General features: G+C 71.2%; 48 protein-coding genes, 1 tRNA gene and 1 riboswitch (1 of these 50 running past the window's edge). Of the genes, 23 read left to right on the top strand and 26 right to left on the bottom strand.

What is annotated here, in order from left to right:
• Nucleotides 1-13: 13 nt before the first annotated feature.
• The gene (locus Apa02nite_RS12710; RefSeq protein WP_203825214.1) at nucleotides 14-664 is read right to left on the bottom strand and encodes a TIGR03086 family metal-binding protein; all 651 of its coding nucleotides are present in this window, start codon (nucleotides 662-664) and stop codon (nucleotides 14-16) included.
• A 306-nt stretch (nucleotides 665-970) separates the two neighbouring features.
• On the bottom strand, nucleotides 971-3,901 hold the full coding sequence (locus Apa02nite_RS50985; protein WP_239164277.1) for a cobyrinic acid a,c-diamide synthase CobB: 2,931 nt from the start codon (nucleotides 3,899-3,901) through the stop codon (nucleotides 971-973).
• 138 nt (nucleotides 3,902-4,039) lie between these two features.
• On the opposite strand from Apa02nite_RS50985, the gene Apa02nite_RS12700 reads away from it, so the two are divergent.
• Nucleotides 4,040-5,014, top strand: coding sequence for an SURF1 family cytochrome oxidase biogenesis protein (locus Apa02nite_RS12700; RefSeq protein WP_203825213.1), 975 nt, complete (start codon nucleotides 4,040-4,042; stop codon nucleotides 5,012-5,014).
• 10 nt (nucleotides 5,015-5,024) lie between these two features.
• On the top strand, nucleotides 5,025-5,492 hold the full coding sequence (locus Apa02nite_RS12695; RefSeq protein ID WP_067695714.1) for a hypothetical protein: 468 nt from the start codon (nucleotides 5,025-5,027) through the stop codon (nucleotides 5,490-5,492).
• A 4-nt stretch (nucleotides 5,493-5,496) separates the two neighbouring features.
• Here Apa02nite_RS12695 and Apa02nite_RS12690 read toward each other — a convergent pair whose 3' ends face one another.
• The 9 genes from Apa02nite_RS12690 to ssb form a co-directional block, all read right to left on the bottom strand.
• Nucleotides 5,497-7,017: an ATP-dependent DNA ligase gene (locus tag Apa02nite_RS12690; RefSeq protein WP_203825212.1), complete on the bottom strand. Its 1,521-nt coding sequence runs from the start codon at nucleotides 7,015-7,017 to the stop codon at nucleotides 5,497-5,499.
• Nucleotides 7,018-7,201: 184 nt separating this feature from the next.
• Entirely contained in the window at nucleotides 7,202-7,537 is a 336-nt protein-coding gene (locus Apa02nite_RS52330) for a hypothetical protein (RefSeq protein WP_373872914.1), read from the bottom strand.
• Between the two features lie 29 nt (nucleotides 7,538-7,566).
• Entirely contained in the window at nucleotides 7,567-9,045 is a 1,479-nt protein-coding gene (locus tag Apa02nite_RS12680) for an FAD-dependent monooxygenase (RefSeq protein ID WP_203825211.1), read from the bottom strand.
• Between the two features lie 18 nt (nucleotides 9,046-9,063).
• Nucleotides 9,064-10,410 carry a dipeptidase gene (locus Apa02nite_RS12675; RefSeq protein WP_373872916.1) on the bottom strand — a complete coding sequence of 449 codons (1,347 nt, stop codon included), beginning with the start codon at nucleotides 10,408-10,410 and terminating at the stop codon, nucleotides 9,064-9,066.
• Between the two features lie 44 nt (nucleotides 10,411-10,454).
• The gene (locus tag Apa02nite_RS12670) at nucleotides 10,455-11,534 is read right to left on the bottom strand and encodes a M48 family metallopeptidase (RefSeq protein ID WP_203825210.1); all 1,080 of its coding nucleotides are present in this window, start codon (nucleotides 11,532-11,534) and stop codon (nucleotides 10,455-10,457) included.
• A 126-nt stretch (nucleotides 11,535-11,660) separates the two neighbouring features.
• Nucleotides 11,661-13,187: a cobyric acid synthase gene (locus tag Apa02nite_RS12665; protein ID WP_203825209.1), complete on the bottom strand. Its 1,527-nt coding sequence runs from the start codon at nucleotides 13,185-13,187 to the stop codon at nucleotides 11,661-11,663.
• A 67-nt stretch (nucleotides 13,188-13,254) separates the two neighbouring features.
• Nucleotides 13,255-14,232: a cobalamin biosynthesis protein gene (locus Apa02nite_RS12660; protein WP_203825208.1), complete on the bottom strand. Its 978-nt coding sequence runs from the start codon at nucleotides 14,230-14,232 to the stop codon at nucleotides 13,255-13,257.
• A 22-nt stretch (nucleotides 14,233-14,254) separates the two neighbouring features.
• The gene (locus Apa02nite_RS12655) at nucleotides 14,255-14,713 is read right to left on the bottom strand and encodes a hypothetical protein (protein WP_067695737.1); all 459 of its coding nucleotides are present in this window, start codon (nucleotides 14,711-14,713) and stop codon (nucleotides 14,255-14,257) included.
• 248 nt (nucleotides 14,714-14,961) lie between these two features.
• Nucleotides 14,962-15,591: a single-stranded DNA-binding protein gene (gene ssb / locus Apa02nite_RS12650; RefSeq protein WP_067695740.1), complete on the bottom strand. Its 630-nt coding sequence runs from the start codon at nucleotides 15,589-15,591 to the stop codon at nucleotides 14,962-14,964.
• A 187-nt stretch (nucleotides 15,592-15,778) separates the two neighbouring features.
• Between ssb and Apa02nite_RS12645 the strand changes: the two genes are divergently transcribed.
• On the top strand, nucleotides 15,779-16,858 hold the full coding sequence (locus Apa02nite_RS12645; protein ID WP_203825207.1) for an alpha/beta hydrolase: 1,080 nt from the start codon (nucleotides 15,779-15,781) through the stop codon (nucleotides 16,856-16,858).
• 13 nt (nucleotides 16,859-16,871) lie between these two features.
• Nucleotides 16,872-16,947 (top strand) — tRNA-Arg (locus tag Apa02nite_RS12640).
• Nucleotides 16,948-17,019: 72 nt separating this feature from the next.
• Here the strand turns inward: Apa02nite_RS12640 and Apa02nite_RS12635 are convergent.
• From Apa02nite_RS12635 to Apa02nite_RS12615, 5 genes are all read right to left on the bottom strand, one after another.
• Nucleotides 17,020-18,060 (bottom strand): hypothetical protein, encoded by a 1,041-nt coding sequence (locus Apa02nite_RS12635; protein WP_203825206.1) that lies wholly within the window; start codon nucleotides 18,058-18,060, stop codon nucleotides 17,020-17,022.
• 92 nt (nucleotides 18,061-18,152) lie between these two features.
• Nucleotides 18,153-19,346 carry an ABC transporter permease gene (locus Apa02nite_RS12630; protein WP_203825205.1) on the bottom strand — a complete coding sequence of 398 codons (1,194 nt, stop codon included), beginning with the start codon at nucleotides 19,344-19,346 and terminating at the stop codon, nucleotides 18,153-18,155.
• Nucleotide 19,347: 1 nt separating this feature from the next.
• Complete coding sequence (locus Apa02nite_RS12625) at nucleotides 19,348-20,007, bottom strand: ABC transporter ATP-binding protein (protein ID WP_067695748.1); 660 nt, start codon at nucleotides 20,005-20,007, stop codon at nucleotides 19,348-19,350.
• Entirely contained in the window at nucleotides 20,004-21,059 is a 1,056-nt protein-coding gene (locus Apa02nite_RS12620; protein WP_203825204.1) for an efflux RND transporter periplasmic adaptor subunit, read from the bottom strand. The genes Apa02nite_RS12625 and Apa02nite_RS12620 overlap by 4 nt, the downstream gene beginning before the upstream one ends.
• Nucleotides 21,056-21,634 (bottom strand): hypothetical protein, encoded by a 579-nt coding sequence (locus Apa02nite_RS12615; RefSeq protein WP_203825203.1) that lies wholly within the window; start codon nucleotides 21,632-21,634, stop codon nucleotides 21,056-21,058. Before Apa02nite_RS12615 ends, Apa02nite_RS12620 begins: the two co-directional genes overlap by 4 nt.
• A gap of 124 nt (nucleotides 21,635-21,758) precedes the next feature.
• On the opposite strand from Apa02nite_RS12615, the gene Apa02nite_RS12610 reads away from it, so the two are divergent.
• The 3 genes from Apa02nite_RS12610 to serA all read left to right on the top strand — a co-directional run bounded on the left by Apa02nite_RS12610 (nucleotide 21,759) and on the right by serA (nucleotide 25,093).
• On the top strand, nucleotides 21,759-22,415 hold the full coding sequence (locus Apa02nite_RS12610) for a response regulator transcription factor (protein WP_067695757.1): 657 nt from the start codon (nucleotides 21,759-21,761) through the stop codon (nucleotides 22,413-22,415).
• Nucleotides 22,412-23,515: a sensor histidine kinase gene (locus Apa02nite_RS12605; protein ID WP_203825202.1), complete on the top strand. Its 1,104-nt coding sequence runs from the start codon at nucleotides 22,412-22,414 to the stop codon at nucleotides 23,513-23,515. Before Apa02nite_RS12610 ends, Apa02nite_RS12605 begins: the two co-directional genes overlap by 4 nt.
• Nucleotides 23,516-23,875: 360 nt before the next feature.
• On the top strand, nucleotides 23,876-25,093 hold the full coding sequence (gene serA / locus Apa02nite_RS12600; RefSeq protein ID WP_203825201.1) for a phosphoglycerate dehydrogenase: 1,218 nt from the start codon (nucleotides 23,876-23,878) through the stop codon (nucleotides 25,091-25,093).
• A gap of 39 nt (nucleotides 25,094-25,132) precedes the next feature.
• On the opposite strand, the gene Apa02nite_RS12595 is transcribed toward serA, so the two are convergent.
• Both Apa02nite_RS12595 and Apa02nite_RS12590 read right to left on the bottom strand, forming a co-directional pair.
• Nucleotides 25,133-26,551: a hypothetical protein gene (locus Apa02nite_RS12595; protein WP_203825200.1), complete on the bottom strand. Its 1,419-nt coding sequence runs from the start codon at nucleotides 26,549-26,551 to the stop codon at nucleotides 25,133-25,135.
• A gap of 102 nt (nucleotides 26,552-26,653) precedes the next feature.
• Nucleotides 26,654-27,313, bottom strand: coding sequence for a response regulator (locus Apa02nite_RS12590; RefSeq protein WP_067695766.1), 660 nt, complete (start codon nucleotides 27,311-27,313; stop codon nucleotides 26,654-26,656).
• A gap of 214 nt (nucleotides 27,314-27,527) precedes the next feature.
• On the opposite strand from Apa02nite_RS12590, the gene Apa02nite_RS12585 reads away from it, so the two are divergent.
• The 5 genes from Apa02nite_RS12585 (at nucleotide 27,528) to Apa02nite_RS12565 (ending at nucleotide 31,313) form a co-directional block, all read left to right on the top strand.
• The gene (locus Apa02nite_RS12585) at nucleotides 27,528-28,019 is read left to right on the top strand and encodes an AfsR/SARP family transcriptional regulator (protein WP_067695770.1); all 492 of its coding nucleotides are present in this window, start codon (nucleotides 27,528-27,530) and stop codon (nucleotides 28,017-28,019) included.
• 63 nt (nucleotides 28,020-28,082) lie between these two features.
• Entirely contained in the window at nucleotides 28,083-28,682 is a 600-nt protein-coding gene (locus Apa02nite_RS12580; protein ID WP_203825199.1) for a class I SAM-dependent methyltransferase, read from the top strand.
• 74 nt (nucleotides 28,683-28,756) lie between these two features.
• Nucleotides 28,757-29,245, top strand: coding sequence for a MarR family winged helix-turn-helix transcriptional regulator (locus Apa02nite_RS12575; protein ID WP_067695776.1), 489 nt, complete (start codon nucleotides 28,757-28,759; stop codon nucleotides 29,243-29,245).
• Nucleotides 29,242-30,948, top strand: a complete 1,707-nt coding sequence (locus tag Apa02nite_RS12570; RefSeq protein ID WP_203825198.1) for an MDR family MFS transporter — start codon at nucleotides 29,242-29,244, stop codon at nucleotides 30,946-30,948. Before Apa02nite_RS12575 ends, Apa02nite_RS12570 begins: the two co-directional genes overlap by 4 nt.
• A 53-nt stretch (nucleotides 30,949-31,001) precedes the next feature.
• Nucleotides 31,002-31,313: an antibiotic biosynthesis monooxygenase family protein gene (locus Apa02nite_RS12565; RefSeq protein WP_203825197.1), complete on the top strand. Its 312-nt coding sequence runs from the start codon at nucleotides 31,002-31,004 to the stop codon at nucleotides 31,311-31,313.
• A 115-nt stretch (nucleotides 31,314-31,428) separates the two neighbouring features.
• Here Apa02nite_RS12565 and Apa02nite_RS12560 read toward each other — a convergent pair whose 3' ends face one another.
• A complete protein-coding gene (locus Apa02nite_RS12560) occupies nucleotides 31,429-32,268 on the bottom strand; it encodes a GAF and ANTAR domain-containing protein (protein ID WP_239164276.1) in 840 nt (279 codons plus the stop codon).
• A gap of 324 nt (nucleotides 32,269-32,592) precedes the next feature.
• Nucleotides 32,593-33,114 carry a DUF1360 domain-containing protein gene (locus Apa02nite_RS12555; protein WP_203825195.1) on the bottom strand — a complete coding sequence of 174 codons (522 nt, stop codon included), beginning with the start codon at nucleotides 33,112-33,114 and terminating at the stop codon, nucleotides 32,593-32,595.
• Nucleotides 33,115-33,214: 100 nt separating this feature from the next.
• On the opposite strand from Apa02nite_RS12555, the gene Apa02nite_RS12550 reads away from it, so the two are divergent.
• From Apa02nite_RS12550 to Apa02nite_RS12540, 3 genes are all read left to right on the top strand, one after another.
• Nucleotides 33,215-33,646, top strand: coding sequence for a hypothetical protein (locus Apa02nite_RS12550; protein WP_203825194.1), 432 nt, complete (start codon nucleotides 33,215-33,217; stop codon nucleotides 33,644-33,646).
• Between the two features lie 76 nt (nucleotides 33,647-33,722).
• Nucleotides 33,723-34,046 carry a DUF3817 domain-containing protein gene (locus tag Apa02nite_RS12545; protein WP_067695792.1) on the top strand — a complete coding sequence of 108 codons (324 nt, stop codon included), beginning with the start codon at nucleotides 33,723-33,725 and terminating at the stop codon, nucleotides 34,044-34,046.
• Nucleotides 34,047-34,224: 178 nt separating this feature from the next.
• Nucleotides 34,225-34,373: riboswitch (cyclic di-AMP (ydaO/yuaA leader) on the top strand.
• A 13-nt stretch (nucleotides 34,374-34,386) separates the two neighbouring features.
• Nucleotides 34,387-35,349: a C40 family peptidase gene (locus Apa02nite_RS12540; protein WP_239164275.1), complete on the top strand. Its 963-nt coding sequence runs from the start codon at nucleotides 34,387-34,389 to the stop codon at nucleotides 35,347-35,349.
• 65 nt (nucleotides 35,350-35,414) lie between these two features.
• Here Apa02nite_RS12540 and Apa02nite_RS12535 read toward each other — a convergent pair whose 3' ends face one another.
• Nucleotides 35,415-36,416 carry a sigma-70 family RNA polymerase sigma factor gene (locus Apa02nite_RS12535; protein ID WP_067695799.1) on the bottom strand — a complete coding sequence of 334 codons (1,002 nt, stop codon included), beginning with the start codon at nucleotides 36,414-36,416 and terminating at the stop codon, nucleotides 35,415-35,417.
• A gap of 546 nt (nucleotides 36,417-36,962) precedes the next feature.
• Here Apa02nite_RS12535 and Apa02nite_RS12530 point away from each other — a divergent pair.
• Complete coding sequence (locus tag Apa02nite_RS12530; RefSeq protein WP_203825193.1) at nucleotides 36,963-37,646, top strand: SDR family NAD(P)-dependent oxidoreductase; 684 nt, start codon at nucleotides 36,963-36,965, stop codon at nucleotides 37,644-37,646.
• Nucleotides 37,647-37,670: 24 nt separating this feature from the next.
• On the opposite strand, the gene Apa02nite_RS12525 is transcribed toward Apa02nite_RS12530, so the two are convergent.
• Nucleotides 37,671-38,426, bottom strand: a complete 756-nt coding sequence (locus Apa02nite_RS12525; protein ID WP_203825192.1) for a nucleoside/nucleotide kinase family protein — start codon at nucleotides 38,424-38,426, stop codon at nucleotides 37,671-37,673.
• Nucleotides 38,427-38,566: 140 nt separating this feature from the next.
• On the opposite strand from Apa02nite_RS12525, the gene Apa02nite_RS12520 reads away from it, so the two are divergent.
• From Apa02nite_RS12520 to Apa02nite_RS12490, 7 genes are all read left to right on the top strand, one after another.
• Nucleotides 38,567-39,151: a nucleotidyltransferase gene (locus Apa02nite_RS12520; RefSeq protein WP_067695808.1), complete on the top strand. Its 585-nt coding sequence runs from the start codon at nucleotides 38,567-38,569 to the stop codon at nucleotides 39,149-39,151.
• An 8-nt stretch (nucleotides 39,152-39,159) separates the two neighbouring features.
• Entirely contained in the window at nucleotides 39,160-39,408 is a 249-nt protein-coding gene (locus tag Apa02nite_RS12515; RefSeq protein ID WP_067695811.1) for a hypothetical protein, read from the top strand.
• Nucleotides 39,405-40,157 carry a metallophosphoesterase family protein gene (locus Apa02nite_RS12510; protein ID WP_203825191.1) on the top strand — a complete coding sequence of 251 codons (753 nt, stop codon included), beginning with the start codon at nucleotides 39,405-39,407 and terminating at the stop codon, nucleotides 40,155-40,157. The genes Apa02nite_RS12515 and Apa02nite_RS12510 overlap by 4 nt, the downstream gene beginning before the upstream one ends.
• A 47-nt stretch (nucleotides 40,158-40,204) precedes the next feature.
• Nucleotides 40,205-40,348 carry a GPGG-motif small membrane protein gene (locus tag Apa02nite_RS12505; protein WP_014688232.1) on the top strand — a complete coding sequence of 48 codons (144 nt, stop codon included), beginning with the start codon at nucleotides 40,205-40,207 and terminating at the stop codon, nucleotides 40,346-40,348.
• A 196-nt stretch (nucleotides 40,349-40,544) separates the two neighbouring features.
• Nucleotides 40,545-41,591, top strand: coding sequence for an MHYT domain-containing protein (locus tag Apa02nite_RS12500; RefSeq protein WP_203825190.1), 1,047 nt, complete (start codon nucleotides 40,545-40,547; stop codon nucleotides 41,589-41,591).
• Between the two features lie 66 nt (nucleotides 41,592-41,657).
• Nucleotides 41,658-42,353, top strand: a complete 696-nt coding sequence (locus Apa02nite_RS12495; protein WP_239164274.1) for an HD domain-containing protein — start codon at nucleotides 41,658-41,660, stop codon at nucleotides 42,351-42,353.
• 63 nt (nucleotides 42,354-42,416) lie between these two features.
• Nucleotides 42,417-44,027, top strand: a complete 1,611-nt coding sequence (locus Apa02nite_RS12490; protein ID WP_203825188.1) for a glycoside hydrolase family 13 protein — start codon at nucleotides 42,417-42,419, stop codon at nucleotides 44,025-44,027.
• Here Apa02nite_RS12490 and Apa02nite_RS12485 read toward each other — a convergent pair.
• The 4 genes from Apa02nite_RS12485 to xylA all read right to left on the bottom strand — a co-directional run.
• Nucleotides 43,941-45,404 carry an MFS transporter gene (locus tag Apa02nite_RS12485; RefSeq protein ID WP_067695828.1) on the bottom strand — a complete coding sequence of 488 codons (1,464 nt, stop codon included), beginning with the start codon at nucleotides 45,402-45,404 and terminating at the stop codon, nucleotides 43,941-43,943. The two genes, Apa02nite_RS12490 and Apa02nite_RS12485, sit on opposite strands and share 87 nt — an antisense overlap.
• Nucleotides 45,405-45,770: 366 nt before the next feature.
• The gene (locus Apa02nite_RS50980) at nucleotides 45,771-48,140 is read right to left on the bottom strand and encodes a pectinesterase family protein (RefSeq protein WP_239164273.1); all 2,370 of its coding nucleotides are present in this window, start codon (nucleotides 48,138-48,140) and stop codon (nucleotides 45,771-45,773) included.
• Between the two features lie 179 nt (nucleotides 48,141-48,319).
• Nucleotides 48,320-49,720, bottom strand: a complete 1,401-nt coding sequence (xylB, locus tag Apa02nite_RS12470; protein ID WP_203825187.1) for a xylulokinase — start codon at nucleotides 49,718-49,720, stop codon at nucleotides 48,320-48,322.
• Between the two features lie 2 nt (nucleotides 49,721-49,722).
• Nucleotides 49,723-50,689: the 3' portion of a xylose isomerase gene (xylA, locus tag Apa02nite_RS12465; RefSeq protein ID WP_067695834.1), read on the bottom strand. The gene runs 218 nt beyond the window's last position; 967 of the gene's 1,185 nt are visible here — the last part of the coding sequence; its start codon lies beyond the right edge, outside the window — the gene reads right to left on this strand; it ends in the stop codon at nucleotides 49,723-49,725.

Genomic DNA, 50,689 nt, shown 5'->3' with positions numbered 1-50,689 from the left:
GGGGCGGGGCGAGTCAGGCGGGGTGGGGGGCTGGGGGCTGGTCGCGGTGCAGGGAGGCGGACGGGATGGATCGGGAGCGGGGTGGGCGCCAGGCTGGGTCGCGGCCGGCCAGGGCCAGGGCTCGGGGCAGGCCGTCCTCTTCCGGGTCGAGGGGGACGTGCGGGCCCAGAAAACCCGGGGTGCCCTCGGCCGGGCCGGCGGCGAGGAAGTCGACGAGGGTGGCCAGCACGCGCGGGTCGGCGGCGAAGTCCTGGCCGGTGGCGCGGGCCAGGTCCCAGCCGTGCATGACCAGCTCGTTGGCGGCGACCGTGCCCAGCTCACGGGCGGGCATGGTGACCCCGCCGGCTCGGGCCTCTCCGCGCCAGGCGGCCGGCTCCCGCCACGCGGTGGCGAGCTCCTCCAGCAGAATCGGCAGGCGGCTGCGCCAGTGTGGCGACAGGTGCGCCGCGGACGGCGGTGGCGGCGGCCCGTCACTCGCGTCGGCAGTGCCGTGTGCGGCGGCGGTGAACGCCCCGGCCAGGCTCATCAGGTGATCGAGAAGGGTCGCGACGGACCAGCCCGGGCAGGGAGTGGGCGCGGCCAGGTCGCGGTCGTCGATCCCCAGCAGCAGTGCCCTGAGCCGACGAACCGGCGGGTCCAGATCCAGCGGCAGACGAGCGGCCACGGTCAGCCTCCTTCGGTTGTCGTGCCCCTTACGGTACGAGGCGGGTACGACAATTTACGGACCACGGCACACCGTTTGGCACGCTGGGCCGCTTCCGGCGAGCCGACCCGGGCCGGCCGCCCGCGCTCCGCGCCTCAGGTGCCCAGCGCAGCCGGGTCACCGGCGGGCCGGCGCCGGCGGACACGCTCCGGATCGCAGGGCCGGGCCACCCACACCGCCGACCGAAATCGGTCAGCGTGAGGGAACGTCCGCGCGACGGCGGGACACGTTCGGTGCGGCGCAGCAGCCCTGCACGCCGGCCCCGGGTCAGTCGCGGGACTGCGGCCCGGACGGCATCGGGATGTCGGAGGTCGGGTGGTTGTCCGGGACGGCGTCCTGGCCGTAGGCCGGGCTTGCCCCGGGAGACCCGTGCACCGGGCCACCGTTGGAGATGCTGGAGGCTTGGCGGGGGTGGATCGGGCCGCCCGATGACGCCGGGCCGTTGAGCGGAACCATCCCGGGCGGGATCATCCCGGGCACCGGGCCACTCGTCGGCGTCAGGTCGGACGGCATCCCGCCGGACTGCGAACCGGAGATCGCACCAGGCATCGGGCCGGGCGACGTCATCCCCGCGCCACTTCCGGAAACCCCAGCCGGGCCCACGCCAGATCCGGCATGTCCACCAGACCCGGCATGTCCACCAGACCCGGACCGTCCGCCAGATCCGGCAGGCCCGCCAGATCCCGGCTGACCGCCAGATCCAGCGTGCCCACCAGGTCCCGGCTGGCCGCCAGATCTGACCTGCCCGACATATCCGGACTGTCCGGCAGGACCGGCCGGAAAACCGGCGAACTCAGACGGTCCATCCGGATAGCCACCGGGTTCAGGCTGCCCCGCCTGGAAGCTGGCGAACTCGGACGGTCCATCCGGATAGCCACCGGGTTCGGGCTGCCCCGCCTGGAAGCCGGCGAACTCGGACAGCCCCGCGGGGAATCCCCCAGGCTCCGACTGACCGGCTGGGAAAGCACCCTGCTCCGACTGCCCGGCAGAGTAACCACCAGGACCGGACGGCCCCGCCGGAAAACCACCAGGCTCAGCCTGACCAGCAGAGTAACCACCAGGACCGGACGGCCCCGCCGGGAAGGCACCCTGCTCAGCCTGACCGGCAGAGTAACCACCAGGTCCGGACGGTCCCGCGGGAAAGCCACCGGGATCAGGCTGTCCAGCCGGGAAATTCCCAGCCTCGGACTGGCCCGCTGAGAAACTGACGGGCTCGGACTGGTCGGCCTGGAAGCCGGCATACCCGGGTTGTCCCGCAGGGAAGCCGGCGGGCTCGGACTGGCTCGCCTGGAAGCCGGCGAACTCGGACGGGCCCGCGGAGTAGCCAGCGGGTTCGGGCTGGCCAGGTGAGAAGCTCGCGAACTCGGACGGCCCTGCGGAGTAACCACTCGGCTCGGGCTGGAAGCCACCGGGTCCGGACGGCCGCGCGGGGAAACCCGCGAAATCGGACGGTCCGGCGGGGAAGCCGTTGGACTCGGGCTGGCCGGCCGGGAAGCCGCCCGGGCCGGACGGACCGGCCGGGAAGCCGTTGGACTCGGACTGCCGGACCGGGAACGCGCCGGCTCCGGAAGATCCCGCCGGGCCGTGACCCGGCTGACCGGCGGGAATCGGGCCCGGCGCCGACTGGCCGGCCGGAGCCGGGCCGGATCCGGGGATCCCCTGCGCCAGGCCGGACGACATGGAAACGCTCATCGGCTGAGGCTGAGGCTGCGACTGAGGCTGCGGCGCGGCCTGAGGTGCCGGCTGAGGCATCGGCTGAGGCGGCCCACCGGGCATCTGCGGCGCGGACGCCGGCATCTGCGGCGCCGAGCCACCCACCATCGAGCCACTCATGACCGAGCCGGCCATCTGCTGACCGGAGCTCGACTTGGCCGGGCCGGCGATAGCGGCCAGCACCAGCCGCTTCGCGATCTCCGGGGCGGCCGCCCAGTGCAGGCCGAGCTGGGACGCGTGCACCTGGCGCCAGACGAAGCCCTCCGGGTTGCCGCCCGACCAGGTCCACGCGGGCGTGGCGCCGGCGCGCGGGGTGACCACCGCGCGGTGCTGCTTGTAGCCGGTGATCCGCGCGCCCGCCGGCGCCAGCACCGAGGTGCCGGGCGCGGTCGCCTCGCGGTAGCCGGCGACGGTCTGCTCGCCGGTGGTGCCGGTGATGTCGAGGACCCCGCACATCACCCGGCCGTCCAGTTCGCGGCCGAGCCAGGGCAGGGCCACCCCCTCGGCGACGACCGGCCAGCCGTCCCGGGCGAACGTGGCCACGTCGGCGCAGAGACGGCGGTTGGCGGAGAGTTCCTCGGCGTACCCCTCGGGGAGCCCGGAGCCGACGATCAGCGCGCGGGTGCCCGGCGGCAGCGACTCGTCGCGGAGCGGGTCCACGACGACGACCTCGGCGCCGGCGGCGGTCAGCAGCTCGGCCGTCTCGACATACGTGTAAGGCGCACCCGGACCACCGGCGAGCGCGACCACCGGCCGCAGCTCGGTGGGCTCACCGGCCTCGGACGGCGTCCAGAGCGGCCCGGGCAGCGCCGGCGCGGAGTTGGCCAGCGCCATCAGCCGGTCCAGGTCGAGCGACTGCGCGACCGCCTCGCCCAGCCGGCGCACCGCGCGCCCCGCCTCGACCGTCCGGTGCGCGACCGGCACCAGGCCGTGCGCGCGGGACGGGAGCACGTTGGGCAGGTCGCCGCGGCGCAGTGAGCCGAGCACCGGCATGCCGATGTCGTCCAGGGCGCTGCGCAGCATCTGCTCGTGGCGGGGGGAGGCGACCCGGTTCAGGATCACGCCGCCCAGGTGGACCATCTCGTCGAACATCCGGAACCCGTGGACCAGCGCGGCGAGCGAGTGACCCATCGCGGCCACGTCCACGACCAGCGCCACCGGCGCGCGCAGGGCGGCGGCGACCGCGGCGGTGCCGTCGATCTCCGGCTGGCCGGTGAGGCTGTCGAAGAGACCCATCGCGCCCTCGATCACCGAGAGCTGCGCCCCGGACGCGCCGTGCCCGAACAGCGGCGCGATGCGCTGCGCGCCGACCAGGCGTGGGTCCAGGTTGCGGCCCGGGCGTCCGGCCGCAAGACCGAGGTACGCCGCATCGGTGTGATCCGGGCCGACCTTGAAGCCCGCCGTGGGGATGCCCCGCGACGCCATCGCGGCGAGCAGCCCGACGGCTATCGCGGTCTTGCCGTGGCCGGATGACGGCGCGCTCACGACCAGACGAGGCTGGGCGGTGATCAATGTCTCCCCCGAGGGTTACGCGGACCGGTAGTCACGTGATATTGACTGCCGGAAAGTCGCACAGTACCCGGCTGCGATGGGGGCTACCCCTCCGCCGGGTAGCCTCTGGGGGTGTACCGGTTCCTGTTGACCCCCCGCTGGCTGGCCACCGCCGCGCTGGCCGTGGTCGCCTCAGTGATCATGGTGTTGCTCGGCAACTGGCAGCTCCGCCGGTACCACGAACGCACCGACATCAATAACCGGATCGACGCCGCCGACTCCGTCCAGGCGGTTCCGCTGACCTCGGCTCTGGCCGCACCGTCCGCACCGGGCACTCCCGGCGCCTCCCCCGGGAAAGCGCTGGCCTGGACAAAGGTGACGGTCACCGGGCGGTACGACACGGCGCACGAGATTCAGGCGCGCGGCCGCACCGTCGAGGGCGAGGTCGGCTTCGAGATCGTCACCCCGCTGATCCTCGCCGATGGAACAGCGGTGCTCGTCGACCGCGGCTGGGTGCCGCCGGCCGCCGCCGGGGCGCTCGCCCCGCCCGTGGTGCCGCCGGCGCCGACCGGCGAGGTGACCGTTGTCGGTCAACTTCACCTGTCAGAAAGCCGACCTGCCCCGGTCGAGCGACGGGACGGCCGTCTGGACACCCGGCGGATCAGCGTGCCGCGCCTGGCCACCGAGCTGCCGTTCCCGGTCTACGGGGCGTACGTGCTGGTCAACTCACAGACACCGGCCAACGATCCGGCCTTCGTCCGGGTGCCGATCCCGCACGAGGACGCCTGGCAGAACGGCGGGTACGCGGTCCAGTGGTGGCTGTTCTCGATCATGGCGCTGGCCCTGTACGGCTACCAGGCCCGCCGTGAGGCACAGGGCCTGAACGCGCCGCCCGGCTCGCCGGTCCCGCCCGCCGAGAAATCACCCGACCGGGTAGCGGCCGCCGACCAGCGCCACGCCGCGGCGAAAGCGGAGAAGCCGGTGGACCGGGTCGCGGCCGCCGATCAGCGCCGCGCCGCGGAGAAAACCGCACGGAAAGCCGCGAAGCCGCTGGACCGGGTCGAGGAGGCGGACCGCCGTCTCGCGGCGCAGAACGGCGCCGATTAATCTCCTGCGCATGACCTTCCCGCCGGACGAACCCTGGGGCACCCCCGCACCGGCCTCGCCCGGCCCGCCACCACCGGCGCCCGCCATCTCGCCGTCGGTGCCGGCCGCCTCGCCGGCGTCCGCGGACGGCCCGGTCATCGTGCAGATCGCCGAGATCGACATCACGTCGACCCTGATCCGTACACCGGCCGGTGACTTCCCGCTGGCCGGATCGCAGTGGCAGGTGAACGAGTTCTGGGTGAGCCAGCGCCGCACCCCGACCTGGGCGAAGTTCGTCGGTTTCGGCGCGATCTGCGTCACCGCCGGGCTGAGCATGCTGCTCCTGCTGGTCAAGGAGTCGGCGCCGCAGGGCACCGTGCAGGTCACCGTCACCAGTGGGCCCCGGCACTACGTCGCCCGGGTCGCGGTGCACGACGAGGACGACGTCGTCACCATCAACCAGCAGGTCAACTACGTACGGAGTCTGGCCGCGCTCTGACCGGTCAGGCCGGGCGCGCCCCGATCGCCCGGACCGCGTCGATGGTGTCGGCCTCCGCCGCGGACTTGTCCTCGCGGTACCGCAGCACCCGGGCGAACCGCAGCGCCACCCCGCCCGGATAGCGCGGCGACGTCTGCACCCCGTCGAAGGCGATCTCGACCACCTGCTCCGGGCGGACCCGCACCACCCAGCCGTCGTCCTCGACCGCCAGCTGCTGGAACCGCTCGGTCTGCCAGCGCAGCAGCTCGTCGGTGAGCCCCTTGAACGTCTTGCCGAGCATCACGAACCCGCCGGTCTCCGGATCCCGGGCGCCCAGGTGCAGGTTGGACAGCCAGCCCTGCCGCCGGCCGTGCCCCCGCTCGACGGCCAGCACCACCAGGTCCAGGGTGTGCCGGGGTTTCACCTTCACCCAGGCCGAGCCGCGGCGGCCCACGTCGTAGGGCGCGTCGGGGGCTTTGATCACGACGCCCTCCTGCCCGGCGGCCAGGGCGGCGGCGAACGCGGCGGCCGCCTGCTCCTCGGTCTCCACCGTCGTGCGCCCGACGATCAGCCCGGCCGGCAGCGCCTCGGCGAGCGCGGCCCAGCGCACCCGGCCCGGCTCGTCCAGCAGGTCGGCGCCGTCCCGATGAAGAACATCGAAGAAGTACGGCAGGAGCGCGATCGGGTTGCTCGTGCCGCGGGTGGCCGCCCGGCTGGACGTCTCCTGGAACGGCCGGGGACGCCCCTGCGCGTCGAGCGCCATCGCCTCGCCGTCGAGCACCACCTCGCGCAGTGGCAACGCCCGGACGGCGGCCACCACCTCGGGCAGCCGGGCGGTGATGTCGTCGAGGCTGCGGGTGAAGACGGCCACCTGGTCGCCGGAGCGGTGCACCTGGATCCGGATGCCGTCCAACTTGGTGTCGGCCACCGCGGGCGTGCCGGTGGCCAGCAGGGCCGCGCCGACGTCGGGTGCGCTCTGCGCCAGCATCGGGGTGAGCGGGGTGCCGACCCGCAGACGGATCTCGGCGAGCGTGGCCGCGCCACCGGTCAGCGCGGCGACGGCGACCTGCTTGAGGTCGCCGGAGAGCAACAGGGCCCGGCGTACGACGGTGACCGGCACCCCGGCCGCCACCGCGATCGCCTCGGCCAGCAGCCCGGCCTGAGCGCCCTGGCGCAACTCGCCGCTGAACAGCCCGACGAGCAGCTGCTGCTCGTCGGCGGTGGCCGCGGTGAACAGCGCGCCGAGCAGGTCACGGCGGCGGGCCTGCGACCCGGTGCCGGCGACTGTCGCGATCTCGGCGACCGCGGTGTCCACCGCGGCGACGGTCAGGGACGGCTCGGCCGCCGGGGCCGGTCGGTCGCGCAGGCCGGCATACCCCACGCCGGTCTGTCGTTGCCGCAGCTCACCGGCGAGGAACGCGGAGCCGGCCGCGATCTCGCCGGGATCCAGCCGGCGCAGCGCGTCGGCCAGCAGCTCGATCTTCGCCTTCCGCCCGCCGGTCGCGGCGACCGCCGCCGAGGTGGCGGTGATGTCGAGGAACCGCATGATCCCCATCCTGGCAGCAAAGAACCGGGTTTTCCGCGACCACCCACGGACGTCGCCCCGGAGGGCTTCGCGTTCTGGACGCGCCAGCGGCCAGCGAAGCCCGCAGGGGTCCCGGCGGGAGCGGCGATCTGTACCCCGGCGGACGCACGACATCCTGAATTTGATCTTGATCTTGGTCGGTGGATCAGGCCGCGCGTGGCTCGGCGATCCGGAAGCCGCGGGCGCGGACCGCCTCGGCGACGCGGGTCAGCTCCGCGTCGATCCCGCACAACGCCCGGGACAGCTCGTCGAGATGATCGGTGAGGGTGGCGTCGTCCCAGCCGGAGACGTCGACGTCACCCAGCGCCCGGACCGCGGCGCGGAGCCGGGCGATCGACTCGATCCGGTCGCGGACCCGGAGACGATCGAGAGGGGCGCGCGGCCCCGCAGGCTTGACCCGAGCCGCGCTGCCCTGGCCACCACTGCCCTGGCCGGCGGGGGCCGGACCGTTGCGCATCGGAACAGCAGTTATCGAACGCATGTTCGAATCCTAACAGGAATGATCGCCGCTCACATCGTCATGGCGTGGCGGAATTTCACCTCCGCGTCGGCCGGTTCGGCCCGCGCCGCGACGAAGCCGTCCGGCCGGACCAGATAGAAGAAACCCGGTGTGAGCAGCGTCGACGGCGCCGCTGGGAAGACGTGCACCGGGAGGCCGAGATCGGGCGCCTCGACGCCCTCGACCCCGCCGTAGCCGTGGATCTGCCAGTCGGCGCTGCGCAGCACCCGGAAATTGCCGCCCGCCCAGGGCAGCCGGCGGCCGATCACCGGGTCGCGGCGGCCGTCCGGGGTGCGCGCCTGCGGGCCCAGCGGGTAGTGGATGCGCACCTGGGAGATGTACTGGAACAGCCGTGACCCGCCCGCCGTCCGGGGCAGCGCCCGCACCGCCACCGGCGCCAGCAGCGGGATCAGGGCGGTCCGCAGCAACCGGTTCAGCCTGCGGTCCGAGGTGATCGCCCGGAAGAGCCGATCGGTCGTGGCCACCAGGATCTTGGCGACCGGGCGGCGCTCCGCCTCATAACGGTCCAGCCAGGTGTCCTTGCGCCGGCCGCGCAGCACGTCGGCCAGCTTGAACGCCAGGTTGTGCGCGTCCTGCAAACCGGTGTTCATGCCCTGCGCGCCGACCGGCGAGTGCACGTGCCCGGCGTCGCCGGCCAGCAGGAACGGGCCGTCCCGGAACGCCGCGGCGATCCGGTGGTGCACCTTGTACGTGGCGAACCAGCGCGCCTGCGCATACGTCACCGCGAACGTCTCCCGCAGCCGCGCCCGCACGTCCTCCTCGTCCAGCCCGCCGTCGCCGTCGGAATCCCGGACGATGCCGATCAGCCGCCAGTTGCCGCGCCCCGGCATCGGGAAGGCCAGCAGGAAGTCCCGCCCGCCGGGCCGCACGTTCACCGACTCGGCGACCAGCCCGGCCGCCCCTGCCGCGTCCAGCACGTAGAACCGGAGCGCGTTGGTGCTGCCCTCGAACGGGATCCGGCGGGCCCGGCGGACCGCGGAATTCGCCCCGTCGCAGCCCACACAGAACCGGGCCCGCACGGTGTCGTTGCCGACCTTCGCCTCGACACCGTCCTCGACCTGGGCGACCGCGGTGACCGCCGTCTCCCAGACCACGTCCCCGCCGAGCTTGCGCAGGTTGTCGTAGAGGATCTCCTCGTTGCGGCTCTGTTCGAGCACCTCGAGGTACGGGTACGGCGTGACCCCCTGCCCGAGCGGGCCGAGCGGCACCCGCCCGAACACCCGGGCCCCGCTGCCGGGCGCGAGCCCCTCCGCCCGGTGTGCCGCGTCCAGCACCTGATCGCCGATGCCGAGCTGGTCGTAGATCTCCAGGCTGCGTGCCTGGACCACGAGCGCCCGGGACTCACGTGTGGGGCCGTCCTTGCCGTCCACCACCAGCACGTGCACCCCGAGCCGGGTCAGCCAGTTGGCGAGCATCAGCCCGGTCGGACCGGCGCCCACCACGAGGACCTCACACGACAGCTCGGCCATCAGCGACTCCCTCTCATGTCACTTCGTCATGATCTCCGCGACGTTCTTGAGCAGCAGCGTCTCGGCCACACAGACCAGCTCGAACTCGCCCAGGTGCAGACTCTCGTTCGGACCGTGCGCCGCGGCGTGCGGGTCTTCGACCCCGGTGACCAGGATCGTCGCACCGGGGAACAGTTCCTGGAAGGTGGCGATGAACGGGATCGAGCCGCCGATGCCCATGTCCACCGGCTCGACGCCGCCCCACGCGGAGCGGAACGCGGACCGGGCAGCCTCGTAACCAGGGCCGGTCGCGTCGATCACGCACGGGTTGCCGTCGCTCTCCAACGTCACCTCGACGTGCGCGCCCCACGCGACGTTCTTCTCCAGGTGGTCCTTGATCGCGGTGAACACCGCCTTGGGGTCGTCGCCGGGCGCGACCCGGACGCCGATCTTCGCTTTGGCCGTCGCCTGCAGGGCGTTGGCCGCCTCCAGCGTGCCCGGCGCGTCGATGCCGAGCACCGAGATCGACGGCTTGGTCCAGATCCGGTCGGTGATGGTGCCCTGGCCGATCATGCTGACGCCGTCGAGCATCCCGGCCTCGAGCCGGAACCGGTCCGCCGGGTAGTCGACGCTGGCGCCCTCGCGGCCGAACAGCCCGCCGACCGCGACCTCGCCGCTGTCGTCGTGCAGCGTGCTGATCAGCCGGGACAGGGTCATCAGCGCGTCGGGCACGACGCCGCCGAACATGCCGCTGTGCACGGCGCTCTTGAGCACCTTGACCTCGACGAACAGGTTGACCAGGCCGCGCAGCGAGGTGGTCAGCGCGGGCCGGCCGATGTCCCAGTTGCCGGAGTCGGCGATCACGATCACGTCGGAGCGCAGCTCCTCCAGGTGCGCCTGGATGATCGCGTCGAGGGAGTCCGAGCCGTATTCCTCCTCGCCCTCGACGAAGACCACCACGCCGACCGGGAGCTGGTCGCCGAACGCGCGGAGCGCGGCCACGTGCGCCATCACACCGGCCTTGTCGTCGGCGGCGCCGCGGGCGTAGAGCCGCCCGTCCCGCTCGACCGGCTCGAACGGGTCGCTCGCCCAGAGCGCGGGGTCGCCGGCCGGCTGGACGTCGTGGTGCGCGTAGAGCAGCACGGTGGGTGCGCCGGGCGGTGCGGGTTTCCGGCCGATCACCGCGGGCTGGCCGCCGTGCCGCACGATCTGCGTGTCGAGGCCGCAGCCCCGCAGCAGCTCGGCGACCGCTTCGGCGGAGCGCTCCACATGTGAGTGGTCGAACCCCTCAAAAGCGATGCCCGGGATCCGGACCAACCGTTCGAGGTCGGCACGGACACCGGGCATCAACTGCGCGATGGTGGCGCGCAGGTCGGATTCACTCAAGCTCATGAGCCGATCGTAGAACTGCCGTAGGACAGTTCGTGTGATCAGCCCGGTTCGCCCTCGCCGCCGTTGCCCTCCCGGCGGCCCCGGCGGGCCGCGTCGTTGGCCCAGTTCATCGCCCGGCCGGCCGCCGACCCGGCCATGTCCGCCGCGCCACCGCCGAACCTGCGCACCAGCCCGACGAGCGGATCCTGCGAATTCGCAAAATCTTCACGGTACGACTTGGCAGCCGCCTTGACGTCCTCGGTCACCGACGCGTCGCCATCGGAGTCCCGCCGCGGGTAGTCGCCCTCGAGGATCTGCGCGTACGCACCGGAGTCGACCCACTTGCGCAGCTCGGCGGCCCGGGCGACCGGGAACGGGTGGGTGCTCCACGCGGTCATCCCGATCTTGTGGATGCTGTCCCGCAGGTCGCCGCCGCCCTCGTACTCCGCGGCCTGCTCCAGGAACGCGGTGGTGTCGATCTGCGAGAGGTCGCCGCCACCGGCCAGCTTCATCAGCAGCCGCAGCGAGGCGGCCGGGTCCTGCCCGGCGAGCAGACCGGCGCGGTCGGCGGAGAGCTCCGCCTTGCGCCACCACTCCAGCATCGCCGCGATGATCGCCCGCAGCGCGATCGCGCCGATCGGGATCCAGCTCAGGTTGGCCGCCCAGCTGGTCAGGATCATCATGATGGTCTTGTAGACGGCGTGGCCGCTGCGCACGTGGCCGAGCTCGTGCCCGAGCACCGCCCGCAGCTCGTCGTCGTCGAGCTTCTCCACCGCACCCGTGGTGATCACGATGAACGGCTTGTCCAGACCGATCGCCTGACCGTTGATGATCGGCGACTGGGTGACATAGAGCTCGGGCAGCTCGGCGATGTCCAGGGTGCTGGCCGCCTCGGTGTACCGCTGGTAGACCCGCGGGTACTGCCGGTGGTCCACGCGGATCGAACCGGCCAGGTAGCTCAGCCGGAACCCGCGCTCGTTCCACATCCCGAAGAACGTCTTCACCACGTCGTCGAAGCCGCGCAGCTCCCGCAGAGCGGACAGCGCTCCGCGGTCGGCCGGGTGCTCCCAGGCCCGGGAGCTGATCCCGGTCAGCGTCACGCGGCGGCGTACCGGCCGGTTCTCATCATCGGTCGTCATGGATCAAACCCCGTTCTCCGCCGCTGGCGCGACGGTCGTGGCTGCGCTTTTCCAGCGGCCCGCTGTCGGCGCCGGGCCCGGTTCAACGTACGCCCGGAGCGCAACGCTGTCTTCAGGGTCAACCCCCTACGGGGCGCCCGGGGGAACGAACGGCAGCCCCGCGACCGGGCCCTTCTCGATCAGCTGCCACAGCGCCGCGGTGTCCAGGTGCTCGGCCACGAGATCACCGAGCACGTCCAGGGCGCGCTCGCGGATCGTGGCGTACCGGGTGTCCGGAGCGACGGTGAACCCGTGCCGCCCGGCCTGCCCGGCCGCCACGGTCAGGAAGCGCCGGCGGAACTCGTCGGACTCGAACGCGCCGTGCCAGTGCGTGCCGTAGACGTGCCCGGCCACCGCACCCTCCGGCCGGCCGTCGGCGTAGTGCAGCAACGGCTCGGCGGCGCCGGACGACACCTGCCCGTGGTGGATCTCGTAGCCGGCCACCGGCGCGCCCAGCCCGGTCCCCGCGGCGTGCGCCAGGGTCTTGCCGGCCGCGAAGGTGACACCGACCGGCAGCAGGCCGAGGCCGGGCACCGTACCGTGGCCGCTCTCCACCTCGTCGCGGATCGTCTCAGCGAGCATCTGGAAGCCGCCGCACACCCCGACCAGCGGTTTGCCCGCCGCGGCGTGCGCCAGCACCGCGTCGGCCAGGCCGGTCTCGCGCAGCCAGGCCAGGTCGCTGACGGTGGCCTTGGAGCCGGGCAGCATCACCAGGTCGGCGTCGGCGACGTCACCGGGTTCGACGGTGAGATGCACCCGTACGCCCGGCTCGGCGGCGAGCGCCTCGGCATCGGTCGCGTTGGAGATCCGGGGCAGCCGGATCACCGCGACCCGCAGCCACTCCCGGCCACGCGGCGGGCCGGGCCGGCCCAGCGTGGTCCCGTACGCCAGCGAGTCCTCGGCGTCCAGCCAGATGTCGCGGTGGAACGGCAGCACCCCGTGCACCGGCCGCCCGGTCACCGCGGTGATCATGTCGTTGCCCGGCTGGAGCAGGCCCAGGTCACCCCGGAACTTGTTGATCACGAAACCGGCGACCAGCGCCTGATCCTCGGCGGCGAGCAGGGCCAGGGTGCCGAAGAAGGCCGCGAAGACGCCGCCCCGGTCGATGTCACCGACCACGATCGCCGGCATCCCGAAGCGCCGGGCCAGACCCATGTTGACGAAGTCGCCCTCGCGCAGGTTGATCTCGGCGGGGCTGCCGGCGCCCTCACAGATCACCGCGTCGTAGTCGGCGCGCAGGTCGGTGAGGGTGGCGTACGCGACCTCGGCGAGCTTGGGGCGCAGCAGCCGGTAGTTGCCCGCGGTCACCGTGTCGACCGCCTCGCCGAGCAGGACCACCTGGCTGGACCGGTCGCTGCCGGGCTTGAGCAGCACCGGGTTGAACCGGAGATCGGGGGCGAGGCCACACGCCTCGGCCTGCATGGCCTGGGCCCGGCCGATCTCACCGCCGCGGCCGTCCGGGCCGAGGACGACGACGGAGTTGTTGGACATGTTCTGTGCTTTGAACGGGGCGACGCGTACGCCGTTGCGGTGCAGCCAGCGGCAGATGCCGGCGGTGAGGACGCTCTTGCCGGCGTCCGATGTGGTGCCGGCGACCAGCAGTCCCCCGGTCATGATCGACCTCCGCTGGTGGCCCCGTTGGGGCCCCACCCCCACCCCCGCCGCCTGTTCCACATCACGATCAACACCTGCCCCGGCGCCGCAGCGCCACGCCGATTCCACCCCTGACCAGCGCACCACCAGCCGCCAGCAGCACACTCACCGCCCCGACCGCCCCCGACACCCGCGCCGCCCGCCGCAGATGCACCGCCACCGGCCGCGGCCCGTCCCCGAGCAACGGCCTTGTCTCACTACGTCCGAAATAGACATTCCGCCCACCGAGCCGCACCCCCAGCGCCCCGGCCATCGCCGCCTCACACTGTCCCGAGTTCGGCGACGGATGATCGTTCCGGTCCCGCCGCCACACCCGCAACGTCTCCCGCGGCGACCCGCGACCGATCGGCGCCACCGCCACGGTCAACAGCCCGGTCAGCCGCGACGGCACCAGATTCAACAGGTCGTCGAGACGCGCCGACGCCGTCCCGAACCGTTCGTACCGAGCCGACCGGTGCCCCACCATCGCGTCCAGAGTGTTCGCCGCGCGATAGCCGAGCAGACCGGCCGGTCCGAGCACGGCACCCCAGAACAGCGGCGCGACGACCGCGTCCGAGGTGTTCTCGGCGACCGACTCGACAGTGGCTCGGGCCAGTTCCGGCTCGTCCAGCGCGGACGGGTCCCGCCCGCACAGGTGGTTGAGCCGGCCACGGGCCGCCGGCAGGTCACCGGCCTCCAGGTGCCGCGCCATCACCCGGGACTCCTTGCGGAGCGTCCGGCCACCGAGCACGGTCCAGGTGGCGGCCGTGGTGAGCGCGAACCGGGCGATCGGCCACCGCCGGGTCGCCCGGGCGGCGGCCAGCCCGGCCAGCACCGGCGTGCCCACCGCGACCGTGGTGAACGCGGCGCCGGCCAGACGCCGGGGGCGGTACACCCGGCGTTCCAGCGCGGCGGCCGCGGTGCCGAAGCCGGCGACCGGATGGAACCGGCGCGGGTCGCCGATCGCGGCGTCCAGCAGATATCCGGCGATCAGCCCGGCCGCGTCCGCGGTCCACCGATGCGGCACTCGATGTCCTTCCAAGAACTACTCAGCGGCCGAACGGCGTCAGGTCGAACGCCCACACGGCCATCGGCACCGGTTCCGACTCCGGGAACGGAATCGGTTCCAGCGCACCCCACTGAATGGAGCCGGGTGCGCGATCCTCCAAGAACTCCACCACGATGGCCCGCAGATCGTCGGTCACCTGGTAGGCCACCGGGAAAACCAGATCGCCCGGCTTGCGGGTGCACACCGAGCAGCGCAGCTGACCGGCTTCCCCGTCGTGCCAGACGTAGTACGTCACGGTGCCCTGGTGCCCGGACCGGGCCACCTGATCCCGCAACACCGCTGCGGTCTCCTCGAATACGGTCACCACCTCGTCGGGCGACATGCCCATGCGTTCATGCGGCGGCGCACCGAACCAGTTGGTGTTTACCTGTTCGGCGTCCTGATCCTCCGGCGAGAGCACCATCGTGTCGTCGACGATGGCGCGGATGTCCTTCAGCATCACTGCTTCAGTCTGCCGGGTGGGGTTGTCTTGAGACCAATCGGGCCGCTCCGCCCGACGGCCGGTTGCACCGGCCCGATCGGCCCATCCCGATAGAGGGAATAGGCCGGCGTCGACAAACTGGCACGCCGCAGGCTCCGCAACCGGCGGCCCGGCCTGAAGACCCCGAGCCGGCCGGGCCGCCGGGCGCCACTCGCCCGGCCCGGATCCGCAGGGAGATCCGCCGGGCGGCGGCGGTGGGGAAGGTCTCAGGCGGCAACCGGTTCCCGCTTCGAGCGGCGGCCACGCCGGGACTCGGTCGCCGCCGGCGCGGCCTCGTCCGCCTCGTCCTTCTCGTCGTCGGCCAGTTCGGCGAGCCCGGCCACCACTTCCAGGAAGTCCGGCTCGCCCTCGCCGGGGAGCAGCTCGGGCAGGCCCTCGCCGAACCGGACCGGTGCGTCGGTCACCGCGTCGGCCTGCTCGCCGCCGGCCACGGTGTCCGCCTCCGCGCCCTCGACCGCGCTGGTCGCGGACGGCTTGTTGCGGTAGAAGCGGGTCCGGCCGCGGGCCAGGTCCGGGCCGATCGCCATGGCCTCCATCTCGTACGAGACCCGGTGGTTGCCCTCGTCGTCCTGCCAGTCCCGGGTGTAGAGCCGGCCGAAAACGACCACCGGGTCGCCGACGCTGATCGAGGCGCCGACGTTCTCCGCGAGCCGCCGCCAGGCGCTGACCCGCACCCGGAGCGTGTTGCCGTCCACCCAGCAGCTCTTCTCCCGGTCGTAGCGGCGCGCGGTGGACGCGACCCGGAAGTTCGCCACGAGCTGGTTGGTCTCCTTGGTGCGGCGCCACTCGGGCTTGCTCAGCACGTTGCCGACCACGGCGATGGTGGTGTCGAACACTGTTCTCTCCTTGACGTCGGGGTGCCGCGGCCCAGGATGCCGGCCGCGGCGGACGAGGCAGAGCCTGGTCCGGGCGGCGACGTCGGGCGGATCTCGCTGTGCACAGCGCCGGACTGTGCACGACCGGTCCGGATCTTGGTCGATCTGATATGGCGCACCAGCGCATACCCGCGGGTAACCTGACCGGGTGGAGACCGACGTCCTGGGCTGGCCTTACGAGCGGCACACCATCGAGCTGGATTCCGACGACGAGGGCCCGGTCGTGGCCACCCTGATCCGGCGACGTGCCGAGCAGCCGTCCCGCCGGGCGGTGCTGCACGTCCACGGGTTCGTCGACTACTTCTTCCAGACACACATGGCCGACTTCTTCGTCGAGCGCGGCTGGGACTTCTACGCCCTCGACCTGCGCAAGTACGGCCGGAGCCTGCTGCCGCACCAGACGCCGAACTTCGCACGCAGCCTCACCGACTACTTCCCGGAGCTGGACGAGGCGGCCCGGATCATCCGCGCCGAGGACGGCCACGATCAGCTGCTGGTGACCGGGCACTCCACCGGCGGGCTGATCACCTCGCTGTGGGCGCACGCGCGACGCGGGCAGGGAATCGTCGACGGACTGTTTTTGAACAGCCCGTTCTTCGACTTCAACATGCCCTGGTTCATGCGTCGACCGGCGCTGTCGATGGTGATCGCGGCAACCGGCCGCACCCCGTACACAAAAATGCCGTCGCCCTCCCTCGGCCTGTACGGCAAGAGCCTGCACCAGGATTTCCACGGTGAGTGGTCCTATGACCTGGCCTGGAAGCCGATCCTGGGTTTCCCGGTCACGATGGGCTGGCTGGCGGCGATCCGTCGCGGCCACCGCCGGCTGCAGGCCGGTCTCGCCATCGACGCACCGATCCTGGTCGCCTGCTCCGACCGGACCTACCGCGGCCGCGAGTGGCACGACGACGTGCACGTGTCCGATTCTGTTCTCGATGTCGAGCACATCGTGCGCTGGTCGCCGGGGCTCGGGCCGCGGGTCACGATCGCCCAGTTCAACGGCGGCAAGCACGATCTGACGCTCTCCGGCAAGGAGGTCCGCGCCGAGGTCTTCCGTGAGGTGGGCCGCTGGGTCGACGCGTTCGTCCCCGCGCCGGGCACTCCGGAGATCGATGTCCCGCCGGCGCCGGAGGACCAGGCGGGCCGGAGCGTGGTGCTGGAGGCCGCCGAAGCCGCTGTCGAGCAGGCCGCCGACGAGGCGGACGACAAGTCCGGCACGACCGCCTAGTATGTGCTGGCCAGCGCTCGTAGCTCAGCGGATAGAGCAACGGACTTCTAATCCGTCGGTCGTAGGTTCGAATCCTACCGGGCGCGCCACCCTCCCCTGAACAGCCAGCAGGCCGGCGACTTCGCGAAGTCGCCGGCCTGCTGCGTGCTGCGGAGAATCGGTTACCGGACGCGGATCCGAACGGTGTCGAACGCCGGGGTCTGGTTGGCGCGCTCCATCATCGGGATGCGGTGCGAGCCGTCACCGGCCCACGAGGCGCACTGCGCGGTACCGGCCTGCGGCAGACCCGGCACCTGGATGGTGACCGTGTCCGGGGTGCGGCCGCCCTTGCTGTCCTCGGTCGCGACGAAGAACGCCGGGACCGGCTCCGGGGCGGGCGCCGAGTTGGTGCTGGCGAGCATCCGGCAGGCGGTGTGGAAGTGACCGCGGACCAGGCCGTTCTGCAGGACGCTGGACTCCACGTAGTACCCGCCCTGGCCGGCCGCGAGGAAGCGGTCCCGGATCAGGTTCCGGGTGCTGATCTTCAGCGTGAACGCCTGGTTCCGGTTGACCTGCCGCGGTGCCGAGGTGATCAGCAGCGACGCGTCGTTGGCGGCCGCGGCCACCTCACCGAACTCGGTGGAGACGCAGCGGTCGCCCTTCTGGAAACCGTCGTGCGCCTGCAGCTTGCTGGTGTCGCAGCTGTTCGTCAGGATGCCCAGGTTGCCGCCCGGCACCGCGTTGGTGGCGGTGGCCACCGGCGTGGCGGTGGCGCCACCGTTGTTCCCGGTGTTCCCACCGGTCGCGGCACCGTTCAGGGTGCAGGTGGACAGTCCCTCGGCGTTCAGGTTCGGCTTGGCCGCGTTGCGGCCGATCGCCGTCTCGATCCGGTTGATCGTGGCGAAGCGCTTGTCCTTGAGCGGGCCGAGGATGGCGTTCTGGATGAAGTTCTTGCCACCCTGGCCGGCGCTCGACGCGAGCCGCTTGTTGGCCTCGTCGATCTGGGTCTGCAGCAGCGCGAGGTTCTGTTTCACCTCGTTCTGCGCCTGCGCCGGGATCGCCACGTTGACGTTGACCTGCGGGCAGTTGACCGTGGGCGCGGCCTCAGCGGCCGAAGCCACGCCGAGTCCGATGCCCGCGATGGTCACCGCGACACCCACGACCGCGACAACCTGCCAGCGGCGCACGTTCCCGCGCGACTTGTTCAATCGAGACCTGTTCATTGGCCCGCGCCTTCCCCAATGGCATAAAGATGCTTCGGCCTTCGATACGGGATCGCTCCCACAGCGGATCAACAGACAAGGAAAAAATAATCTCAGGCCGCCGCGAGCGCCTCCGTCGGTGCCAGCCGGGCCGCCCGGATCGCCGGGTAGAGGCCGGCGATCACGCCGATCGCCAGGGTCGCGCCGAGCCCGCCGGCCAGCGCCCAGGGCGGCACCACAGTGGGCCAGTTCTGCGTGGTGGCGTAGACCGCGGTCACCGCGAACCCGCCGAGCACCCCACCGGCCCCGCCGAGCAGCGACAGCAGCAGCGACTCGGCGACGAACTGGGTACGGATCTGCCCCCGGGTGGCGCCCAGCGACCGCCGCAGGCCGATCTCGGCCCGCCGCTCCAGCACCGAGATGACCATCGTGTTGGCCACCCCGATCCCGCCGACCAGCAGCGCGACCGCGCCGAGACCGAGCAGCAGGGCGTTGAAGGTCTGCGCGGCGGCCCGCTTGGCGGGCAGCGCGTCGGACGGGTTGGACACGTTCACCTCGTCCGGGCTCTGCGGGTTGGCGGTCGCGGCGAGCACCGCTTTCACCGCCTCCACCTGCGACTCCACCGAGCGGGTGTAGACCGTGGTGGCGTGCCCGTCGAAGTCCAGGTACGCCTTCGCGGCCGGCCACCCGATCATCACCGAGTTGTCCAGCTCCTGCGCGAGCGGCACGCTGTTGAGCACGCCGATCACCCGGTACCAGCGGCCGCCGATGTAGACCGACGGCACGTCGCCGAGCCGCCGGGCGGCCGCTGACCCGAGCACCACCGCCGGATACTTCGCGGTGGCCGCGTTCAGCCAGGTCCCCTCGGCGACCGTGGCGCCGACCGTGCCGAGCAGGTCGAGCTGCGCCGCGACCAGCGACAGCCCGCCGGTCTCGCCGGACGGGATCCGATCGCTGCGGTAGACCGGAGTGTCGGTGACCGTCCCGGTCGCGGTCGCCGAGAGCACCGGCCCGATCCGTTTGATCATCGAGAGCGCCTCGTCGGGCAGGGTGGCGGCGTCGCCGAACATGGTGTCGCCCGGCGCCACGGTGAGCATGTTGGTGCCCAGCGCCGCCAGGGCCCGGTCCAGGTCGGCCCGGCTGGAGGCGGAGATACCGACCACGGCGACCATCGCGGCGATGCCGATCGCGATGCCCAGCGCGGAGAGCACCGCGCGCAGCGGCCGGGCCCGGAGTCCGGAACCGCCCAGCCGGAACAGGTCCGGGCCGCTGAGCCGGGCCGGGCGCAACAGGCGAGACCGTGGCATCTCAGACCACCCGCCCGTCGCGCATCGGCACCTGGCGCGGCAGCGAGCCGGCGATCTCGTGATCGTGGGTGATCACCAGAACCGTGGTGCCGGCCGCGTTCAGCTCCCGCAACAGGTCGACAACGCCCGCGCCGGCCACCGAGTCCAGGTTGCCGGTGGGTTCGTCGGCCAGCAGCACCGCCGGGTCGCCGGCCACCGCCCGGGCCACCGCGACGCGCTGCCGCTCACCCCCGGAGAGCTGGTGCGGGCGATGCCCGAGACGATCCGCGAGACCGACACGGATCAGGGCGGCCCGCGCGCGTCGCTCCCGCTCCTTCTTCGGTACGCCGGAATAGAGCAGCCCGTCCGCCACATTGGCCACCGCGCTCCGCCCCGGCGCCAGGTGGAACTGCTGGAACACGAAGCCGATCGACCGCGCCCGCAGGGCGGAGAGCTGCCGGTCGGACAGCGCCGCCACGTCGTGGCCGTCGATCCTGATCGTGCCGGCCGAGGGGCGGTCGAGTGTCCCGATCATGTGCAGCATGGTGGACTTGCCGGAGCCGGACGGTCCGACGATGGCGATCAGCTCACCGGCCTCCACGGTCAGGTCCACGTCGCACAGTGCGGTGACCCCGCCGGGATATCTCTTGGTGACGCCGCTCAGGGCGATGACCTGGCTCATGCCGGCACTCCCACCTTCATGCCCGCGGTGAGGCCACCGCCGGAGACCTCGACCCGGCCGTCGGCGAACAGCCCGGCCTCGACCGCCACGATCCTGGTGCTGGTGCCGTCGACGATCTGCAGGCCGTACCCGCCCTCGGCGAGGGCCAGCAGCGCGTTGATCGGGACGGTCAGCACGTCCGTCCGCTGCGACGCGACGAAGAGCACGCCCACCGCCGCCTCGTTCAGCCCGGCCGGCGCCTTGCTGAACGTGATCGTCACCTGGATCTTCGTGGTGTCGTCCTCGCTCGGGTTCTCGGCCTGCTCGACGACGGTGTCGACGCCGGAGATCCGGGCCGGCACCACGTCGCCGTCCGGCAGGGTCACCTCGACCTTCGCGCCCTTCTTCGCCAGCCGCTGGTCGGCGACCTCCAGGTCGACGACGGCGACCCGGCCGGTGCCGGTGAGCTCGAGCAGCTCGCCGCCGGCCTGGACGACGGCGCCGGCCTCGACGGTGTGCGAGTCGATCCGGACCAGGCCGGGCTTGACCACCACCCGGCCCAGCTCGACCCGGCCGGTCTCGTCCAGGTTCAGGTCGTCCTGCCAGTCCTCGACGGCGTCGGCGGTGGCCGCGGTGTACTCGTCGTCGACGGTGAAACCCCGGTAGCCCAGTGCCCACAGGTTCTTCTCGAGCTGCTTGACGTCGGCGCCCTCGTCACCGGAGCCGAGCGACCGGTACGCGGGCAGCGCGCCGTACATCAGCACCACCGGCTGGTTGTCCACCTTGTACAGCGGCTTGCCGCGCTTGACGGTGGCGCCGGTCGCGGGCAGCCAGGTGACCGTCCCGCCGAGGCCGGCGGCGAGCGCGGTGCTGTCGCCGTACCCCAGGGTCCCGTCGTGGTCCTCCTTGTCGACCAGGGTCGCCTTCGTCACGGTGGCGGTCGCCGGCGGCAGACTGCTGCCGGCCTGCGCCGGGCTCTCCCCCTCCGGCAGACCCCCGACCAGGACGAACCCGGCCGCACCCGCGGCCACCAGCGCCCCCGCCACCGCGGCGGTCGTCCACCTCCGGCTCATGCGCCACCACCGGAGCTCGTACCGGTGCCGGTTTCCTCCTTGGTGTCCTCGCCGCGTCGCGGCATGAGCTTCTCGCACTTCTTCTGCGCGGCCTGGAACGTCGGGGACTCCGGGTCGATGCCCAGCTTCTGGTCGATGTGGATGCCGCCGTCGGGCCGCGGATCCGGGAAGTTGGTGATCCCGTTGTCGCGCATGCACTGCGACATCTGCCGCATCTGCTCGAGCTCCGCGGCAGTGATCTTCGGGCCGTCCTCGCCGCCCGGGGAGAACTCCCGGCAGGCCTTCTGCGCGGCGTCGAAGTCCTCCTTCTTGACGCTCGACGGGACCTTCACCCGCAGGCCGCCGTTGCTCGGATCCGGGAACCAGGTCATCCCGTGCTCCCGCATGCACTGGGAGAACTTGAGCTGGTCGTCCTGGCCGTTGCCGCTGTCGTCGCTCGCGGACGCGCTGGCGGACGGCGTCACGCCGGCGCTCTGCGCGGTCGCCACGCCCGGGTCCTGCCCCGGGCTCTGCCCGCACCCCGCCGCCAGCACCGTGAGCAGCGCGCCGAGTGCCAGAGTCGTTCTGGTCCTCATCGTCGTCTCCTTCGTCGGCGGCCGTCCGGCCGCCACGCACCGAAGTAGAGCGAGCGCGGCATTTCCCGGGCGTCACGGAAAACGATGACGCCGAGTTGACGGCCGGCGGGGCCACTATGGAGTCATGCGGATCCTGGTGGTGGAGGACGAACCGCTGCTGGCCGACGCGGTGGCGCAGGGCCTGCGGCACGAGGCGCACGCGGTGGACGTCGTCTATGACGGCGGGTCCGCCCTGGAGCGGATCGACGTGAACGACTACGACGTGGTGGTGCTGGACCGGGACGTGCCGGTGGTGCACGGCGACAAGGTCTGCCAGGTGCTGGCCGAGCGCAACGCCGGCATCCGGGTGCTGATGCTGACCGCGGCGGCCGGTGTCGACGACCGGGTCACCGGGCTCTCCCTGGGCGCCGACGACTACCTGCCGAAGCCGTTCGCGTTCCGGGAGCTGTCGGCCCGGGTCGCGGCGCTCGGCCGGCGGGCCCGCCCGGCCGCCCCGCCGGTGCTGCGCCGCTCCGGGATCAGCCTCGACCCGTACCGCCGGGAGGTGCACCGGGACGGCCGGTACGTGCCGCTGTCCCGCAAGGAGTTCGCGGTGCTGGCCGAGCTGCTGCGGGCCGACGGCACCGCGGTCTCGGCGGAGACGCTGCTGGAGAAGGCCTGGGACGAGAACGCCGACCCGTTCACCCACGCCGTCCGGATGACCATCCTCAAGCTCCGCCGCAAGCTGGGCGACCCGCCGGTGGTGCTGAACGAACCCGGAGTGGGGTATCGGATCCGATGAGACGCCGGCTCACCCTCGTCTACGGGGGCCTGTTCCTGCTGGCCGGCGTGATCCTGCTGGGTTCCATCTACGTGCTGGGCGGCCAGACCAAGGTGACCGCCGCCGGCTCCATGCAGCGCGAGGACGTCGCCGGCCCGGCACCGAACGGCGACGTGCTGTTCAAGACGGTGATCCGGGAGACACAGGCGGACACCATGCACACCGTGCTCACCCAGGGCGCGATCGCCCTCGTCGTGATCAGCGCCGCGGCCATCGCGCTGGGCTGGCTGATCGCCGGGCGGATGCTGCAGCCGCTGCACCAGATCACCGCGACCGCCCGCCGGATCGCCGAGTCACCGGCCGCCGACCGCGGGCTGCACGAGCGGATCGCCCTGGACGGGCCGGACGACGAGGTCAAACAGCTCGCCGACACGTTCGACCTGATGCTGGCCCGGCTGGACCGGTCGTTCGACGGGCAGCGCCGGTTCATCGCCAGCGCGTCGCACGAGCTGCGCACCCCGCTGACCCTGAACCGCACGCTGCTCGAGGTGGCGCTGACCCCGGAGACCGTCTCACCGGAGGTCCGCCAGCTCGGCACCACGCTGCTGGCGATCAACGACCGGCACAGCCGGCTGATCGACGGGCTGCTCCTGCTGGCCCGCTCGGACCGCGAGGTGACCGAGCGGTCCTACGTCGACCTCGCCGACATCGTCGACCACGTGGCCGTCTCGGACACCGTCAAGGTGGTCGCCGACCCGCACGAGGCGGCCGTGCTCGGCGACCCGGTGCTGCTCGAGCGCCTGGTGCAGAACCTGGTGGAGAACGGCGTCCGGCACAACGTCGCGGAGAACGGCTGGGTCCGGGTGACCACGCTGACCCGCCCGGACGGCTGGGTGGAGCTGCGCGTCTCCAACTCCGGCCCGGTCATCCCCCGCTACGAGGTGCCCGGCCTGTTCGCGCCGTTCCACCGCTTCCGCACCGAGCGCCTGGCCGGCCCGGGCGCGGGACTCGGCCTCTCCATCGTCCGCGCCGTCGCCCGCGCGCACGGCGGTGACGTCCAGGCCGACGCCCGCGACACCGGCGGCCTCGACGTCACCGTCCTGCTCCCCCGCGCCCCATAACCCCCATTTGGTACGCATACCGAGCGCCCGTCCGCAGGCTACGAGCCGAGTCCCGCCCGTGAGGCCGCCGCGACACCGCGCCCGCACCGGACCGCAGCGCGCCCCCGACCCCGGGACCACCCAACCGGCGGGAAATCCGTTTCCGTCGGCGCAGCACGCTGCCAGGATCCGGAATCGCGCGTTGCACTAACCGCAAGCGGAATGAACCGGGCGAACGACTCCGGCCGTACGACCGACCGGTTGTTGGGACCTCACCCACACCGCACCGGCCCTCACCACCGAGGGGACTAGGCTTGACGCCCTGTGAACTGGGCTTCGGCGTGGCGGCCCGGGCGGCCTTACCGAAACATGGAACGGAAGATGATGATCGATCAGGCCAAGGTGCGAGTCCTGCTCTTGGAGAGCATCCATCCCGATGCGGTGTCCCGGCTCAAGGAGGACGGCTTCGAGGTGGAGTCCGTGTCCAGCGCGCTGGACGAGGCCGAGCTGATCGAGCGCATCTCCGGTGTGCACCTCCTCGGCATCCGCTCGAAGACCAAGGTCACCGCGAAGGTGCTGGAGAGCGCGGGCAGCCTGGTGGCGATCGGCGCGTTCTGCATCGGCACCGACCAGATCGACCTGACCCACGCCTCGGCCTCCGGTGTCGCGGTCTTCAACGCGCCGTTCTCGAACACCCGCTCGGTGGTGGAGCTGGCGATCTCCGAGATCATCGCGCTGACCCGGCGGCTGACCGAGAAGAACACGCTGATGCACGCCGGTGTCTGGGACAAGTCCGCGGACGGCGCGCACGAGATCCGCGGACGGCGCCTGGGCATCGTCGGGTACGGCAACATCGGCACCCAGCTGTCCGTGCTCGCCGAGAACCTCGGCATGTCGGTCTCGTTCTTCGACACCGCCGACAAGCTCGCGCTGAGCAACGCGCACCGCTGCGCCAGCATGGAAGAGCTGCTGGAGACGTGCGACGTCGTCACCCTGCACGTGGACGGCCGGCTGGGCAACGCCGGATTCTTCGGCGCCGAGCAGTTCGCGCAGATGCGCCCAGGCAGCCTGTTCCTCAACCTGTCCCGCGGCATCGTCGTCGACCACCTGGCGCTGCGTGACGCGCTGGCCAGCGGTCACCTGGCCGGCGCGGCGGTCGACGTGTTCCCGGTCGAGCCGAAGGGCCGGGGCGACGAGTTCCTCTCCGAGCTGCGCGGCCTGCCGAACGTGATCCTCACCCCGCACATCGGTGGTTCGACCGAGGAGGCGCAGTCGGACATCGGCGGCTTCGTGGCGAACAAGCTGGCCAAGTTCCTGATCGACGGCAACACCACGCTCAGCGTCAACCTGCCCGGCGTGGTCCTGCCCGAGCAGCCCGGCCTGCACCGGGTCGTGCACGTGCACATCAACACCCCGGGCGTGCTCGCCAAGGTCAACCAGGTGCTGGCCGAGCACAACGTGAACGTCGAGGGCCAGCTGCTGAGCACCCGCGGCGAGTACGGCTACCTGATCACCGACATCGGCAAGGGCTACAGCGACGAGGTGCTGCAGGAGCTGCGCGCCATGGAGCAGACCGTCCGCCTGCGCGTGCTGTCCTGACCTGAGTGTCCGAGGAACGGGCCCCCGCGGGCCCGTTCCTCAACTGGTCTCGACGCTCAGCAGAGTGATCTTCGAGGCGGCTTCGACGTCGTACCGCCCCGAGGTGTCCCAGTCCTTCGGCGTGAGTGTGGAGCCCGGCGCCACGTCCCGCAGTGTCCGGGAACCCGCCGTGACCGTCCCCGCCCCGCCACCGACCTTGACCCGGATCGGGCTGCCGGTCGGTGCGGTCAGGGTCAGTTCCTCGACCCCGCCGGTGATCTTCACGGGCACCGTCCCGGACGCCGCGGAGAGCGCCATCACGGCCCGCCGGGTCCCGCCGACCACCTCGATCTTGTCGACCTGGCCCTGGCCGAGGTCCACCTCGCGCTCCGCGGCGTACCCGGAGAAGCGCAGCGACCAGCGCACCTTGAGCGAGAGGACCACGTTCACCTCGCCGTCCGCACCGTCGCCGTCCCGGGTGACCTGCAGGCGCACGCTGTCGTCGGTCAGTTGCGGGCTTGGCCGCACCGGGGAGTCCTCCGGGGTACTGATCCGGAACAGGTCCTCGCCGGTGTCGCCGACCCGTACCTTGATCCGGTCGCTGGCCGCGAGCATCTCGAACGCCGCGGCGGTCCGGCCGTTGAGCGGCGCGGTGACCGTATGCGGGCCGCCGCTGCCGCCGTTGCCGTTACCGCTGCCGCCGAGGTTCAGCATCTGGTTGACCGTGGAGTCCGGCCCGGAGTAGAAGACCACCCCGGTCATCGCGATCACCAGCACGGCGACCACACCGAGCACCGTCATCCCGACCGTGACCAGCCGGGACTGCCGGCGCGGCGGTCGCAGCGCGGACGGGCCGGCGTAGGAAGGGGACGGGCCGTCGTACGCGGACGCGGCCTCCGAAGCAACCGGCCCCTGGGGAAAGGCCGCGGGCGCGGGCGACGAGAAAGCCGTCGGTGGGGCGAACGGCGCCGGCTCGGGCAGCGGCGGCAGCAGTGGCTCCGGCGAGCCGACGCCCGCCCAGGTGGTGCCCTCCCACGAACCGAAGGCGGTGTCCATCCGGGACGTCTGCGGAGCGGCCGCCTCCGGCGCCGTCCAGGTTCCGGCCGCCGGCGAGGTCGGCGTCGGGTCACCGGCCTTCTTCCGTACGATCGGCAGCCCACTCGCGTCCGGCTCGGTCAGCGGACGGTTCCCACTGATCGGCCCGGCGCTGAAACCGAACGAGGCGCGCCCCGGTCCACCCGGCGAAGCGGGCCCGAACTCCGGAGGGCTCACCGCCGGCGCCGTGTCGGGCGCGGCGTCGCCACCGAACCACCCGGGCGGCATCCCGCTCTCGGTGGACTCGGCCGGTTCCGTCGCGGGCGGACGACGATAGATCCGTTCACGGTCAGCCGGACGCCGGTGCGGCAGTTCGTCGCCCGTCGGCTCCGGCGACTGTCTCGCGGGCTCCGGCGTCTCGCCGTCGATGGCGGTACGGTCCACGGCGGATTTCCTCTCCCCTGCAGCGCCGTCACGTGGCGCTCGCAAGGCAATACGGATCGCAAGCCTCCGCGGATGAGCGGAATCGCAGCGTGATCGTGGAATTTACCGGTGGTCAGGTCGGACCAGTCCACGCCGGGTCGCGATCGCCACCGCTTCGAGCTGACTGTGCGCCCCGAGCTTGGCCAGGACCGCCTTCTGATAGCCCCGGCAGGTGTGCACGCTGATGCCCAGCCGGCGGGCCACCGCGCGGGCGTCCAGCCCGGCCGCCATCAGCTGCAGCACCTCGTCTTCACGGGCGGTGAGCCCGCTGCTCGCCCTGGTCACGGTCGCCGGGCTGGTGCTGCGCAGCAGCCGGGCCATGATGTCGGTGGAGACCGTCATCCCGCCGCCGTGCGCGGTGCGCAGCGCGTGCAGCACGTCGGCCAGGGCGCCGTTCTTGGAGATGAAGCCGGCCGCGCCGAACGTGGTCGCCCGGCCGATCAGCGCCGGGTCCTCGCGGGCCGTGAGGATCACCACACGCACGTCCGGCTGGCGCACTCTGATCAACTGAGCGATGGCTATGCCGTCACTATCGGACAGTTCCGGATCGAGCAGGATCACGTCCGGCGACAGTTCGGACGACAGGCTCAGCGCCTCCTGACCGGTCCGGGCGTGCCCCACCCAGTGCAGGTCGGGCTGCCCTGCCAGGGCGTGCCCGAGCAGCTCGGCGAAGGTTTGATGCCCGTCGACGACGAGCACTCGGATCGCCTCGTCGTTCCTCATCCGTGCACCATCCTCTATCCAGCGGTTAAGCCTTTCGGGCCCCGCGCAGTCTAAGGACTACCCAGCCCGGCGCCCGCCCTACCAATAGGCGACCGTTGTACCGCGGCGACGCCAGGTTGCCACCCGAGCGGTCGTCTTAGCCAGTCTTTCGGCCGAGGGCACCCCCCGCATTGGGGCTTGCCGCCGGGTTTCACCGAAGACACGATTCCGAATCATGTACGACATCCAGCTCTTCGGCAGCATCGAGGTCCGCACCCGTGGCGTCCGCCTCGCCGGTGACGACTTCGGCGGCGACCGCCCCCGCCAGCTGCTCGCCCTCCTGGCGCTGCACGGCGAGCAGTCGCTTGTGGAGCTGTCCGACCTGGTCGGAGCGCCGCCGGCGACCGTGAAGTCGGACCTCAAGGTGCTGCGCGACGCTCTGGAGCCGGGTGCCCGGGACCGGGACTCGGTGGTCGTCGGCCGGCGCGGACGTTACCACTTGGACACTGAGCGTGTCCGGGTCGACGTCTCCACCTTCGATCAGCTGATCGACGCGGCCGCCGGCCGGTCGCCGGAACGCGCCACCCGCCCGCTGACCGCCGCCGCCTTCCTGGCCTCCCGCCCGCTGCTGGAGGACGAAAACACCCCGTGGGCCGCCGCGCTGCGCGCCGAGTACCGCGCCAAGCTCCTGATGGCCCGCCCGGCCGAGCCGGCCCACGCGGTCTGAGAAAGACCGGGAAACACCGATAAACCCCGAGCGGGCGAGCGCTCCCGGGCGGACAATCGCCGGGTGCTCGACGCCCCCACCGCTCTGCTGCCGGTCCCCCTGGCCCCGGAGCTCTCGCTCCACCTCGTCACCGCCCCGGTCGGGCTCTTCGACCTGACCGGCGGCGAGTTCCGCAGTGACACCCCGCCGCCGTTCTGGGCGTTCGTCTGGGCCGGCGGCCAGGCCCTGGCCCGGTACCTGCTGGACCATCCGGACGAGGCGGCCGGCCGCCGGGTGCTGGACGTGGCCACCGGCTCCGGGGTGGCCGCGATCGCCGCCGCCCGGTGCGGCGCCGCCCAGGTCGCGGTCACCGACATCGATCCGGACGCGGTCGCCGCCGCGCACCGCAACGCCGCCGCGAACGGCCTCACCCTGACCGACCGGGTGGACGAGCCGGAGCTGGTGCTCGCCGGTGACGTCTTCTATAGCCCGATCGTCGCCCCGCAGATGACCACGCAGTTGCGCGCGGCCCGCCGGAACGGCGCGTCGGTGCTGGTTGGCGACCCCGGGCGTGGGTACTTCCCGGAGCGACTCTTCACGCTGGTCACCGAGTACGTGGTGCCGGTGCCGGTGCACCTGGAGGAGACCGGCGAGCTGCGGACCGGGGTCTGGCGGATGCGCTGACCCGAAATGCGTTCACCACGCAACAACTTGTACCCTACACGTATTGTCCCCGCGCCCATGAGGACGGCAATCACGTGCACGACGAGCAGAAAGTCGCGGCCGGCACCGCACGGCTGTCCGACGAAATCATCCGGTTGATCCGGATGGGACCGCGTTTCCGGGGCATGCTCAAGACCGGGGACCTCGGTGCCGAGTTCTCCGCGCTGATGCTGTTGCTGCCGTTGCGTGCGATGGGACCGATGCGAGTGACCGACCTCGCCGAGCTCAAGCAGTCCGACCCGTCGACGGTCAGCCGACAGGTCGCTCAGCTGGTGAAGGCGGGTCTGGCCCGGCGGGAGGCGGATCCGGCGGACGGCCGAGCCTCCCGGCTGGCGGTGACCGAGACCGGGGTGGACGCCTGTGAGCGCCTGCGATCGGCCCGCACCGCCCTGCTGGAGCGGGCGCTGAGCGATTGGCCGGCCGACCGGGTCGACGCTTTCGCCCAGCTCTTCGAAGAATTCAATAGCTCCGTCGAGGCGCTGCTGCGCACCGACCTCGGCGCACCACCACGGGAGATCGCGTGAGCCACCCCAGTCCGCGGGCCGACGACTCGGCCGCGGAATTCACCCATCGGCAGATCCTCACGATCCTCGCCGGCCTGATGATGGGCATGTTCCTCGCCGCCCTGGATCAGACGATCATGGCGACCGCCACCCGGACCATCGCCGACGACCTCAAGGGCTTCGACCTGCAGGCCTGGGCCACCACGGCGTTCCTGATCACGTCGACCATCTCGACACCGCTGTACGGCAAGCTCTCCGACATCTACGGCCGGCGGCCGTTCTTCCTGTTCGCCATCGGCATCTTCATCGTCGGCTCGTTCCTCTGCGGCCTCTCCACCGACATGTACCAGCTCGCCGCGTTCCGGGCGATCCAGGGCATCGGCGCCGGCGGCCTGATGTCACTGGCGCTGGCGATCATCGGCGACATCGTCCCGCCCCGCGAGCGCGCCAAGTACCAGGGCTTCTTCCTGGCCGTCTTCGGTACCGCGAGCGTCCTGGGCCCGATCCTGGGCGGCTTCTTCGCCGGCCGGGACCAGATCCTCTGGGTGGACGGCTGGCGCTGGGTGTTCTACCTGAACGTGCCGATCGGCATCGCGGCGATGGCCGTCGTGGCCCGGGTGCTGCACCTGCCGCACCAGCGGGTCAGCCACCGGATCGACTGGCCGGGCGCGGTCGCGCTGATCGTCGGCCTGGTGCCGCTGCTGACCGTCGCCGAGCAGGGCCGGACCTGGGGCTGGGACTCCGGCCGGTCGATCCTCTGCTACGTGGTCGGCGTGGTCGGCATCATCGCCTTCGTGTTCATCGAGCGGGCGTACAAGGACGAGGCGCTGCTGCCGCTGCGAATGTTCGGCAACCGTACGGTCGCGGTCGGCGCGGCCTCCAGCACCATCCTGGGCATGGCGATGTTCGGCGGCCTGATGACCGTCCCGCTGTACCTGCAGATCGTCAAGGGCTCCTCGGCCACCATGGCCGGCCTGCAGATGATCCCGTTCGTGTTCGGCATCATGGCCGGCTCGATCGTCTCCGGTCAGCTGATCTCCCGGACCGGCCGGTACCGGATCTTCCCGATCATCGGCAGCACCTTCATGGTGATCGCGCTCTTCCTGTTCTCCCTGGTCGGCGCGGACACCCCGCTGTGGCGGACGATGCTGGTGATGGTGCTGATGGGCCTCGGCCTGGGCGGCAACATGCAGCCGATGATCACCGCGGTGCAGAACGCGGTCTCCCCGCGGGAGATCGGCGTGGCCACCGGCGCGGTCACGTTCTTCCGCTCGATGGGCGGCACGCTGGGCACCGCGGTCTTCCTGTCGGTGCTGTTCAACGTCCTGCCCGGCAACATCGCCGACCGCTTCACCGCGGCGCAGAAGACGCCCGAGTTCCAGCAGGCGCTGCAGTCCGACCCGAGCCAGGCCGAGCTGCTCAAGCAGGCGACCAGCGGTGACGCGCTCAGTGACACGTCGTTCATCGGCAAGCTGACCGACGTGATCGCGCACCCGTTCAAGGTCGGCTTCTCGGACAGCGTGCACGTGGTCTACCTGATGGCCTTCAGCATCATGATCATCGGCTTGATCGTGGTCCTGTTCCTCCCGGAGATCCCGCTCGGCCAGCGGTCCGCGCAGGGCCAGCGTGCCGCCGACGCGGCGCAGGCGAAGGGTGAGGCCGCCGCTGACGGCGACGGCAACCCCGCCGGGGTCAAGGCAGGCGGCGACGGTCCCGCTCACTGACAAGAGCTTCTGGTACGGACGGAGCACCCGTCCGTACCAGTAGCGTGGGGCCCATGGCTGTTGTGAAGATCAACGCGATTGAGGTCCCCGAGGGCGCCGGCCCCGAGTTGGAGAAGCGGTTCGCCGCCCGCGCCGGAGCGGTGGAGAACGAGCCAGGCTTCCTCGCCTTCGAGCTGCTCCGCCCGGTCGCCGGCGACAACCGGTACTTCGTCTACACCCGCTGGGAGTCCGAGGAGGCCTTCCAGAACTGGTCGCAGGGCAGCGCCAAGGCCGCCCATGCCGGCGAGCGCGCCAAGCCGGTCGCCTCCGGCGCCAGCCTCCTCGAGTTCGAGGTCATCCAGCACGTCGAAAAGCCCACCGCCTAACCAGCGTGTGAAGTTTCGGCGCGCTCCGCACCCAAAGTCCCCACGCACGACCGTGCCCCACGGAGCGTGTGAAGTTTGGGTGCGCTCCGCACCGAAACTTCACACGCTTGCGGGGTCAGGAGTGGGGTTCGCCGCGGTGGCGGGCTGCGGCGGCGACCAGGCGGTCGGCGACCGTGCCGCGGTCCAGGCCGAGCCGCTGGGCGCTGTCCTGCAGGATCCGGTACGCCTCCTGCACCCCGCACCCACGCTGGGCGATGATCACGCCGACCGCCCGGTCCACCACGGCGCCCTCGGTCAGCGCCTCCCGCCGCTGCAGCTCGCCGAGCAGCACCTCGGCCTGACCGGCCACCGCCATCGCGGTCAGCAGCAGATCCGGCCCGACCTCGCCGGCCCGGCCCAGGGACACGCTGAGCGCGCCCACCGCGGTCCGCTGCACGTCCAGCGGGATCGCCGCCACCGCGCCGATGCCGTCCTCCCGGGCCGCCTCGGTCAGCTCCGGCCAGCGCTCATCGGCCCCCAGATCGTCCGTGGTGATCAGGGTGCGGGTCCGTGCCGCCTCCAGCCCCGGACCGGCGCCGTGGGCGTACTGGGACCGGTCGGACGCCTCACCGGCGGACCCGGCGGTGGCGATGGTGGCCGGCCCGCCCTCGCCGATCAGCGCGACCGAACAGCGGACCGCGCCCGGCAGCGCGCCGACCGTGAGCGCAGCGAGCCGGTCGAGCGCCTGGCTCAGGGTCTCGGCCGTCAGCAGCCGGACGGTGACCTCGTGCAGCAGCCCGGCCAGCTCGACCGGGTGCGGCCCCTCCTCGGACAGCAGCGTGGCGGTACGCCGGGGCCGGACCCCGGCGACGAGACGTCTGCCCTGGCCCGGCGGGGTGGCGTCACCCGAGGTGACGCGTCGGCGGGACCGGATGCCGCGCTGCGCGGCCGGTACGCGACGTTGCGGTACTGACACCCGACGGATCCTAGCCATGTCGATCCGGCTCGGCCCCGGTTCGGTGCCCCTATCGGGGGGTGTTGTCCGTTTAAACCCACCTGGCACCAGAAAGTACGACCGGAAAAACAACTCGGCCCCCTGGTGAACCGGGGGCCGAGCAGAGTAGATGCCGGTGTGCAGGTCGCCTCGCGGCGAGTGGCTCAACACGGCTCCAGCCGAACTGGTATTCCGTGCAGGCGTTGGGTGAGGCCCGGGGACACAAGCAACACCGGCATCCGTTCACAACCTTCGGCACCCGATCGGGATTCCAGTAGGATTTGTGACCCGAGTTACAAAAGAGGTTCAGTCGCCCTCCGCTTTCCGCTTGGCGACGTCGTAGGCCATCTGCAGGAAGTCCGAGACCGCGGTGGCGGTCAGCGCGGTCGCGGCGAGCCGGGTCAGCCGGGGTGCCAGCACCAGCCCGCCGGTCAGCCCGGTGGCGACCCACACGGCCAGACAGAACGGGCAGGTGATCAGCTCGCCGATCCCGTGCCGCACGCTGCTGCCGGAGTCCCGTACCTCCTCGTTCAGCTCGGCGGCGCCGGCCGGTTCGGTGTAGCGGGTGAACGGCGCCCGCAGCGGGCTGGTCACCGAGTCCTTGGCGATCAGGCGGCTGAGCTTGTGGGTGGCGATCGAGAGCAGGGCCACGTCGGCCGGCGAGGGGCGGTCCGGGGCGGAGCGGCCGGTGAGCTTGGCGGCGGCCGCCAGGCTGGCCGCGAGCGCGCCGAAAGTACCCATCGCGACGACGTAGCCGCTGAGGGGCCGGTGCTCGTGCGGCGAATAAGCCTGGGCCGTCGCGGCGGCCCGAGCCTGCAGGCTGGTCATGGGTTGGGGGTCCCTTCGTCAGAAGGCCGGGAGAGCCGTTCCGTCAGCTGCACGCTTGCCCGGGCGGGCGGTCACCAAACCCGCCGGTAGGCTCGGGGGCATGAAAGGGCTGTGGACTCCGGCGTGGATCGCCCGGCACCTCTTGGCGCTGGTGCTGACCGCGGGTTGTCTCGGGCTCGGCTGGTGGCAGTTCAGCCGGGCGACGAACGGCAACTCGCTCAGTTGGGGCTACATGTTCGAGTGGCCGGTCTTCGCCGGCTTCGTGGTGTTCATCTGGATCCGCGAGATCCAGCTGCACCGGCGCAAGCTCGGCCCCGCCGACGAGCAGCCCGCCGTGGACGCGCCGGCGCCGGCGCGGGATCCGGATGCCCCGATCACCCTGGGCCGCCCGGTCCGGGTCGCGACCCGGCCGGCCGTGGCCACCGAGTCCGATCCGGAGCTCGAGGCGTACAACGACTACCTGACCTGGCTGGCCGCGCACCCCGGCGCCCGCCCGGCCGACTATCCCCGCCGCCGCACCGTCACGGGCTAGCCCCGTCCCCCGCTGCGGGCTAGCCCTGTCCTTTACTGAGAACTAGCATCGCCAGAGAGCAAGAAGGAGATCCCCCGTGCAGGGCGCCCTCATTCGTTACCGGACCATCGCCTGGATCGTCGGCGTGCTCCTCGTCGTCCTCGTCCTGGTCGGCATGCCGCTGAAGTACATCGGCGACAACGACGCGGTGGTCGCGATGATCGGCCCGCTGCACGGCTTCCTCTACATGGCGTATCTGCTTCTCACGTTCGACCTGTCCCGCCGGGCCGGGTGGCCGTTCGGCCGGATGATCATCGTGATGCTGGCCGGCACCATCCCGTTCTTCTCGTTCTGGGCCGAGCGTCAGGTCACCCGGCACTGGGCGACCAATCCCGCGCTCGAACCCGCGCTGAACGATTAGTCCGTTCCACCGGGGCGAAATAACGCTCAGCGTGGATCGAATAACAGCCGGTTATCGGGATTAAGTTCGCAACAGCGACTATTGGCAGAAAACACTCGGCAGGGACTTGATTTTGTTTTCTGCACCGATAAGTTGATGCGGTTGGTTCGGTCCGCAGCCACAAACCCTCCGATGGCGCCGGCCAACGCCGCCGAATCATGGGCGACATCAGTCGTCGCTTGCGAACCGGGGAACCACGTCCCGGGGGTGAATCCGCTTCACAGCGGTAGGGCTCTTCTTCCAGCCCGAACCCGTCAGCTAACCCGGTAGGCGGCACAAGCGGAAGAAAGGCCCCTGACCCGTGCCACTCCCCCGCACCAGGCTCCGGGCGCTGGTGGTCGCGCTGACCGCGCTGGCGATCACCACGTCGGGAGCTACCGCCGCGCACGCGGCCCCGTCCAAGGAAGAGCTGAAGAAGCAGATCGACAAGGCTTCGGACAAGCTCGAGGACGTCACCGAGGCGTACAACAAGATGCGCCTCGACCTGAAGAAGACCAAGGCCGACGCGGTGAAGCTGAGCGCTTCGCTCAAGCCGGCCCAGGCCGCGCTGGTCCAGGCCACCTCCAAGATGCAGACGATCGCCACGACGTCGTACATCACCGGCCGGGTGGGTCCGATGACCATCCTGCTCAGCGGCGACCAGGACAGCGTCCTGCAGCGGATGAGCTACCTGGATCAGATCAGCAAGGCCAACCAGCAGGACATCGACACCTACACCGACACCACGCAGACCTTCACCGACCGCCAGGCGGCTCTCAAGACCACCGAGAAGAAGCAGGGTCTCCAGGTCCAGGAGCTGTCCGCGCAGAAGACGAAGATCAAGAAGGACCTCGACAAGCTGCTCGACATGCGCGAGACCGCGTTCGGCAGCCCCACCGAGAGCAGCGGGTCGTACACCGGCGAGATCCCGAACATCCCGGGCTCGGCCGGCAAGGCGGTCACGTACGCGTTCGGCGCGGTCGGCAAGCCGTACGGCTTCGGCGACGCGGGCCCCAACTCGTACGACTGCTCGGGTCTGACCATGGCGTCGTGGGCTGCGGCGGGCAAGTCCCTGCCGCACAACGCCGCCGCGCAGTACAGCGCCACGGCCCGGATCAGCAAGGCCGATCTCCAGCCGGGTGACCTGGTGTTCTACCGATCGCTCGGGCACGTCGCGCTCTACGTCGGAGGCGGCATGATCATCGACGCGCCCTCGGCCGGCCGAGATGTGCTGCACCGCTCGATCAACATCATGACCCCGTACGGATACGGCCGGGTCAAGTAACCAGCACCGCACACGAAGAAGGCCGGTACCCCTCGCGGGGCACCGGCCTTCTGTCGGTCAGGTGATCAGGCGGCCTGCAGGCCTTCGGCCCGGGCCAGCTCACGCAGCCGGCCGAGCGCCTGGATCTCCAGCTGACGGATCCGCTCCCGGCTGAGCGAGAAGCGCGAGGCCACCTCGGTCAGCGAGTGCTCCCGGCCGTCCTCCAGGCCGTACCGCGCCCGCATGATGCCGGCCGAGCGGTCGTCCAGGTGGTTCAGCAGGCCCTCGATGCGCTGGCGCTCCAGCGCGTTCAGCACGATCTCCTCGGGCGACGGCGCGTCGCTGTCGGCGACCAGGTCACCCAGGTTGGTGTCGCCGTCGTCGCCGACCGGGGTGTCCAGCGAAACGGTGTCCTGAGCCCAGCGAGTGAGCTCGTTGACCCGCTCCACGGTCACGCCCAGCGCCGCCGCGACCTGCTCCGGCTCCGGGTCGCCGCCCAGCTCACGGACGAGCTGGCGGGTCACGTTGCGCATCCGGTTGACGTCCTCGACCAGGTGCACGGGGAGACGCACGGTGCGCTCCTGCTGGGCGATGGCCCGGCTGATCGCCTGGCGCACCCACCACGTCGCGTACGTCGAGAACTTGTAGCCGCGCTCGTAGTCGAACTTCTCGACCGCGCGCACCAGGCCGGTGTTGCCCTCCTGGATCAGGTCGAGCATCGGCATGCCCGACCGCACGTAGCGGCGGGCGATCGACACGACCAGTCGCAGGTTGGCGCGGATGAACAGGTCTTTCGCCTTGGAGCCCTCGGTGACCAGGCGCTCCAGTTCCTCCCGGCTGATGCCGCGACGCTCTTCGCCCTGCTCGAGCAGGTGCTCGGCGTAGAGGCCCGCCTCGATCGCCTTGGAGAGCTCGACCTCCCGCGCGGCGTCCAACAACGGCGTCCGGGAGATTTCGTGCAGGTAGACTCCGACGAGGTCGCGCTCCTCGGCAACCTGGTCGGTACGCATCACGGTGTTCTTCTCCACGTTGCCCACGGTCCCCTCATTGCCGTCACTAACCCTGTTACGGGCATTACCTGCGTCCATCAGCCCTCTCCCGTAACGTCCGCGGCTCGTGCATTGCGGTGCTGACATCTACACAACAAATGACTGCCTGCGCTGATTCCGGCTGGTGGGTCGAAAGTGTCACGAATGCCTGGGTCTTACCTGAGAGCCCAGTGCGCGGTAGCTGAGTGCGGTCTCTCTGCGACCGCCTTGCGTATAGACGGGTACCCGTCGCGCGCCTCATAACACCATCGGCCTCTCATCGTCCACAGCGACGGGCATCACCTTGGGCGCCGCGACGCTCGTCACCCTCTATCTACGGGGTTTCCGCCGTTGGGGTTCACGTGGAGCATCGACCGGCCGCTGACGGGCCTGAAACAAACGTGAACATCAAAAAGATCCCACCCGCCCGGACGCGGCGGCCGAACGGGACCATCGGTCACAATGCGCCACCCCAGGCCGTAGTTCACTCGCCTACCCGGGTGACGTTCCCCGAACAGGTGACATTCCCGCTGCGGGCCTCGAACGTCCGGTGAAGTGAGCAAGCGCACACCCACGAGCGGGTGACAACCTGCTCGGATGCTTGGCATGACCAACACTGCTCTTGTGACCGGCGGCACCGGCGGGCTCGGCGCCGCCACCGTGGTCGCGTTCCTCGCCGCCGGCTGGCGCGTCGTCGCTCCGGTCCGGCCCGGCAGCGAGGACCGGCTGCCGGCCGGCGCGCTGCCCGTCCCGGCCGACCTCACCACGGCGGCCGGCGCCAGCGCCGCGGTCGCGGCGGCCACCGGCGACCCGGCGGCCCCGCTCACCGCCGTGGTCAACCTGGTCGGCGGGTACGCCGCGAGCGGGCTGATCGCCGACACCCCGGTCGAGGACTTCGAGGCGATGTTCACCGCGAACCTGCGGCCCACCTACCTGGTCACGGCGGCCGCGCTGCCGCACCTGGTGGCGGCCGGCGGCGGCTCGGTGGTATGCGTCTCGTCCCGGGCCGCGGTGGCGCCGTTCCCCGGCGCGGCCGGTTACGTCACCTCGAAGGCCGCGGTGCTGGCGTTCGCGCAGACCGTCGCGGTCGAGTACCGCAAGCAGAACGTGCGCTGCAACACCGTGCTGCCCAGCGTGATCGACACCCCGGCCAACCGGGCGTCGATGCCGGACGCCGCACACGACCGCTGGGTGCGCCCGGAGCAGATCGCCGACACCATCGTGTTCCTGGCCTCGGACGTCTCGTCACCGACCAGCGGCGCGCAGATCCCGGTATACGGCCAGGCCTGACGCTCTCAGCAATCTTTGAGAGAACTAGAGAGATTCAGCAAGCTGCCAGCCCAGAACGGCGGCTCCGGCCAGCACCGGCACCCCGGCCAGGACCAGCGTCCGCACCCGGATCCGGCGTGGGGCCGGTGCCGCCGGGCGGGTGGCGGCCGCCAGACCGGCCCGGATCGCGGCGCTCACCTGGTCCGGTGTGCCGTTCGCGTCGATCACCACGAACTCCGGGAACTCCGGCAGTGAGCGGTAGGCCCGGTCGGCGGCGGTCAGGTACTCCATCGACTCCTGGTCGGTGCCGCGCCGGTCGATCCGCTCCTGGGCCACCGCCGGGTCGACGGCGAGCAGGAACGTGACGTCGGGGTGCGGGAACAGCCGGTAGGCCAGCCGGGCGCGGCGCTCGGCGGCCGGGCGCGCACCCCGCGCGCGCAGGCTGGCGTACTGGCAGAACGCGTAGCGGTCCATCACCGCGATCTCCCGGCGCAGCGCACGGCGCAGCAGCGTCCGGACGATCGAGAGCCAGCGCAGCACCGACTCGACGAGCAGCATGCCCCGGCGGCCGAGCAACGCGTCGGCGTCCGGGCGGCCCCATCGCACGGCCCGCTTGCCGAACCAGGCCCGGCCACCGGCGTTCTGCCGGTAGACCGCGGGAAGGCCGGTCGCGGCGAGCTCGGCGGCGAGCAGCCGGGCCTGGGTGGTCTTGCCGGAACCGTCGATGCCGACCAGGGCGATGGTGCGCGGGCCGGCCAGATCACCGGGGCGCCCGGGTGCGAGGTGCTCGGGGGACGACATCCCACTGACGGTAGCCGGGTATCGCACCCGGCGGTCCACGGTGCGACCGGCGGGAAGCGGATCAGAATGATCGCCGGGGGTTCAAGGCGTGGCCACTCGGGGTAGTCGTCACCAACTGGACACCTGACAGGGAGGTCACCATGCCGCATCGCGTCGACGAGGGGCTGGCCGGCACGATGAAGCGTGTCGCCGCGACCCTCAAAACGGCGGAGATCCCCTTCGCACTGGGCGGGAGTTTCGCCGTGTACGCACACGGCGGGCACTCCAGCGATCACGACGTGGACTTTCTGATCCGCGAGCAGGACAAGGAACGAGCCCTGCAGGAGCTGGCCGGAGTCGGCTTCGAGACCGAGGAACCGCCGGAGGACTGGCTGGTCAAGGTCTTCGAAGAGGGCCGGATGGTGGATCTGATCTACCGCCCGGTGGAGACACCGGTCACCGACGAGACACTTGCCGACACCGAGCGGATCTCGGTCGAGGCGATCTACATGCCGGTGCTGTCGGCGACCCAGCTGATGATCCACAAGCTGATGAGCTTCAGCCAGCACCACTGCGACTTCGCACACGGGCTGCCGGTCGCCCGCTCGCTGCGCGAGCTGATCGACTGGGAGCGGGTGGCGCGGGAGACCGCCGCGTCGCCGTACGCCGAGGCGTTCCTGGTCCTGCTGGACCGGCTCGACGTCGTGCCGTTCCCGGCCCGTGACGCAGTCGTCCGAGGAGGGTAGGGGCAGAGATGACCAAACAGATCGATCTGGAAGCCGAGATCCAGCGGCTGCTCGCCGAGCACGACCGGGTCGCCGAACAGGGCGTCACCGTGCAGCGCCGGGAGAACGTGCTGGTGCTCAGCGGCGAGGTGGAGAGCGCGACGCGACGCGACGAGATCTGCCGGCAGATCACCGCGCACTATCCGGACCTGGAGATCGCCTGCGACATCGGCATCACCCGGACCCAGGCCCCGGCCGAGGTGGAGGAGATTTCATGATCCGGATCGCCGCCGTGGGCGACGTCCACGTGGACAAGGATGTGGTGGGCCGGTTCCGACCGGCCCTCGAGGAACTGCCCGGCCGGGCCGACGCGCTGCTGATCGCGGGTGACCTGACCCGGCACGGCACGGTGGACGAGGCGAAGTGCTTCGCCACCGAGTTCGGCGGCCTCGGGGTGCCGGTCGTGGTGGTGCTCGGCAACCACGACCATCAGAGCGACGCGCAGGACGACGTGACCCGGGTGCTCACCGACTCCGGGATCACCGTCCTGGAGGGCACCACGACCGTGCTGGAGCTGAACGGGCACCGGCTCGGGGTGGCCGGGACCAAGGGGTTCGGCGGCGGGTTCGCCGGCGCCTGCGCGAGCAACTTCGGCGAGCGCGAGATGAAGGACTTCGTCGGCACCAGCGAGCGGTACGCCACCGCCCTGCGCGAGGCACTCCGATCGATCGAGTGCGACGCGCTGGTGGCGCTGACCCACTACGCGCCGGTCCCGGCGACACTGGCCGGGGAACCGCTGGAGATCTACGCGTTCCTCGGCTGTTATCAGCTCGGGCAGGCGATCGACGAGGCGCCGACCGCGCTGGCCCTGCACGGGCACGCGCACCACGGCTCGGAGCGGGGCCGGACGCCGGGCGGTGTGCCGGTGCGCAACGTCGCGCACCCGGTCATCAAGCAGGCGTACAACGTGTATCAGCTGCTCAGCGACACCGTGGACACGAAGGACACCGCGCTCGTAAATGTGTGATCCGGAACCAGGTTTTCGATTTTCGGACATCGGGTACCAGCAGTGACATGGACCTACTGCTCTGGATTCTCGCCGTTATCCTCGTCGTCGCCGGTATCCTCGCGCTGTTCCGGCGCCAGATCCTCTGGGGTGTCGTGCTGATCATCGTCGGCCTGCTCGTGGGCCCCGGTGGCGTCAGCATCTTCACCTGATCGGCATCCCCCACACCCCCAACTGTCGGCATCGGCAACCGGGATCGCCTCGCGCCAGACGCGGGACGGTCCCGGTTTTTCGTTGCCCGCGTTTCCGGTCTCTTTGGTGCATCAACGCACACAAGGTGCGATGTAGGACAGCTGACGTCTGACTCAATCCCCCGCGGACCAACGCCGACCTTCGCGAGGTAAGTCAGTGGCTGCTCATATTCACCACTTCACCTATGGCGCATTCAACCCGGTAGCTGCGACGTTACTGGCCTACCTCGGATCTTTCGCCGGGCTGCTCTGCACCGAGCGGGCCCGTAACGCGCACAGTCGCAGCCGGCGCAACCGGTGGCTGGTGATCGCGGCCTTCGCGATCGGCGGGGGTGGCATCTGGCTGATGCACTTCGCCGCGATGCTCGGCTTCGACGTCCCGGACAGCCCGGTGCGCTACGACCTGCCGGTCACCCTGCTCAGCCTGCTCTTCTCGGTGGTGACGGTCGGGATCGGGCTGATGGTGGTCGGGCACGGCGCGCCCAGCCCGGCCAAGACGGTCGCGGCCGGCGTGCTGACCGGTGGCGGCGTGCTGGCCATGCACTACACCGGGATGGAGGGCATGCGGCTCTCCGCGGTGGTGCACTACGACCCGATGCTCGTCGGTGCGTCCGCCCTGATCGCGATCGTGGCCTGCACGACCGCGCTGTGGTTCACCGTCTCGGTACGCGGTCTGGGCCGGGTGGCCGGCGCCGCCGCGGTGATGGCGATCGCGGTCTGCGGCATGCACTACACCGGGATGGCCGCCATGTCGGTACGGATGGACCCGGCGATCGTCCCGGTCCAGAACGGCATCCGGCCGCTCACCATGATCGTGCCGATCACCCTGATCACCGCGGCCACCATCGTCGGCGTGGCGCTGAGCGCGCTGCAGGCGATGACCGAGGAGGAGTTCACCGACGGGGCCGGCACCCCGAAGCGCGGTGTGCACGCCGAACCGGCGCAACCCTGGGCGCTGCGACAGGGCTCGATCGGCGCGATCCGGATGTCCCCGGCCGCCCGTGCGGTGGCGACCGGACGGGCCGCCGGGTCGGGCCGCCCGTCGCCGGCGCCCCGCCCCGCGACCGGCTCGGCGACGTTCGAGCCGGTGGTGGCGAACGTCCCCACGGTCACCCCGATCCCGCCGCTGATCCCCCGGGAGCCGTTCGCTGAACCGGGTGGTCCGATGGGTCCGGTCGCGGGTCCGGCCACATCCGGCACGTAAGGGTTCCCCGCCACGGCCGAAGATCCGGTATATCTGATCCGCATGGCACCAAGAATGCTGCTCTCGATGCCACTGCACGCCATCACCGAGGTGTACGGCGAGGCCGGCCTCCGGCAACGGTTCGGATTGGAGCTGGAGACCTTCCCCGACGGGGAACGGGAACAGTTGACCGAGGCCCTGGAACTGGCCACCACGCTGCACGCGGCCGACCGGCGGGTGCGGGAGCCGTATCTGAACCATCTGCTGCGGGTGGCCATCCGGATCATCCGGTACTACGCGGTGCGGGACGTCGACGTGCTGGTGGCGGCGCTGCTGCACGACGCGGTCGAGGATCATCCGGCCGAGTTGGCCGGGCTGCCGCCGGACACGTCGTACGAAAAAGCCACTGAAGCGGCCTTGGGCGTGCTCGCGAACCGGTTCAACCCGCGGGTCTCCGATCTGGTCCGGTCGGTCACGAACCCGGAGTACGACCCGCGCCGGGACCGGCACGAGCAGTACCGGGAGCACGTCGCGGACAGCTTGGACCGCAGCCCGTGGGCCCGGGTCATCAAGATCTCCGACTTCACCGACAACGGGGTCGGCGTGATCCACACCACGCTGGACAAGGCGCACCGGTCGGCGACCAAGTACCGCCCGCTGGTGCCGAAGTTGCGCGAGTTGATCGGGCGGCCGGACACGCCGCTCTCCACCCAGGCCAAGGAGCACATCCTGGACCAGCTGGACCTCGCCGAGGAGCGTTTCGCCGCCATCCTGGACGAGTGAGCCCGGCCGCCCGAAGCCGCCATCCTGGACGAGTGAGCCCAGCCGCCCGAATACGCTGATGGCATGCCCTCCACTGACGCCTGGTGGCGCGATGCCGTCATCTACCAGATCTACCCGCGCTCGTTCGCCGACGCCAACGGCGACGGCATGGGTGACCTGCCCGGCATCACCACGCGCCTGCCCCGTCTCCGCGAGCTCGGCATCGACGCCGTCTGGCTCTCACCCTTCTATGTCAGCCCGCAGCACGACGCCGGGTACGACGTGGCCGACTACCGCGACGTCGACCCGCGCTTCGGCAGCCTCGGCGACGCCGACAAGCTGATCGCCACGGCACACGACCACGGTCTGAAGGTCATCGTCGACCTGGTGCCGAACCACACCTCCAGCGAGCACGCCTGGTTCCGGGCCGCCCTCGCCGCGCCGCCCGGCAGCCCGGAGCGGGAGCGCTACATCTTCCGCGACGGGGCCGAGCCGCCGAACTCGTGGCAGAGCGTCTTCGGTGGCTCCGCGTGGCAGCGGACCGACGACGGCCAGTGGTACCTGCACCTGTTCGACGTCTCCCAGCCCGACCTGAACTGGGACCACCCCGAGGTGCGCGCCGAGTTCCTCGACATCCTGCGGTTCTGGCTGGACCGCGGAGTGGACGGCTTCCGGGTGGACGTGGCGCACGGCCTGATCAAGGACGCCGACCTGACCGACTGGACCCAGCCGTCGGTGGTGCTCGGAGGGCTGGACCCGGTCGGCCCGCCGCCGCCGATGTGGGACCAGGAGGGCGTGCACGAGATCTACCGCGAGTGGCGCACCGTGCTGGACGGCTACTCGCCGGCCCGGATCCTGGTCGCCGAGGCCTGGGTGCAGCCCGAGGAGCGGCTGGCCCGCTACGTCCGCCCGGACGAGATGCACCAGGCGTTCAACTTCCCCTACCTGGAAGCGCCCTGGCTGCCCGCCGAGCTGCGCGCGGTGATCGACTCCTCGCTGGCCGCCACCGGCGCGGTCGGCGCGACCACCACCTGGGTGCTCTCCAACCACGACGTGGTCCGGCACGCGTCCCGGCTGGGCTTCCCGGCCGAGACCGGACGCAAGCCCGGCATCGGGATCGGCGACCCGCAGCCGGACACCGGGCTGGGCCTGCGCCGGGCCCGGGCGGCCAGCCTGCTGATGCTGGGGCTGCCCGGTTCGGCGTACCTCTACCAGGGCGAGGAGCTGGGGCTGCCGGAGCACACCACGCTCGCCGACGAGGTCCGGGAGGATCCGGCCTGGGAACGGTCCGGGCACACCGAGCGCGGGCGCGACGGCTGCCGGGTGCCGATCCCGTGGGAGGCGGACGCGCCGTCGTACGGGTTCGGTCCGGGCGACGACAGCTGGCTGCCGCAGCCGGCGATCTGGGCCGAGTACGCCCTGGACCGGCAGATCGGCGTGGCCGGCTCCACCTGGGAGCTGTACCGGTCGGCGCTGGCCGCCCGGCGCGAGCATGACCTCGGCAACGGCGCACTGGTCTGGTCGGCGACCGAGGGCGACGTCCTGGCCTTCTGCAACGGCGAGATCCTCGTGCTGACCAACTTCGGTCAGGAGGCCGCCGAGCTGCCGTCAGGTGCCCGGGTCCTGCTGAGCAGCGAGCCGCTCGACGGCGACGGGCGGGTGCCCACCGACGTCACGGTCTGGGCCGCGGTCTGACCTCGCGGACGCCTTGGCCAGCAGGGCGGCGTGGGTGGCGGTCATGTCCGCCGCCACCGTCCTGCTGGCCAGCCAGTACATGATCCCGGTGGGGATGAAGAAGAGCTGGAACGCAGCCAGCCCGACCGCGTAGTTCAGCGGCGGCGGGAACACGCCGGACAGCCGCTGGAAGGCCACCCCGACCAGCGCGTTGCCGCCGGCCCGGCCGGCGCCGTTGACCAGGTTGCCGAGGCTGTAGACGGTGCCCCGGTGCTCGGGCGGGTTCACGTCGGCGATCATGGCGAACCAGTTCGGCGAGTTCGCCGACGTCAGCATCAGCGCGAAGACCGCGACGGCCAGGCAGACCGCGACGGTCGGCTCGGTCACCACGTTGTCCAGCACCCCGCGGATCACCGCGCCGGTGGCCGCGCCGTCCGGCACCGTGATCGTCATCGGGACGAAGAACAGCACGATGTAGAACGGCACCGCCGCGAGCACGCCGACCGCCGCGACCAGGGCCCGGCCCCGCGGCGTACGACGTTGCAACCGGTCACCGGCCAGCCCGCCGAGGATCGACAGCGCCGCACCGAGCTGGAAGATCGTCGCGAACACGCTGCCCACCAGCACCGCGGTGCCGGTGGAGTAGCCCTGGTCCTCGGCCCGGGCCCGGAACAGCACCGGCAGCCAGACCAGCGAGCCGAACGCGATCTGCGAGGTGCCGCCCTGCAGGATCAGCCAGATGTTGGTGCGCCGGCCCAGGATCACCGGCAGGTGGTCGTGGTGGATCCGCTCGTCGTACTCCACCCCGGCCAGCTCCGGCTGGCTGTCGCCGCGCGGCACGTTGTAGGTGAACAGGTACGCCACCCCGGCGACGAACCCGGCGACCGCGGTGACCAGGAACGGCTGCCGCCAGTCGGTGTGCCCGAGAATCCCGCCGACCAGGGTGCCGGCCAGCGTGCCGACGCCCTGCGACAGGCCCCAGAAGCTCATCACCAGTCCCCGGCGCTTCGGCGAGATCAGGTCGCTGACCACCGAGAAGCTCACCGAGGCGACCGCGCCGAGCCCGACCGCGGCCACGATCTGCGCACCGAGGAACGACGCGTAACCACCGGCCAGGCCGGACCAGGCGGTGCCGGCGATCCAGATCCCGGTGCCGGCCAGCAGCACCGGTTTGCGGTCGGTGCGGTCGCCGGCGTACGCCCAGCCGATCGCGGCCACCGCACTGGTCAGGAACATGATCGTGGTGGCCAGCGCGATGTGGCCCTCGCCGAGGCCGAAGTCGTCGCCGATGCTGCCGTACAGCGGGGGCACGATGCCGATCGCGACGTTGTCGAGCGACGCCAGGATCACGAAGACCACGACGCTGTACACCCGGTGCGCGGTCCCGCCGCTGCCCATCACGGGTAGAGGTTAGCGAGAGTTCGGCCGGGGGACAGGGCCGCGTTGCCGGGCCGGCCCCGGCTTTCGATGATCTGGTCACATGCGCATCGTGCGGATCGCCAACTTCGCCCACGCGACCTCCGGCGGTCTGCGCACCGCGCTGCGGGAACTCGGCCGGGGATATCAGGAGGCGGGACACCGGGCGGTCCCGGTCGTGCCGGGTCCGGGTGCCTCCGACGAGCATTTCTCGTACGGGCGGGTGCTCACCGTCCCCGGCCCGGGCGCAGGCCGAGCGGTTTCCCTGGTCGAAAGCGGTCGACGGGTTTCTCGCCGCGCATCGGCTGGGCCGGGCCCGCGAGGCGGACCCGGCCGTCCTGAGGTGGGTCAGTTGCCGATGGTCGCCTGCGGGCCGGCGTACTTCTTCAGCAGCGCGGGCACGTCCGCCGCGGCGTCCAGGGTGTACGCGTAGTAGCTGGACGGCGTGAACGCGGCGCCGTTGGTGACCTGCTTGCCGGTCGAGTTCACCACCACGCTGCCGGACTGCTTGAGCTGGCCCTTGGTCAGGTCGTCGACGTTGTACGGGTTGGCCACGTTGTCGAAGTAGCTGTTCTCCAGCACCAGCTTCGTCGAGCCCCGGGACAGGTTCCCGTACGAGGTGATGTTCTGCATGTAGTTGTTGTAGAGGTGCGCCAGCGCCACGTTGTCCACGCTGGGGTTGCGCTGGTTGGTGTCGTGGATCCAGTTGTGGTGGATGGTCATCCGAGCCGTCACGTTGTCGGTCCAGCCGATCCCGAACGCCTTGTTCTCGTTCGACAGCACGTTCCACGACACGGTCAGGTACGTGGTGTCCTTGCGGCTGTCGATCAGCCCGTCGTTCATGTTGGTGATCGTGTTGTGGTCGATCCAGATGTGGTCGGCGGTGTCCATCTGGATGCCGTCGTAGTCGTAGACCTTGTCGTCCGGGTCGTCCTCGGTCATCGCCGCGTCCTTGATCGTCAGGTTGCGGATGATCACGTTGCGGACCCCGGCGCCGAGGAAGAACCCGCCCTGCAGGATCTGCCCCTTGGTGCCCACCCCCACGATCGTCTTGTTCGACTTGACCTTGAGTTCGGCGCCCTTCGGCGTGACGGTGATCGCCGCGCCCACCTTGATCACGTACGGCTCGGTGGCGGTGACGTACTTCGTCAGGTCGGCCAGCGTGGTGACGGTGACCGTGGTGCCGGCCGCGCCACCGGTCGTGCCTCCGCCGGTGGAGGCGAAGCCGTCCGCGGTGTCCGACCAGGTCCGGGCGGTGGACGCGGACGCGGTCGCGGTCGGGGTCGCGGTGGCGGCAACCGCGGTGATCGGGTTCCAGCCGTCCGAGCCGGCCAGATACTTCTGCGGGGTGTACGTGGCGGCCTGCGCGTCGGTCAGCTGCGGTCGGTTGCTGTTGGTCGTCGCGCCCGAGCCGGTGTTCTTGTATTCCAGGAAGCGGGCGTTCTGCCAGGTGTTCGAGGACATGTCGGTCCACGGCTGCGCGGTCTTGATCGTCGCGCTGAGGCTCGACTCGCGGTAGAGCACCTGCGCGTCGGCGCCCCACGGCCGGCCGAGCTGGGTCACGTTGTTCGCGGCGCCGGTCACCGTGGACTTGTAGAACAGGAAGCCGTACGCGGCCGCCGCGTCGGTCTTGGCCGCCGTGATCGGGCCGCCGCTGGTCCGCTTCTGGTAGACCTTCGTGGCGTTGAAGACCGCGGTGCCGCCGCCGAAGATGAAGTCGACGGTGCCCTCGACGTAGGAGTTCGTGACGTAGCTGCGCCCGGTGTTGACCAGCAGGGTGTCCTGCGCGCCGAGGAACCGGACGTTGTCGAAGACCAGCCGGTCGGCGTTCAGGTTCGCGGCGACCGCCTGGCTGCCCTCGCCGTAGTCGTTGGCGACGGTCAGGTTGGTGGCGGCGAACTCCTTGCCGCTGACCGTGACGGTGGCGCTGCCCGCGGTGCCGTACCCGCCGGCCGAGCTGCGGTTGTTGACGATCACCACGTCGTCGGCCGAGTCGCCGCCGCCCTGCAGCGTGAGGAACGGCTTGGTGCTGGGGACCGTGACGATCTCCCGGTAGGTGCCCGGCTTGATGGTGATCGTCTTGCGGCTGGTGTTGCCGGTGCCGACCGCGTCGATCGCCGCCTGCACGGTCTTGTAGGTGCCGGTGCCGTCCGCCGCCACCGTGAAGGATCCGCCACCGGTGGTGACCGGGGTGAACGTCCACTGCTTGTTCGAGTTGGCCGTGCAGGTCTCCTGGATGATCGCCGCACCGGACGCGGTGGACGCGCCCTGATCCGAGACGCAGAGCCCGTTGCCGACGTTGACGATCTGGTAGGTGCCGGTGCCGCTCGCGGTCAGCGTGAACTGCTGGTTGGTCTGCGAGCCCACGCAGCCCCACTGCTGCAGCTGCGTGCCCGAGGCCGTCGAGGCGCCCGGCACGTCGAGGCACTTGCCGCTGTTCACGTTCTGGATCAGGACGTTCGCGCCGGACGCGACGAGGGTGAACTGCTGCCAGGCCGCACCTGCGGTGCAGCCCCACTGCTGCAGGAGGGCGCCGTTGTCCTTCGAGGCCGCGGGCACGTCGAGGCACTTGCCACTCTTGGTCACCGCCAAGGTGTACGTGGTGCCGGCCGCCGGGACGGTCGCGGCGTTCGACGGCAGCACCGCCCAGCCGATCAGGCCGGCCGGTACGACCAGGGCGGCCGCCGCGCCGAACAGTTTCCGCTTGCGAGATGCCACTGCGGATCCCTTCCTACGTACGGGGATCGGCCGAGGGGGGTCGGCCGGCTGTCGAGTACGTAGATGTGGCCGCGACGGGGCGACAACAGGTTTCCGCGAAAAAGATGTCACCGGCTGGTGCTCAGGGGTGCCTCAACGCAGGTGAGGCACCCCTGAGAGCCAGCCGGGACCGGGACTGGTCAGCGGGGGCGGTCCAGCACGGCGTGCTGGGCGGCGGCGTACTGCTCGCGGATCAGTGGGACCGGCTCGTCCTCGTACGACGAAGGGGTTTCCGCGGACCAGGCGGGCGGGACGTCCCCGCCCGCGGTGACCCACGCGGCCTGCCGTGCCGCACCGTCCGCGACGTACTCGCCGGGCGGCGGGACCAGCACCGGCTTGCCGAACAGCGCGGGCGCGATCCGGCGCACCGCCTCGCTCCGCGCACCGCCGCCGACCAGCACGATCCGGTTCGCCTGCGCACCCTGGCCGACGAGCGCGTCCAGGCCGTCGGCCAGCGCGCAGAGCATCCCCTCGACCGCGGCCCGGGCCAGGTGCGCCGGGTCGGAGGTCTTCAGGGTCAGCCCGTGGATCGCGCCGGTGGCGTCCGGCCGGTTCGGGGTCCGCTCCCCTTCCAGGTACGGCACCAGGACCAGGCCGTCCGCACCGGCCGGCGCGGAGAGCGCCAGGCGGGACAGCTCGTCGTGCGAGACGCCGAGCAGCTTGGTCGCCGCGTCCAGCACCCGGGCCGCGTTGAGCGTGACCACGATCGGCAGGAACCGCCCGGTGGTGTCGGCGAAACCGGCCACCGTGCCGCTCGGGTCGACCGGCGCCGCGTCGGACGAGACGAAGACCGTGCCGGACGTGCCGATCGAGACGATCACGTCGCCGGGCAGCGCGCCGGTGCCGAGGGCGGCCGCCGCGTTGTCGCCGGCGCCCGGCCCCAGCGGCGCGCCGTTGGGCAGGTGACCGGCGATCCCGGTCGGGCCCAGCACCTCGGGCACCTGGATCCGTCGGCCGAACCCTAGTTCCAGCAGGTCAGGACGGTACTGGTTGGTCTTGGCGGACCAGTAGAGCGTCCCGCTGGCGTCGCTGCGGTCGGTCCTGATGTCCGAGATGTCGGTAGATCCGGATAATTTCCAGGTCAACCAGTCATGCGGCAGGCAGACTGCGGCGACCCGATCGGCCAGCGACGGCTCGTTGCGGGCCAGCCAGCGCAGCTTGGTCAGGGTGAAGCTGGCGACCGGCACGATGCCGACCGCTTCCGCCCACGCGGCGCCGCCGCCCAGCTCGGTGATGAGGTCGGCGGCCGCGCCGGCGCTGCGGGTGTCGTTCCACAGCAGCGCCGGGCGGACCACGTCACCGTTCTCGTCCAGCACGACCATGCCGTGCTGCTGCCCGGCGACCGAGGCCGCGGCCACGTCGTCCAGGCCACCGGCCTCGGCGATCGCCTGCTGCAGCGCCGCCCACCAGGCGTCCGGATGCACCTCGGTGCCGTCCGGATGCGCGGCCCGGCCCTCCCGGACCAGCTTCCCGGTCTCGGCGTCCCGGATGACCACCTTGCACGACTGGGTCGAACTGTCGATCCCGGCAACGAGCGCCATGGTCAGCGGGCCCCGAGCAGGTGCTCGATCGCGAGCTGGTTGAGCCGGACGAAGCCGTAGCCCTGCGCGCCGGCGGCGTCCGCGTCGTAGTCCTCGAACGCGGCCCGGTCGGCGATCAGGTCGGCGTACGTCTCGCCGGGGTTCAGGGTCGGCGCGCTCAGCTCGGCGACCTTGGACGCGGCGAGCGCCTCCTGCACCTCCGGGTCGGCACGGAACGCCTTGGCCCGCTCCTTGAGCAGCAGGTACATCCGGATGTTGGCCTTGGCCGACTCCCAGACGCCGGTGTAGTCCTCGGTGCGCGACGGCTTGTAGTCGAAGTGCCGCGGGCCGTCGTAGGCCGCGCTGCCGTCGGCGCCGTTCTCCAGCAGGTCGACCAGGGAGAACGCGTTGAGCAGGTCACCGTGGCCGAAGACCAGGTCCTGGTCGTACTTCGGGCCGTGCTGACCGTTCAGGTCGATGTGGAACAGCTTCTTGTGCCACAGCGCCTGGGCGATGCCCTGCGCGAAGTTCAGGTTCGACATCTGCTCGTGGCCGACCTCGGGGTTGATCCCGAACAGCTCGGAGCGCTCCAGCTCCTGCACGAACGCGATGGCGTGGCCGGCGGTCGGCAGCAGGATGTCGCCGCGGGGCTCGTTCGGCTTCGGCTCGATGGCGAAGCGGAAGCCGTAGCCCTTGTCCTCGGAATACTCCGCGAGCAGGTTGAGCGCCTCGGCGTAGCGGTCCAGGGCGGCGCGGACGTCCTTGGCCGAGTCGTACTCGGCGCCCTCGCGGCCGCCCCAGAGGACCAGGGTCTTGGCGCCCAGCTCGGCGCCGAGGTCCATCTGGCGCAGCACCTTGCGCAGCGCGTACCGCCGGACCGTGCGGTCGTTGCTGGTGAAGCCGCCGTCCTTGAACACCGGGTGGGTGAACAGGTTGGTGGTCACCATCGGGACGATCAGGCCGGTCTCGTCGAGCGCCTTCTTGAACCCG

Source organism: Actinoplanes palleronii (genome assembly GCF_016862315.1).
GTDB classification, from domain to species: Bacteria; Actinomycetota; Actinomycetes; order Mycobacteriales; family Micromonosporaceae; genus Actinoplanes; species Actinoplanes palleronii.
Note: the sequence above shows the minus strand (reverse complement) of the source record. Positions and strands in the feature narration are given on the sequence as shown.

Excerpts from the sequence above, each read along its gene's own strand:
- Apa02nite_RS12695 (WP_067695714.1), top strand. The coding sequence starts at position 5,025 with ATGACCTTCCCGCCGGACGAACCCTGGGGCACCCCCGCACCGGCCTCG.
- Apa02nite_RS12690 (WP_203825212.1), bottom strand. The coding sequence starts at position 7,017 with ATGCGGTTCCTCGACATCACCGCCACCTCGGCGGCGGTCGCCGCGACC.
- Apa02nite_RS52330 (WP_373872914.1), bottom strand. The coding sequence starts at position 7,537 with ATGCGTTCGATAACTGCTGTTCCGATGCGCAACGGTCCGGCCCCCGCC.
- Apa02nite_RS12680 (WP_203825211.1), bottom strand. The coding sequence starts at position 9,045 with ATGGCCGAGCTGTCGTGTGAGGTCCTCGTGGTGGGCGCCGGTCCGACC.
- Apa02nite_RS12670 (WP_203825210.1), bottom strand. The coding sequence starts at position 11,534 with ATGACGACCGATGATGAGAACCGGCCGGTACGCCGCCGCGTGACGCTG.
- Apa02nite_RS12665 (WP_203825209.1), bottom strand. The coding sequence starts at position 13,187 with ATGACCGGGGGACTGCTGGTCGCCGGCACCACATCGGACGCCGGCAAG.
- Apa02nite_RS12655 (WP_067695737.1), bottom strand. The coding sequence starts at position 14,713 with ATGCTGAAGGACATCCGCGCCATCGTCGACGACACGATGGTGCTCTCG.
- Apa02nite_RS12635 (WP_203825206.1), bottom strand. The coding sequence starts at position 18,060 with ATGAACAGGTCTCGATTGAACAAGTCGCGCGGGAACGTGCGCCGCTGG.
- Apa02nite_RS12630 (WP_203825205.1), bottom strand. The coding sequence starts at position 19,346 with ATGCCACGGTCTCGCCTGTTGCGCCCGGCCCGGCTCAGCGGCCCGGAC.
- Apa02nite_RS12625 (WP_067695748.1), bottom strand. The coding sequence starts at position 20,007 with ATGAGCCAGGTCATCGCCCTGAGCGGCGTCACCAAGAGATATCCCGGC.
- Apa02nite_RS12620 (WP_203825204.1), bottom strand. The coding sequence starts at position 21,059 with ATGAGCCGGAGGTGGACGACCGCCGCGGTGGCGGGGGCGCTGGTGGCC.
- Apa02nite_RS12615 (WP_203825203.1), bottom strand. The coding sequence starts at position 21,634 with ATGAGGACCAGAACGACTCTGGCACTCGGCGCGCTGCTCACGGTGCTG.
- Apa02nite_RS12610 (WP_067695757.1), top strand. The coding sequence starts at position 21,759 with ATGCGGATCCTGGTGGTGGAGGACGAACCGCTGCTGGCCGACGCGGTG.
- Apa02nite_RS12605 (WP_203825202.1), top strand. The coding sequence starts at position 22,412 with ATGAGACGCCGGCTCACCCTCGTCTACGGGGGCCTGTTCCTGCTGGCC.
- serA (WP_203825201.1), top strand. The coding sequence starts at position 23,876 with ATGATGATCGATCAGGCCAAGGTGCGAGTCCTGCTCTTGGAGAGCATC.
- Apa02nite_RS12590 (WP_067695766.1), bottom strand. The coding sequence starts at position 27,313 with ATGAGGAACGACGAGGCGATCCGAGTGCTCGTCGTCGACGGGCATCAA.
- Apa02nite_RS12585 (WP_067695770.1), top strand. The coding sequence starts at position 27,528 with ATGTACGACATCCAGCTCTTCGGCAGCATCGAGGTCCGCACCCGTGGC.
- Apa02nite_RS12565 (WP_203825197.1), top strand. The coding sequence starts at position 31,002 with ATGGCTGTTGTGAAGATCAACGCGATTGAGGTCCCCGAGGGCGCCGGC.
- Apa02nite_RS12555 (WP_203825195.1), bottom strand. The coding sequence starts at position 33,114 with ATGACCAGCCTGCAGGCTCGGGCCGCCGCGACGGCCCAGGCTTATTCG.
- Apa02nite_RS12550 (WP_203825194.1), top strand. The coding sequence starts at position 33,215 with ATGAAAGGGCTGTGGACTCCGGCGTGGATCGCCCGGCACCTCTTGGCG.
- Apa02nite_RS12535 (WP_067695799.1), bottom strand. The coding sequence starts at position 36,416 with ATGGACGCAGGTAATGCCCGTAACAGGGTTAGTGACGGCAATGAGGGG.
- Apa02nite_RS12530 (WP_203825193.1), top strand. The coding sequence starts at position 36,963 with ATGACCAACACTGCTCTTGTGACCGGCGGCACCGGCGGGCTCGGCGCC.
- Apa02nite_RS12525 (WP_203825192.1), bottom strand. The coding sequence starts at position 38,426 with ATGTCGTCCCCCGAGCACCTCGCACCCGGGCGCCCCGGTGATCTGGCC.
- Apa02nite_RS12520 (WP_067695808.1), top strand. The coding sequence starts at position 38,567 with ATGCCGCATCGCGTCGACGAGGGGCTGGCCGGCACGATGAAGCGTGTC.
- Apa02nite_RS12515 (WP_067695811.1), top strand. The coding sequence starts at position 39,160 with ATGACCAAACAGATCGATCTGGAAGCCGAGATCCAGCGGCTGCTCGCC.
- Apa02nite_RS12510 (WP_203825191.1), top strand. The coding sequence starts at position 39,405 with ATGATCCGGATCGCCGCCGTGGGCGACGTCCACGTGGACAAGGATGTG.
- Apa02nite_RS12505 (WP_014688232.1), top strand. The coding sequence starts at position 40,205 with ATGGACCTACTGCTCTGGATTCTCGCCGTTATCCTCGTCGTCGCCGGT.
- Apa02nite_RS12495 (WP_239164274.1), top strand. The coding sequence starts at position 41,658 with ATGCCACTGCACGCCATCACCGAGGTGTACGGCGAGGCCGGCCTCCGG.
- Apa02nite_RS12490 (WP_203825188.1), top strand. The coding sequence starts at position 42,417 with ATGCCCTCCACTGACGCCTGGTGGCGCGATGCCGTCATCTACCAGATC.
- Apa02nite_RS12485 (WP_067695828.1), bottom strand. The coding sequence starts at position 45,404 with ATGGGCAGCGGCGGGACCGCGCACCGGGTGTACAGCGTCGTGGTCTTC.
- xylB (WP_203825187.1), bottom strand. The coding sequence starts at position 49,720 with ATGGCGCTCGTTGCCGGGATCGACAGTTCGACCCAGTCGTGCAAGGTG.